Source organism: Salmonella sp. K21076 (assembly GCF_039650795.1).
GTDB lineage: Bacteria > Pseudomonadota > Gammaproteobacteria > Enterobacterales > Enterobacteriaceae > Salmonella > Salmonella enterica.
On record NZ_JBCLYA010000042.1, the window covers coordinates 1 to 56476 of the forward strand.

50 protein-coding genes and 3 pseudogenes are annotated in these 56476 nt (G+C 52.8%); 33 read left to right on the plus strand and 20 right to left on the minus strand.

Going from position 1 to position 56476, the window contains the following annotated elements:
- A pseudogene (tnpA, locus tag AAYN39_RS11135) lies at window positions 1–238 on the plus strand (IS200/IS605-like element IS200F family transposase); the annotation flags it as partial.
- A gap of 289 nt (window positions 239–527) precedes the next feature.
- On the opposite strand, the gene rne reads toward tnpA, so the two are convergent.
- Entirely contained in the window at window positions 528–3731 is a 3204-nt protein-coding gene (gene rne / locus AAYN39_RS11140; protein ID WP_000827472.1) for a ribonuclease E, read from the minus strand.
- Window positions 3732–4304: 573 nt separating this feature from the next.
- Between rne and rluC the strand changes: the two genes are divergently transcribed.
- The gene (rluC, locus tag AAYN39_RS11145; protein ID WP_000846324.1) at window positions 4305–5264 is read left to right on the plus strand and encodes a 23S rRNA pseudouridine(955/2504/2580) synthase RluC; all 960 of its coding nucleotides are present in this window, start codon (window positions 4305–4307) and stop codon (window positions 5262–5264) included.
- Window positions 5265–5346: 82 nt separating this feature from the next.
- Here the strand turns inward: rluC and AAYN39_RS11150 are convergent, their stop codons facing one another.
- Window positions 5347–5931 carry a nucleoside triphosphate pyrophosphatase gene (locus AAYN39_RS11150; RefSeq protein WP_001137608.1) on the minus strand — a complete coding sequence of 195 codons (585 nt, stop codon included), beginning with the start codon at window positions 5929–5931 and terminating at the stop codon, window positions 5347–5349.
- Between the two features lie 197 nt (window positions 5932–6128).
- On the opposite strand from AAYN39_RS11150, the gene yceD reads away from it, so the two are divergent.
- The 14 genes from yceD (at window position 6129) to ptsG (ending at window position 18652) form a co-directional block, all read left to right on the plus strand.
- Entirely contained in the window at window positions 6129–6650 is a 522-nt protein-coding gene (gene yceD, locus AAYN39_RS11155; protein ID WP_001174492.1) for a 23S rRNA accumulation protein YceD, read from the plus strand.
- A gap of 51 nt (window positions 6651–6701) precedes the next feature.
- Window positions 6702–6875 (plus strand): 50S ribosomal protein L32, encoded by a 174-nt coding sequence (rpmF, locus tag AAYN39_RS11160; RefSeq protein WP_000290727.1) that lies wholly within the window; start codon window positions 6702–6704, stop codon window positions 6873–6875.
- A gap of 133 nt (window positions 6876–7008) precedes the next feature.
- Window positions 7009–8088: a phosphate acyltransferase PlsX gene (gene plsX / locus AAYN39_RS11165; protein WP_001518286.1), complete on the plus strand. Its 1080-nt coding sequence runs from the start codon at window positions 7009–7011 to the stop codon at window positions 8086–8088.
- 79 nt (window positions 8089–8167) lie between these two features.
- Window positions 8168–9121, plus strand: coding sequence for a beta-ketoacyl-ACP synthase III (gene fabH, locus AAYN39_RS11170; protein ID WP_000288151.1), 954 nt, complete (start codon window positions 8168–8170; stop codon window positions 9119–9121).
- Between the two features lie 15 nt (window positions 9122–9136).
- Window positions 9137–10066, plus strand: coding sequence for an ACP S-malonyltransferase (gene fabD / locus AAYN39_RS11175; protein WP_000191346.1), 930 nt, complete (start codon window positions 9137–9139; stop codon window positions 10064–10066).
- A 12-nt stretch (window positions 10067–10078) separates the two neighbouring features.
- Window positions 10079–10813: a 3-oxoacyl-ACP reductase FabG gene (gene fabG, locus AAYN39_RS11180; RefSeq protein WP_000007236.1), complete on the plus strand. Its 735-nt coding sequence runs from the start codon at window positions 10079–10081 to the stop codon at window positions 10811–10813.
- Window positions 10814–10968: 155 nt separating this feature from the next.
- Window positions 10969–11205 (plus strand): acyl carrier protein, encoded by a 237-nt coding sequence (gene acpP, locus AAYN39_RS11185; protein ID WP_000103754.1) that lies wholly within the window; start codon window positions 10969–10971, stop codon window positions 11203–11205.
- A gap of 85 nt (window positions 11206–11290) precedes the next feature.
- Entirely contained in the window at window positions 11291–12532 is a 1242-nt protein-coding gene (gene fabF, locus AAYN39_RS11190; protein WP_000044667.1) for a beta-ketoacyl-ACP synthase II, read from the plus strand.
- A gap of 123 nt (window positions 12533–12655) precedes the next feature.
- Window positions 12656–13465 carry an aminodeoxychorismate lyase gene (gene pabC, locus AAYN39_RS11195; RefSeq protein ID WP_000478660.1) on the plus strand — a complete coding sequence of 270 codons (810 nt, stop codon included), beginning with the start codon at window positions 12656–12658 and terminating at the stop codon, window positions 13463–13465.
- Window positions 13466–13467: 2 nt separating this feature from the next.
- Window positions 13468–14484, plus strand: coding sequence for a cell division protein YceG (gene yceG, locus AAYN39_RS11200; protein WP_000736473.1), 1017 nt, complete (start codon window positions 13468–13470; stop codon window positions 14482–14484).
- On the plus strand, window positions 14474–15115 hold the full coding sequence (tmk, locus tag AAYN39_RS11205; protein ID WP_000535399.1) for a dTMP kinase: 642 nt from the start codon (window positions 14474–14476) through the stop codon (window positions 15113–15115). Before yceG ends, tmk begins: the two co-directional genes overlap by 11 nt.
- Window positions 15112–16116, plus strand: coding sequence for a DNA polymerase III subunit delta' (gene holB, locus AAYN39_RS11210; RefSeq protein WP_000872450.1), 1005 nt, complete (start codon window positions 15112–15114; stop codon window positions 16114–16116). Before tmk ends, holB begins: the two co-directional genes overlap by 4 nt.
- 10 nt (window positions 16117–16126) lie before the next feature.
- Complete coding sequence (locus AAYN39_RS11215) at window positions 16127–16924, plus strand: metal-dependent hydrolase (protein ID WP_000480274.1); 798 nt, start codon at window positions 16127–16129, stop codon at window positions 16922–16924.
- A 294-nt stretch (window positions 16925–17218) separates the two neighbouring features.
- Window positions 17219–18652: a PTS glucose transporter subunit IIBC gene (ptsG, locus tag AAYN39_RS11220; protein ID WP_050189068.1), complete on the plus strand. Its 1434-nt coding sequence runs from the start codon at window positions 17219–17221 to the stop codon at window positions 18650–18652.
- A gap of 84 nt (window positions 18653–18736) precedes the next feature.
- Here the strand turns inward: ptsG and fhuE are convergent.
- Window positions 18737–20912, minus strand: a pseudogene (fhuE, locus tag AAYN39_RS11225) (ferric-rhodotorulic acid/ferric-coprogen receptor FhuE).
- A gap of 341 nt (window positions 20913–21253) precedes the next feature.
- Here fhuE and hinT point away from each other — a divergent pair.
- From hinT to AAYN39_RS11265, 8 genes are all read left to right on the plus strand, one after another.
- The gene (gene hinT / locus AAYN39_RS11230; RefSeq protein WP_001532068.1) at window positions 21254–21613 is read left to right on the plus strand and encodes a purine nucleoside phosphoramidase; all 360 of its coding nucleotides are present in this window, start codon (window positions 21254–21256) and stop codon (window positions 21611–21613) included.
- A 2-nt stretch (window positions 21614–21615) separates the two neighbouring features.
- Entirely contained in the window at window positions 21616–21990 is a 375-nt protein-coding gene (locus AAYN39_RS11235; protein ID WP_000589560.1) for a YcfL family protein, read from the plus strand.
- 13 nt (window positions 21991–22003) lie between these two features.
- Complete coding sequence (lpoB, locus tag AAYN39_RS11240) at window positions 22004–22642, plus strand: penicillin-binding protein activator LpoB (RefSeq protein ID WP_000164360.1); 639 nt, start codon at window positions 22004–22006, stop codon at window positions 22640–22642.
- Window positions 22623–23447, plus strand: a complete 825-nt coding sequence (gene thiK / locus AAYN39_RS11245) for a thiamine kinase (protein ID WP_001257320.1) — start codon at window positions 22623–22625, stop codon at window positions 23445–23447. Before lpoB ends, thiK begins: the two co-directional genes overlap by 20 nt.
- Window positions 23448–23457: 10 nt before the next feature.
- Entirely contained in the window at window positions 23458–24483 is a 1026-nt protein-coding gene (gene nagZ / locus AAYN39_RS11250) for a beta-N-acetylhexosaminidase (protein WP_000529339.1), read from the plus strand.
- A gap of 24 nt (window positions 24484–24507) precedes the next feature.
- Window positions 24508–25050, plus strand: coding sequence for an alpha/beta hydrolase YcfP (gene ycfP / locus AAYN39_RS11255; protein ID WP_000587943.1), 543 nt, complete (start codon window positions 24508–24510; stop codon window positions 25048–25050).
- A 254-nt stretch (window positions 25051–25304) separates the two neighbouring features.
- The gene (gene ndh, locus AAYN39_RS11260; RefSeq protein ID WP_000211053.1) at window positions 25305–26609 is read left to right on the plus strand and encodes an NADH-quinone dehydrogenase; all 1305 of its coding nucleotides are present in this window, start codon (window positions 25305–25307) and stop codon (window positions 26607–26609) included.
- Between the two features lie 176 nt (window positions 26610–26785).
- Window positions 26786–27325: a glycine zipper 2TM domain-containing protein gene (locus AAYN39_RS11265; protein ID WP_001043449.1), complete on the plus strand. Its 540-nt coding sequence runs from the start codon at window positions 26786–26788 to the stop codon at window positions 27323–27325.
- A gap of 73 nt (window positions 27326–27398) precedes the next feature.
- Here AAYN39_RS11265 and comR read toward each other — a convergent pair whose 3' ends face one another.
- Window positions 27399–28034, minus strand: a complete 636-nt coding sequence (comR, locus tag AAYN39_RS11270) for a TetR family copper-responsive transcriptional repressor ComR (protein WP_000205980.1) — start codon at window positions 28032–28034, stop codon at window positions 27399–27401.
- 241 nt (window positions 28035–28275) lie between these two features.
- Between comR and bhsA the strand changes: the two genes are divergently transcribed.
- Complete coding sequence (gene bhsA, locus AAYN39_RS11275) at window positions 28276–28533, plus strand: multiple stress resistance protein BhsA (RefSeq protein ID WP_000800134.1); 258 nt, start codon at window positions 28276–28278, stop codon at window positions 28531–28533.
- Window positions 28534–28638: 105 nt separating this feature from the next.
- On the opposite strand, the pseudogene AAYN39_RS11280 reads toward bhsA, so the two are convergent.
- Window positions 28639–29421, minus strand: a pseudogene (locus tag AAYN39_RS11280) (L,D-transpeptidase family protein); the annotation flags it as partial.
- A gap of 147 nt (window positions 29422–29568) precedes the next feature.
- The gene (gene mfd, locus AAYN39_RS11285; protein ID WP_001114340.1) at window positions 29569–33015 is read right to left on the minus strand and encodes a transcription-repair coupling factor; all 3447 of its coding nucleotides are present in this window, start codon (window positions 33013–33015) and stop codon (window positions 29569–29571) included.
- A gap of 337 nt (window positions 33016–33352) precedes the next feature.
- On the opposite strand from mfd, the gene lolC reads away from it, so the two are divergent.
- From lolC to cobB, 5 genes are read left to right on the plus strand one after another with little or no spacing between them, the layout of a single operon-like run.
- Complete coding sequence (lolC, locus tag AAYN39_RS11290; RefSeq protein ID WP_001518787.1) at window positions 33353–34552, plus strand: lipoprotein-releasing ABC transporter permease subunit LolC; 1200 nt, start codon at window positions 33353–33355, stop codon at window positions 34550–34552.
- A complete protein-coding gene (gene lolD, locus AAYN39_RS11295; RefSeq protein WP_001033714.1) occupies window positions 34545–35246 on the plus strand; it encodes a lipoprotein-releasing ABC transporter ATP-binding protein LolD in 702 nt (233 codons plus the stop codon). Before lolC ends, lolD begins: the two co-directional genes overlap by 8 nt.
- Window positions 35246–36490 (plus strand): lipoprotein-releasing ABC transporter permease subunit LolE, encoded by a 1245-nt coding sequence (lolE, locus tag AAYN39_RS11300; RefSeq protein ID WP_000168092.1) that lies wholly within the window; start codon window positions 35246–35248, stop codon window positions 36488–36490. Before lolD ends, lolE begins: the two co-directional genes overlap by 1 nt.
- A gap of 28 nt (window positions 36491–36518) precedes the next feature.
- Complete coding sequence (gene nagK, locus AAYN39_RS11305) at window positions 36519–37427, plus strand: N-acetylglucosamine kinase (RefSeq protein ID WP_000291327.1); 909 nt, start codon at window positions 36519–36521, stop codon at window positions 37425–37427.
- Between the two features lie 18 nt (window positions 37428–37445).
- Window positions 37446–38267 carry a Sir2 family NAD+-dependent deacetylase gene (gene cobB / locus AAYN39_RS11310; RefSeq protein WP_001191856.1) on the plus strand — a complete coding sequence of 274 codons (822 nt, stop codon included), beginning with the start codon at window positions 37446–37448 and terminating at the stop codon, window positions 38265–38267.
- 81 nt (window positions 38268–38348) lie between these two features.
- Here cobB and potD read toward each other — a convergent pair whose 3' ends face one another.
- The 5 genes from potD to potA form a co-directional block, all read right to left on the minus strand.
- Complete coding sequence (potD, locus tag AAYN39_RS11315; RefSeq protein WP_000759329.1) at window positions 38349–39395, minus strand: spermidine/putrescine ABC transporter substrate-binding protein PotD; 1047 nt, start codon at window positions 39393–39395, stop codon at window positions 38349–38351.
- Between the two features lie 24 nt (window positions 39396–39419).
- On the minus strand, window positions 39420–40199 hold the full coding sequence (gene potC / locus AAYN39_RS11320) for a spermidine/putrescine ABC transporter permease PotC (protein ID WP_000580299.1): 780 nt from the start codon (window positions 40197–40199) through the stop codon (window positions 39420–39422).
- Window positions 40200–40514: 315 nt separating this feature from the next.
- Window positions 40515–41525 carry an SPI-2 type III secretion system effector SifA gene (sifA, locus tag AAYN39_RS11325; RefSeq protein ID WP_001682002.1) on the minus strand — a complete coding sequence of 337 codons (1011 nt, stop codon included), beginning with the start codon at window positions 41523–41525 and terminating at the stop codon, window positions 40515–40517.
- 328 nt (window positions 41526–41853) lie between these two features.
- Complete coding sequence (gene potB / locus AAYN39_RS11330; RefSeq protein ID WP_000799391.1) at window positions 41854–42717, minus strand: spermidine/putrescine ABC transporter permease PotB; 864 nt, start codon at window positions 42715–42717, stop codon at window positions 41854–41856.
- Window positions 42701–43837: a spermidine/putrescine ABC transporter ATP-binding protein PotA gene (gene potA / locus AAYN39_RS11335; protein ID WP_000531581.1), complete on the minus strand. Its 1137-nt coding sequence runs from the start codon at window positions 43835–43837 to the stop codon at window positions 42701–42703. The genes potB and potA overlap by 17 nt, the downstream gene beginning before the upstream one ends.
- A gap of 250 nt (window positions 43838–44087) precedes the next feature.
- Between potA and pepT the strand changes: the two genes are divergently transcribed.
- Together pepT and AAYN39_RS11345 are read left to right on the plus strand one after the other, a co-directional pair.
- Window positions 44088–45317: a peptidase T gene (pepT, locus tag AAYN39_RS11340; RefSeq protein ID WP_000359419.1), complete on the plus strand. Its 1230-nt coding sequence runs from the start codon at window positions 44088–44090 to the stop codon at window positions 45315–45317.
- Between the two features lie 3 nt (window positions 45318–45320).
- A complete protein-coding gene (locus tag AAYN39_RS11345; RefSeq protein WP_000902462.1) occupies window positions 45321–46655 on the plus strand; it encodes a hypothetical protein in 1335 nt (444 codons plus the stop codon).
- A gap of 39 nt (window positions 46656–46694) precedes the next feature.
- Here AAYN39_RS11345 and AAYN39_RS11350 read toward each other — a convergent pair whose 3' ends face one another.
- The 9 genes from AAYN39_RS11350 to rluE all read right to left on the minus strand — a co-directional run bounded on the left by AAYN39_RS11350 (window position 46695) and on the right by rluE (window position 54884).
- Entirely contained in the window at window positions 46695–47816 is a 1122-nt protein-coding gene (locus AAYN39_RS11350; RefSeq protein ID WP_000456524.1) for a cupin domain-containing protein, read from the minus strand.
- 80 nt (window positions 47817–47896) lie between these two features.
- Window positions 47897–49360, minus strand: coding sequence for a two-component system sensor histidine kinase PhoQ (phoQ, locus tag AAYN39_RS11355; RefSeq protein ID WP_001031689.1), 1464 nt, complete (start codon window positions 49358–49360; stop codon window positions 47897–47899).
- Window positions 49360–50031: a two-component system response regulator PhoP gene (gene phoP / locus AAYN39_RS11360; protein WP_001766960.1), complete on the minus strand. Its 672-nt coding sequence runs from the start codon at window positions 50029–50031 to the stop codon at window positions 49360–49362. The genes phoQ and phoP overlap by 1 nt, the downstream gene beginning before the upstream one ends.
- 126 nt (window positions 50032–50157) lie before the next feature.
- Complete coding sequence (gene purB / locus AAYN39_RS11365; RefSeq protein ID WP_000423756.1) at window positions 50158–51528, minus strand: adenylosuccinate lyase; 1371 nt, start codon at window positions 51526–51528, stop codon at window positions 50158–50160.
- A 3-nt stretch (window positions 51529–51531) separates the two neighbouring features.
- Complete coding sequence (gene hflD, locus AAYN39_RS11370) at window positions 51532–52173, minus strand: high frequency lysogenization protein HflD (RefSeq protein WP_024131182.1); 642 nt, start codon at window positions 52171–52173, stop codon at window positions 51532–51534.
- An 86-nt stretch (window positions 52174–52259) separates the two neighbouring features.
- Complete coding sequence (gene mnmA / locus AAYN39_RS11375; RefSeq protein ID WP_000004540.1) at window positions 52260–53366, minus strand: tRNA 2-thiouridine(34) synthase MnmA; 1107 nt, start codon at window positions 53364–53366, stop codon at window positions 52260–52262.
- Between the two features lie 53 nt (window positions 53367–53419).
- Window positions 53420–53881, minus strand: coding sequence for an NUDIX hydrolase (locus AAYN39_RS11380; RefSeq protein WP_000476064.1), 462 nt, complete (start codon window positions 53879–53881; stop codon window positions 53420–53422).
- 11 nt (window positions 53882–53892) lie between these two features.
- Window positions 53893–54222 (minus strand): lysozyme inhibitor LprI family protein, encoded by a 330-nt coding sequence (locus AAYN39_RS11385; RefSeq protein WP_000825956.1) that lies wholly within the window; start codon window positions 54220–54222, stop codon window positions 53893–53895.
- Entirely contained in the window at window positions 54219–54884 is a 666-nt protein-coding gene (gene rluE / locus AAYN39_RS11390) for a 23S rRNA pseudouridine(2457) synthase RluE (protein WP_001249410.1), read from the minus strand. Before rluE ends, AAYN39_RS11385 begins: the two co-directional genes overlap by 4 nt.
- A gap of 171 nt (window positions 54885–55055) precedes the next feature.
- Here rluE and icd point away from each other — a divergent pair, with 171 nt between their 5' ends.
- Window positions 55056–56306: an NADP-dependent isocitrate dehydrogenase gene (gene icd / locus AAYN39_RS11395; RefSeq protein ID WP_000444506.1), complete on the plus strand. Its 1251-nt coding sequence runs from the start codon at window positions 55056–55058 to the stop codon at window positions 56304–56306.
- Window positions 56307–56476: the final 170 nt, after the last annotated feature.

Here is a 56476-nt window from a genome sequence, read left to right on the forward strand (position 1 = left end):
GTCGAGCTTCATGGGATATCTGAAGGGTAAAAGTAGTCTGATGCTTTACGAGCAGTTTGGGGATCTAAAATTCAAATACAGGAACAGGGAGTTCTGGTGCAGAGGGTACTATGTCGATACAGTGGGTAAGAACACGGCGAAGATACAGGACTACATAAAGCACCAGCTTGAAGAGGATAAAATGGGTGAGCAATTATCGATCCCTTATCCGGGCAGCCCGTTTACGGGCCGTAAGTAACGAAGTTTGATGCAAATGTCAGATCGTATGCGCCTGTTAGGGCGCGGCTGGTAAGAGAGCCTTACAGGCGCATCAGAAAAACCTCCGGCTATGCCGGAGGATATTTATTTAGTCGTTATTGAGTTAGTGGTCATATTGTCGCGCCCGTAGCGACGCCATCCGTACGTATTATCCCGCCCGATCTCATAAACGCCTGGAGTGACTAAAAGACGCCATGGGGTGAGGCATCGCCCTGTAAGAGGCATAAAAAAAAGCCGACCTGGCGGTCGGCTTTGTATCAGCATTTACATCATTCTACCGGCTGTGGGCGTGTCGCCGGGGCGCTGGCGTGACGTGTGGCGCTGTGTCCGCCTGCTGCGCCTTTACCTTCAAAGTGGAAGGAAGGGCGCTGCCAGTCGCTATGGTGCGGGGTTTCCGGCACATATTCCGGCGCTGGCGCACGCGTCATCGGCGCGCTGGCGTGGTTATGATCGTCAACGCAGACAACGTCCTGCGGCTTTTCCACCACCTGGGCCGGTGCGATAACGGTTTCTTCTGCCGTGTGCTCCACAACAGCCGCTTCCGCTTTTGTCTCTTCTTCTGGCTCGACAACGACAACATCAGCTACGTTTTCAGCCACCGTAATGGACGCGTCGGCGGTTTCTGCTACCGGTTCGGCGTCAGCAATAACCTCTTGCGCTTCCGGCGTATCGCTTTCGGCAATCAGTTGCGGCTGTTCATCAACCGGCGCGGCAATCACTTCCGGATGCGTTGTCTCGACCTTGACGACTTCCGGCGCCTGTGGTTCGGCGACGGTCTGCGGCTCAACGGCAACGTTTTCTACCGCCTGTACCGACGCTTGTGGTTCGAGCGCTACGGTCGCAGCGATAACCTGCGGTTCAGCGACAACCGGTTGTGGCAGCGCCAGATCTGCTTCACGCTGCTCTTCAACAACCTGCGTTTCCTGAGGACGGACAATCGGGTAGCGGATCCAGACTTTACCGGACGCCATTTCTGGCGACGCGCAGGCGACGGTTAACGGCATCGGCGATTGTGTCGGGTAGCGCTCGTCACGATAGCGACGGCGACGCTGACCGCTTACGCGCAGGTGGCGCGGAGAACGGCGGGAGCGACGCGGCATACCGGTATTATCGCGAGGTTCTACGCTATCATCCTGCTCCGGCGCGATATCGGCAACGACAGGTAAATCAACTTTCGCCAGCTCGGTACGCGGCGCTGGAACGGGCTGTTCAACGTTTTCAACCGGGCGTGGTTCGTCGACGACGACCGGCGTGTCAACCGTTTCAACCACTGTGCTGTTGGTAAAGCGGACTTTCTGATTAAGCTGACGTTGCTTACGGCGCGGCTGAACCTGCTGAACGCGTTCTTCCTGCTCGGTCTCCTGGACAGGCTGTTCTTCGCGGTTAAGCGCTTTTACTTCCTGCTGCGCCTGGCGTTTGTCATCATTGCGGCGGCGGCTGCGTTCGCGACGCGGCGTCTGTTGCTGCTCATCGCCGGTTTTCACTTTTTCCGCCGTTTCCTGCTGGCGGGTATCGCGCGCTTCCGCATTTTGCTGCTGCGCCTGGCGACGGTTACGACGATTATCGTCGCGGCTCTCGCCGCCGTCACGTCTGGCACGGTTATCACGGGTGTCGCGGCGTTCGTTACGATCGCGACGGTTGTTCTGTCGTGGCTTGCGACGATCCTGCTGACGCTCCGCTTTTTCTTCCGCTTTCGGCGCGGCTGTTTCGACGGTTTTCGTTTCTTCACCGCTGAACAGTTGTTTCAGCGCGTTAAGGAAGCGGCTAAACAGACCCGGCTGGGCAGGCTGCTCGGCGGCAACATTATCCTTTTTCGCCGTGGCAACGCTAACCGCCGGTTCGACAGGCGTCGGCGCCGGAGGCACATCTGGCATAGCGAATGTCGCCAGCGCAGGCTGTTCCGGGCGTTTACGCTCGGCGTACTCTTCTTCAGAAGGCAGCGCCATCGCTTCTTCGTGCAGCTTCGGCAGCATGTAGCTCAGGGTCGGCGTTTCTTCCCCTTTGCGTACGCGTAGCACGGAATAGTGCGGCGTTTCCATCTGATCGTTCGGGACGATGACACAGCGGACGCCATCCTGACGCGTCTCAATAGCGTTAACTGCCGTCCGTTTTTCGTTAAGCAGATAAGAGGCGATCGGCACCGGAACAATGGCATGGACTTCCTGCGTATTCTCTTTCAGCGCTTCTTCTTCAATCAGGCGCAGAATGGACAGCGACAGAGATTCGTTATCGCGCACGGTGCCGGTACCGCTACAGCGCGGACACACGTGATGGCTGGATTCGCCCAGCGACGGGCTCAGGCGCTGACGCGACATTTCGAGCAGGCCGAAGCGGGAAATATGGCTAATCTGAATACGCGCCCGGTCCTGACGCACCGCTTCACGCAGGCGGTTTTCTACCGCGCGCTGGTGACGTACCGGCGTCATATCGATAAAGTCGATAACGATTAGGCCGCCCAGGTCGCGCAGACGCAACTGGCGGGCAATCTCATCGGCCGCTTCGAGATTGGTGTTGAACGCGGTTTCTTCGATATCGCCGCCGCGAGTTGCGCGGGCGGAGTTGATATCGATAGCGGTTAACGCTTCGGTGCTGTCAATGACGATGGAGCCGCCGGAGGGCAGGCGCACTTCACGCTGGAACGCAGACTCGATCTGCGATTCGATCTGGTAATGGCTGAACAACGGGATTTCACCGGTGTATAGCTTAATTTTGCTGCTAAAATCCGGGCGGCCCAACGCGGCGATATGCTGACGCGCCATTTCCATCACTTTTGGATTGTCGATTAGGATTTCACCGATATCCTGACGCAGATAGTCGCGAAACGCGCGTACGATGACGTTGCTTTCCTGATGGATCAGGAACGGCGCGGGACGGCTTTCAGCGGCTTTCTGAATGGCTTCCCAGTGTTTCAGGCGGAAGCTTAAATCCCACTGCAACGCTTCGGCGGATTTACCCACGCCCGCGGTACGTACGATAAGCCCCATCCCTTCAGGAAGTTCCAGGCTGGCCAACGCTTCTTTTAACTCGGTACGATCGTCGCCTTCAATGCGACGGGAGATACCACCCGCGCGCGGGTTATTCGGCATCAGTACCAGGTAGCTGCCCGCCAGACTGATAAAGGTGGTTAACGCCGCGCCTTTGTTGCCGCGCTCTTCTTTATCGATTTGAACAATGACTTCCTGGCCTTCGCGTAACACGTCTTTGATGTTCGGGCGACCATGAGCGCTGTAGTTAGCGGGGAAATATTCGCGGGCAATTTCTTTTAACGGGAGGAAACCGTGGCGTTCTGCGCCGTAATCAACAAAAGCCGCTTCCAGGCTCGGTTCAATACGGGTAATTTTGCCTTTATAGATGTTCGCTTTTTTCTGCTCGTGTCCGGGGCTTTCTATATCCAGATCGTACAGACGCTGCCCATCTACAAGGGCGACGCGCAACTCTTCCTGCTGAGTCGCGTTGATTAACATTCTTTTCATCGTAACTTACTCATTATTCTTACGTTGACGACTAAGCTGCGGGCATGGTGACGCCTTACCGGGCATGAACCGATGGCCTCGTGACTATTTCGCGTCGCCAACCTCACGGTTATCGTCAGCTCAAAGAGGCGCAGAGTGTCGGTTGCCTGTATTTCATACGGAAACACAGCGCAATTATCAGGGAAGCAGCCTGGGCATTACTCTCCAGAGAAGATCCTATCTACCGGTAAGGACTGCAACCCGCAGCCCGCTAACTGTCTGAAAAATCAATACGTCTTACGCCATTGCTGCGTTGATGATCGGTCAGACAAAATGGGTTATTCCGCTAAACTTTTTGTTTTAACAAGTTTCGGTGCGGAAACCGCATCATTATTCCACTGCTAACCTTGTTATAGCAAGATGACTTTTACCATTTATCACCCGCTTACTCACAGTTTTTTCACCAGCGCGAGCCAATCGCTTTAATAACCAGCAAAACCGCAGTGAAAAATGTTCATCCACTGGCGTAGACGTCTCTATAAGCATAGAAAAATGTGTGGCGCGAATCTCACAGGCTATTTAGAATCGCCCCCCATGAAAACAGAAACGCCATCCGTAAAAATTGTTGCTATCGCCGCTGACGAAGCGGGGCAACGCATTGATAACTTTTTGCGCACCCAACTGAAAGGGGTACCAAAAAGTATGATTTATCGCATCTTGCGTAAAGGCGAGGTGCGGGTGAACAAAAAACGCATTAAACCGGAATACAAACTGGAATCGGGCGATGAAGTCCGCATTCCGCCGGTTCGCGTTGCTGAGCGCGAAGAAGAGGCTGTGTCGCCGCATTTGCAAAAAGTGGCGGCGTTGGCGGACGTCATTTTGTATGAAGACGACCATATTCTGGTGCTGAATAAGCCTTCCGGCACCGCCGTACACGGTGGGAGCGGGTTAAGTTTCGGCGTCATCGAAGGGCTGCGGGCGTTGCGTCCGGAAGCGCGATTCCTGGAACTGGTGCATCGTCTTGACCGCGATACTTCCGGCGTGCTGTTGGTGGCGAAAAAACGCTCCGCGCTGCGTTCGCTGCATGAGCAACTGCGCGAAAAGGGAATGCAGAAAGATTATCTGGCGCTGGTGCGCGGCCAGTGGCAATCACACGTTAAAACCGTACAGGCGCCATTATTAAAGAACATTCTGCAAAGCGGCGAACGCATTGTCCGCGTGAGCCAGGAAGGCAAACCTTCAGAAACGCGCTTCAAGGTGGAAGAGCGTTATGCCTTCGCCACGCTGGTGCGCTGTAGCCCGGTCACGGGCCGTACGCATCAGATTCGCGTACATACCCAATATGCCGGTCACCCTATTGCGTTCGACGATCGCTACGGCGACCGTGAGTTTGATCAACAGCTTACCGAAGCGGGAACCGGTCTTAAACGTCTCTTTCTGCACGCCGCGGCGCTGAAGTTCACGCATCCGGGAACGGGCGATGTCATGCGCATTGAAGCGCCAATGGATAAGCAATTGAAGCGCTGCCTTGAGGTATTACGTAGTAAAGCCTGATGCGCGTTGCTTATCAGGCCTACAATCGTGTGATGCACCGTAGGCCTGATAAGACGCATCGCGTCGCCATCAGGCAGATTAATCAGGCATTCAGCGGGTTCATCTCTTCCCGTCGCAGCATCTGGCACAGGGCAATAAGCGGCAAGCCGATCAGCGTGTTCGGATCGCGGCCCTCTAAGCGCTCAAATAATGCAATGCCTAAACCTTCGCTTTTAAAACTTCCCGCGCAGTGCAGCGGATGCTCTTTACGGACATAGTCGTCTATTTCCGCTTCGCTTAAATGGCGAAAGTGAACGTCAAAAGGCTCCACTTCGGTTTGTAAGTGCCCGGAGGCGGAGTTATACAGTGCCAGTCCGGTATAAAACGTCACAATACTTCCGCTGGCTTTGGCTAATTGCTGACGCGCTTTTTCTTCCGTCAGCGGTTTGCCGGTGATTTCGCCGTCCAGAACACAAATTTGGTCGGAGCCAATAATCAAATGATTCGGGAAACGCGCGGCGAGCGATTGCGCCTTAGCCTGCGCCAGCCGCAGCACCAACTGACGCGGCGCTTCGCCCGGCATGGGGGTTTCATCAACATCCGGCGCGGCGCATTCGAAAGGAATCGTCAGCTTTTCCAGCAGCGCGCGACGCCAGGGAGAGGTAGACGCAAGGATGAGACGGGGCATATTTTTTCCCTCAGATATAGCGTAATGATGAGAGCCATCTTAAACTATGCTCTTCGGTCTTCAAGCCTGTCATACTGACTCGTCTTGAGCGAAAATAAGTCTGTAACCCGCAATGTGTGCGAATTATTGGCAAAAGGCAACCGCAGGCTGCCTTTTTCTTTGACTATATGACGTTACGAAGTTAATATGCGCGCCCTATGCAAAAGGTAAAATTACCCCTGACTCTTGATCCGGTTCGTACCGCTCAAAAACGCCTTGATTACCAGGGTATCTATACCCCCGATCAGGTTGAGCGCGTTGCCGAATCTGTAGTCAGTGTGGACAGTGATGTGGAATGCTCCATGTCGTTCGCTATCGATAACCAGCGTCTCGCCGTTTTGACTGGCGATGCGGTCGTTACGGTGTCGCTCGAATGCCAGCGTTGCGGGAAACCGTTTACCCATCAGGTTCACACAACGTATTGTTTTAGCCCTGTCCGTTCCGACGAGCAGGCTGAAGCACTGCCGGAAGCGTATGAGCCGATTGAGGTAAACGAATTCGGCGAAATCGATCTGCTGGCGACGGTTGAAGATGAAATCATCCTCGCCTTGCCGGTAGTTCCGGTGCATGATTCTGAACACTGTGAAGTGTCCGAGGCGGACATGGTCTTTGGCGAACTGCCTGATGAAGCGCAAAAGCCAAACCCATTTGCCGTATTAGCCAGCTTAAAGCGTAAGTAATAGGTCTTCCCCGCGGACGCAGGGATAAACCGTAATTGAGGAGTAAGGTCCATGGCCGTACAACAGAATAAACCAACCCGTTCCAAACGTGGCATGCGTCGTTCCCATGACGCTCTGACCGCAGTCACCAGCCTGTCTGTAGACAAAACTTCTGGTGAAAAACACCTGCGTCACCACATCACTGCCGACGGTTACTACCGCGGCCGTAAGGTCATCGCTAAGTAATCGCGCGATACTCGATGCCTTTTGCATCACAGGCGTGCCTGTGGTGTAAAAGCCGAAGAGTACAAGCGTGATAAAGCTTAGTGAGGATTTCTCCGCGTAAGCGGAGAACACCGAACCAGGCAGCGACGATACCTTGACACGTCTAACCCTGGCGTTAGATGTCATGGGGGGCGATTTTGGTCCTTCCGTGACGGTGCCTGCAGCATTGCAGGCACTGAACGCTAATTCGCAGCTCACTCTTCTTTTAGTCGGGAATCCCGATATTATCACGCCATTACTTGCCAAAGCTGACTTTGAACAACGTTCGCGTCTGCAGATTATCCCTGCACAGTCAGTTATTGCCAGTGATGCCCGGCCTTCGCAGGCGATCCGCGCCAGTCGCGGGACATCCATGCGTGTGGCCTTGGAGCTTGTGAAAGAAGGCCGAGCCGAAGCTTGCGTTAGCGCCGGTAATACCGGGGCGCTGATGGGGCTGGCGAAATTATTGCTCAAGCCTCTTGAGGGGATTGAGCGTCCGGCGTTGGTGACGGTATTACCGCACCAGCAAAAGGGCAAAACGGTAGTGCTTGATTTGGGGGCCAACGTCGATTGCGACAGTACCATGCTGGTGCAGTTTGCCGTGATGGGCGCCGTTTTGGCGGAAGAGGTCGTCGGGATCAAAAATCCCCGCGTGGCGCTACTCAATATCGGGGAAGAAGAAACCAAAGGCCTCGACAGTATTCGCGAAGCCTCTTTAATGTTAAAAACAGTCCCAACCATCAATTACATCGGCTACCTTGAGGCGAATGAGTTACTGACGGGAAAAACCGATGTACTGGTGTGTGACGGCTTTACAGGCAATGTCACGCTTAAAACGATGGAGGGGGTTGTCAGAATGTTCCTTTCACTGCTGAAATCACAGGGCGAGGGGAAAAAACGGTCGTGGTGGCTGCTGTTATTAAAACGTTGGTTACAAAAAAGCCTGACGAGGCGATTCAGTCACCTCAACCCCGACCAGTATAATGGCGCCTGTCTGTTAGGATTGCGCGGCACGGTGATAAAAAGTCATGGTGCGGCCAATCAGCGAGCATTTGCAGTCGCGATTGAACAGGCAGTGCAGGCGGTGCAGCGACAAGTTCCTCAGCGAATTGCCGCTCGCCTGGAATCTGTATACCCAGCCGGATTTGAACCGCTGGACGATGGCAAAGGCGTAAACCTGCGGGCGCACAGATAATATCGCTGTCTCCCCGGCGCCGCCAGCGTGCCAGACGTTTACAGGTAACGGTATATAACCGAAAAGTGACTGAGCGTACATGTATACGAAGATTATTGGTACTGGCAGCTATCTGCCCGAACAAGTGCGGACTAACGCCGATTTGGAAAAAATGGTTGAGACCTCTGACGAGTGGATTGTCACTCGTACAGGTATTCGTGAACGCCATATCGCCGCGCCGAATGAAACTGTCGCGACGATGGGCTTTACCGCTGCGAATCGCGCGATTGAGATGGCGGGGATCGATAAAGACCAAATTGGCTTGATTGTGGTAGCGACCACATCAGCAACGCATGCATTTCCAAGCGCGGCATGTCAGATTCAAAGTATGCTCGGTATTAAAGGTTGCCCGGCGTTTGATGTCGCGGCAGCGTGCGCAGGTTTCACCTACGCGTTAAGTATCGCCGACCAGTACGTTAAATCCGGCGTGGTTAAACACGCGCTGGTGGTCGGTTCCGATGTATTAGCCCGCACTTGCGATCCTGGCGATCGCGGTACGATCATTATTTTCGGCGATGGCGCAGGCGCGGCCGTACTGAGCGCTTCTGAAGAACCGGGTATTATCTCCACTCATCTTCATGCCGATGGCCGTTACGGTGAATTACTGACCCTGCCGAATGCCGATCGTGTAAATCCGGATAACCCGATTTACCTGACGATGGCGGGTAATGAAGTCTTTAAAGTGGCGGTCACTGAACTGGCGCATATTGTCGATGAGACGCTGGCGGCTAATAACCTGGATCGCTCAGAACTCGATTGGCTGGTGCCGCATCAGGCTAACCTGCGTATCATTAGCGCGACAGCGAAAAAACTCGGCATGTCGATGGACAATGTCGTCGTCACGCTGGACAGGCACGGCAATACCTCCGCGGCTTCTGTGCCGTGCGCGCTGGATGAAGCCGTGCGTGACGGGCGAATTAAAGCCGGTCAGCTGGTATTGCTTGAAGCCTTCGGGGGTGGATTCACCTGGGGCTCCGCGCTGATTCGTTTCTAGTATAAGGATTTAAACATGACGCAATTTGCATTTGTGTTCCCCGGTCAGGGTTCTCAGAGCGTTGGGATGTTGGCCGAGATGGCGGCAAATTACCCTATCGTAGAAGAAACGTTTGCTGAAGCTTCTGCGGCTCTGGGATATGATCTGTGGGCGCTCACCCAGCAAGGTCCAGCGGAAGAACTGAATAAAACTTGGCAGACGCAGCCGGCGCTATTAACCGCTTCCGTCGCGCTTTGGCGCGTTTGGCAGCAGCAGGGCGGTAAAATGCCTGCGTTAATGGCAGGTCACAGCCTGGGCGAATATTCCGCGCTGGTTTGCGCTGGCGTCATCAACTTTGCTGATGCCGTTCGTCTGGTGGAAATGCGCGGTAAATTCATGCAGGAAGCGGTTCCGGAAGGTACTGGCGGCATGTCTGCGATCATCGGTCTGGATGATGCCTCTATTGCTAAAGCCTGTGAAGAATCTGCCGAAGGGCAGGTTGTTTCGCCGGTTAACTTTAACTCGCCGGGACAGGTGGTTATCGCCGGGCATAAAGAGGCGGTAGAACGCGCGGGCGCAGCCTGTAAAGCCGCTGGCGCGAAACGCGCGCTGCCGCTGCCGGTGAGCGTGCCGTCGCACTGCGCGCTGATGAAACCAACGGCAGATAAGCTGGCGGTTGAATTAGCCAAAATTACCTTTAGCGCGCCAACGGTGCCGGTAGTAAACAACGTTGACGTGAAATGTGAAACCGATGCCGCCGCTATCCGCGATGCGCTGGTTCGCCAGTTGTACAATCCGGTACAGTGGACGAAGAGCGTGGAATTTATCGCGGCGCAGGGCGTTGAACATCTTTATGAAGTGGGTCCAGGTAAAGTCCTCACTGGTCTGACGAAACGTATTGTCGACACCCTGACAGCGTCGGCGCTGAACGAGCCGGCGGCGCTGTCTGCGGCACTTACGCAATAAAAGAGGAAAACCATGAGCTTTGAAGGAAAGATTGCGCTGGTGACTGGTGCAAGCCGTGGCATAGGCCGCGCAATTGCAGAGACTCTCGTTGCCCGCGGCGCGAAAGTTATCGGGACTGCGACCAGTGAAAATGGTGCGAAGAACATTAGCGACTATTTAGGTGCTAACGGGAAAGGTTTGATGTTGAATGTGACCGATCCTGCATCTATTGAATCTGTTCTGGAAAATATTCGCGCAGAATTTGGTGAAGTGGATATCCTGGTTAATAATGCCGGTATCACTCGTGATAATCTGTTGATGCGAATGAAAGATGATGAGTGGAACGATATTATCGAAACCAATTTATCATCCGTTTTCCGCCTGTCAAAAGCGGTAATGCGCGCTATGATGAAAAAGCGTTGTGGTCGCATTATCACTATTGGTTCTGTGGTTGGTACCATGGGAAATGCAGGTCAGGCAAACTACGCTGCGGCGAAAGCGGGCCTGATCGGTTTCAGTAAATCACTGGCGCGTGAAGTTGCGTCCCGTGGTATTACTGTCAATGTTGTGGCTCCGGGTTTTATTGAAACGGACATGACGCGTGCGCTGTCTGACGATCAGCGTGCGGGTATCCTGGCGCAGGTGCCTGCGGGTCGCCTCGGCGGCGCTCAGGAAATCGCCAGTGCGGTTGCATTTTTAGCCTCTGACGAAGCGAGTTACATCACTGGTGAGACTCTGCACGTCAACGGCGGAATGTACATGGTTTAATCACGATTGAAAAATATTTGCGTTATTAGGGCGAAAGGCCGCAAAATAACGTAAAATCGTGGTAAGACCTGCCGGGATTTAGTTGCAAATTTTTCAACATTTTATACACTACGAAAACCATCGCGAAAGCGAGTTTTGATAGGAAATTTAAGAGTATGAGCACTATCGAAGAACGCGTTAAGAAAATTATCGGCGAACAGCTGGGCGTTAAGCAGGAAGAAGTAACCAACAATGCTTCTTTCGTTGAAGACCTGGGCGCAGATTCTCTTGACACCGTTGAGCTGGTAATGGCTCTGGAAGAAGAGTTTGATACTGAGATTCCGGACGAAGAAGCTGAGAAAATCACCACCGTTCAGGCTGCCATTGATTACATCAACGGCCACCAGGCGTAAGTGAACATCTCCAGGCGGTCGTTCGACCGCCTGAGTTTTATCTTTTTGTCCCACTAGAATCATTTTCCCTCCCTGGAGGACAACCGTGTCTAAGCGTCGTGTAGTTGTGACCGGACTTGGCATGTTGTCTCCTGTCGGCAATACCGTAGAGTCTACCTGGAAAGCTCTCCTTGCCGGTCAGAGTGGCATCAGCCTGATCGACCATTTCGATACTAGCGCCTATGCAACGAAATTTGCTGGCTTAGTAAAGGATTTTAACTGTGATGACATTATCTCGCGCAAAGAACAGCGCAAGATGGATGCCTTCATTCAATATGGAATTGTCGCTGGCGTACAGGCCATGCAGGATTCTGGCCTTGAAGTGACGGAAGAGAACGCAAGCCGTATTGGCGCCGCTATCGGCTCCGGTATCGGTGGTCTCGGTCTGATCGAAGAAAACCACAGTTCGCTGGTAAAAGGCGGACCGCGTAAGATTAGCCCGTTCTTTGTCCCGTCGACGATTGTTAACATGGTAGCAGGCCATCTGACTATCATGTATGGCCTGCGTGGGCCAAGCATCTCTATTGCGACTGCCTGTACTTCAGGCGTGCATAACATCGGCCATGCCGCGCGTATCATCGCCTATGGTGATGCGGACGCGATGGTGGCAGGTGGCGCAGAAAAAGCCAGTACGCCGCTGGGCGTAGGTGGTTTTGGCGCAGCGCGCGCGCTGTCGACCCGCAACGATAACCCACAGGCGGCGAGCCGTCCGTGGGATAAAGAACGCGATGGTTTTGTACTGGGCGACGGTGCCGGTATGTTGGTGCTTGAAGAGTACGAACATGCAAAAGCGCGTAGTGCGAAAATCTATGCTGAAATCGTCGGCTTTGGTATGAGCAGCGATGCTTACCATATGACGTCGCCGCCGGAAAATGGCGCAGGCGCTGCGCTGGCGATGGTTAACGCGTTGCGTGATGCCGCGATTGAGCCTGCTCAGATTGGCTACGTCAACGCGCACGGCACGTCGACGCCTGCCGGCGACAAAGCTGAGACGCAGGCGGTTAAGTCAGTCTTTGGCGATGCTGCAAGCCGAGTGATGGTGAGCTCGACCAAATCGATGACCGGCCATCTGTTGGGCGCCGCAGGCGCAGTAGAGTCTATTTTCTCTATTCTGGCGCTACGCGATCAGGCCATTCCGCCAACCATTAATCTGGATAACCCGGATGAAGGTTGCGATCTGGACTTCGTGCCGCATGAAGCGCGCCAGGTCAGCGATCTGGAGTACGCGCTGTGTAACTCCTTTGGCTTTGGCGGAACTAACGGTTCCTTGATCTTTAAAAAGATCTAAGTTAAGCCAGAGACAGACATTAATAAAAAGGTCCGCTTGTCGGGCCTTTTTTATCAGGCATATCACCTCTTGTTCTGCGTTATTCATCCTGCCACACTAGCAGGCGACGGATAAGGAGCCACTATGTTTTTAATTAATGGCCATGCGCAGGATCAACTTGCTGTAAGCGACCGGGCGACGCAGTTCGGCGATGGCAGTTTTACGACCGCACGTATTGTTGATGGCAACATTTGCCATCTGGAAGCGCATCTTCAGCGCTTGCAGGTTGCCTGTGAAAAATTACGGATCGCTTTTAGCCATTGGTCGACCCTTCGGCAAGAGATGACAATGTTGGCCACAGGGCATGATTCAGGCGTGTTGAAAGTGATCATTAGCCGTGGTAGCGGCGGCCGGGGATACAGCGCCATGAATTGTCAGGCAGCTACCCGAATCCTCTCCGTTTCTGCTTATCCCGCTTATTATTCTCAGTGGCGTAAGCAAGGCATCACTCTTACCCTTAGTCCCATACCGCTTGGGCGCAATCCTTATCTTGCCGGATTAAAACATCTGAACCGCCTCGAACAGGTGTTGATTCGCTCTCATCTTGAGCAGACGGACGCCGATGAGGCGCTGGTTCTTGACAGCGAGGGATGGGTTACGGAATGCTGTGCGGCTAATTTGTTCTGGCGTACAGGCGACATTGTTTTTACGCCGCGTCTGGATCAGGCCGGGGTGAACGGCATTATGCGACAATTTTGTTTACGCCAACTGGCGCAATCTCCTTTCCAGGTTCTTGAAGTACAGGCGAGAGAGGAGGCAGTCAGGCAGGCGGATGAGATTATCATCTGCAACGCGCTAATGCCGATTATTCCCATACGCGCCTATCACGGGACGTCGTATTCTTCGCGAACACTGTTTCAATTTTTAGCCCCATTTTGTGAGCATCCGAATTAGTTATGAAAAAATTGTCAGGCGTTTTCCTTCTGCTGTTGGTTGTGCTGGGTATTGCCACGGGCGTGGGGATGTGGAAAGTTCGCCATCTGGCGAACAGCACGTTACTTATTAAAAACGAGACTATCTTTACGCTCAAGGCGGGAACGGGTCGGCTGGCGCTTGGTGACCAGCTTTATGATGAAAAAATCATTAATCGTCCCCGGGTATTTCAGTGGCTGCTGCGCGTGGAGCCTGAGTTATCGCACTTTAAAGCGGGAACTTACCGTTTTACGCCCGGGATGACCGTACGGGAGATGCTTGAGTTGCTGGAGAGCGGCAAAGAAGCGCAATTCCCGTTGCGGTTTGTGGAAGGGATGCGCCTTAGCGATTACCTGAAACAGTTACGAGAGGCGCCGTATATTCGCCATACATTGCCGGATGATGACTACGCCACTGTCGCTCAGGCATTAAAGCTTGCGCACCCGGAATGGGTAGAAGGGTGGTTCTGGCCTGATACCTGGATGTATACCGCCAACACCAGCGATGTCGCTATTCTCAAGCGAGCGCACCAAAAGATGGTGAAAGCTGTCGATACTGTCTGGAAAGGTCGGGCCGAGGGGCTGCCTTATAAAGATCAGAACCAACTGGTGACAATGGCCTCGATTATTGAAAAAGAGACGGCTGTCGCCAGCGAACGCGATCAGGTGGCCTCAGTCTTTATTAATCGCCTGAGAATCGGTATGCGCCTTCAGACCGATCCCACCGTGATTTACGGGATGGGGACGAGTTATAATGGTAACTTGTCGCGTGCGGATCTGGAAAAGCCGACGGCTTATAACACGTATACCATAACCGGGCTGCCGCCAGGACCGATTGCATCGCCCAGCGAAGCGTCATTGCAGGCGGCGGCGCATCCGGCGAAAACGCCGTATCTCTATTTTGTGGCCGACGGTAAAGGCGGTCACACATTTAACACCAATCTTGCCAGCCATAATCGGTCAGTGCAGGAGAAAGTGCTTAAGGAAAAAAATGGGCAGTAATTATATCGTCATCGAGGGCCTGGAAGGCGCCGGAAAAACCACTGCGCGCGACGTGGTGGTGGAGACCCTTGAGCAACTGGGTATTCGTAACATGATTTTTACCCGTGAGCCGGGCGGTACGCAGCTTGCCGAAAAACTAAGAAGTCTGGTGCTGGATATCCGATCGGTAGGCGACGAAGTGATTACCGATAAAGCGGAAGTGCTGATGTTTTATGCCGCTCGCGTACAGCTCGTCGAAACGGTAATCAAACCCGCGCTGGCGCAAGGCGTATGGGTGATCGGCGATCGCCACGATCTCTCGACCCAGGCGTATCAGGGGGGAGGGCGCGGCATTGATCAAACCATGCTGGCGACACTACGCGATGCCGTGCTGGGCGATTTTCGTCCTGACCTGACGCTGTATCTGGATGTCACGCCGGAAGTCGGGCTAAAACGCGCCAGAGCGCGCGGCGATTTGGATCGCATTGAGCAGGAATCTTTTGATTTCTTTAACCGGACTCGCGCGCGCTATCTGGAACTGGCGGCGCAAGACTCGCGTATCCGCACCATTGACGCGACCCAGCCGCTGGATGCCGTCATGCGCGACATTCGCGCCACGGTGACGAAGTGGGTGCAGGAGCAAGCGGCATGAAATGGTATCCATGGTTACGGCCCGCCTATGAAAAACTGGTAGAAAGTTACCAGGCGGGACGTGGGCACCATGCGCTACTGATTCAGGCCTTACCTGGCATGGGCGACGAGGCGCTGTGCTATGCGCTGAGCCGTTATCTGTTATGCCAGCAGCCTGAGGGCCACAAAAGCTGTGGGCATTGCCGTGGCTGTCAGCTTATGCAGGCTGGCACGCATCCGGACTATTACACGCTGACGCCGGATAAAGGCAAAAGCAGCCTTGGTGTAGATGCGGTACGCGAGGTCAGCGAGAAATTGTACGAGCACTCCCGTCTGGGTGGTGCGAAGGTGGTGTGGATTGCGGATGCGGCGCTATTAACCGACGCCGCCGCCAATGCGTTGCTCAAAACGCTGGAAGAGCCGCCGGAGCAAACCTGGTTTTTCCTTGCCAGCCCGGAGCCTGCTCGTCTGTTGGCGACATTACGCAGCCGTTGTCGGCTGCATCATCTGGCGCCGCCGTCCGAATCGTATGCGATGTCATGGCTGTCGCGAGAAGTGACGGCGTCACAAGAAGCATTGCTCACGGCGCTACGCCTGAACGCGGGGTCGCCCGGCGCCGCGCTGGCGCTGTTGCAGTCTGAACGTTGGGCGCAGCGTGAGGCGCTGTGTCAGGCGTTGATGGACAGTTTACATACGGGCGACTGGTATGCGTTATTAACGGCGCTCAATCATGAGCAAGCCCCGGCGCGCCTGCACTGGCTGGCGACGCTGCTGGTAGACGCGCTGAAACGTCAGCACGGCGCGTCGTACCTGACAAACGTTGATGCGGACGCGGTTGTTGCCGCGCTGGCGGGGCCGCTATCCCCGGCGCGTATTCAGGCAATCCTGAACGATGTTTGCCATTGTCGTGATCAATTACTTCATGTGACCGGATTAAATCGCGAACTGGTATTAACCGATCTCATTCTCCGCATCGAGCATTACCTGCAACCAGGCACCTTGTTGCCTGTTCCTCATCTTTGAGAGAGACATTATGTTTTTAGTCGACTCACACTGCCATCTTGATGGTCTGGATTATCAATCTTTGCATAAGGACGTGGACGATGTGCTGGCGAAAGCCGCCGCGCGCGATGTGAAGTTCTGTTTAGCGGTGGCGACGACGTTGCCGGGGTATCGCCATATGCGCGAGCTGGTGGGCAAGCGCGATAATGTGGTCTTTTCCTGCGGCGTGCATCCGTTAAATCAGGATGAAGTATATGACGTAGAAGAACTGCGCCTCCTTGCTGCAGAAGACGATGTGGTGGCGATGGGCGAGACCGGGCTTGATTACTTTTACACGCCTGAGACCAAAATCCGCCAGCAGGCGTCTTTTATTCATCATATCCAGATTGGCCGCGAATTGCATAAACCGGTGATTGTCCATACTCGCGACGCGCGTGCCGATACGCTGGCTATCCTGCGCGAAGAAAAAGTGACGGATTGCGGCGGCGTACTACACTGTTTTACAGAAGACAGAGAAACGGCCGGCAAATTGCTGGATCTGGGGTTTTATATCTCTTTTTCCGGCATCGTAACGTTCCGTAACGCTGAACAGTTGCGTGATGCGGCGCGCTATGTGCCGCTGGATCGGTTATTAGTCGAGACCGATTCTCCTTATCTGGCGCCGGTGCCGCATCGCGGTAAAGAGAACCAGCCTGCGATGGTACGCGACGTCGCAGAATATATGGCGGTATTGAAAGGGGTTGCCGTTGAAGAACTGGCGCAGATCACCACCGATAACTTTGCTCGCCTGTTCCATATTGACGCGTCTCGCCTGTCATCAATCCGTTAAACGAGTTTTTTTAAAGCTCGTAATTAATAAGCAAAGCGCGTAAAGTTCACCGCCACAAAAGGGGCGGTGAGCGAGCTTATGGAAACATTCGAAAACTCATTTTGGCAGAATGTGATACTTTTTAGGCTATCTGGCGCTGAAACGTGATAGCCGTCAAACAAAATCAGACGTATTTATTTTACTCTGTGTAATAAATAAAAGGGCACTTAGATGTCCTGTCCACGGCGGGGTTCTCCCCCCTCGCCAATGCGTGAGAACGTAGAAAAGCACAAATACTCAGGAGCACTCTCAATTATGTTTAAGAATGCATTTACTAACCTGCAAAAGGCCGGTAAATCGCTGATGCTGCCGGTATCCGTACTCCCTATCGCAGGTATCCTGCTGGGTGTCGGTTCCGCTAACTTCAGCTGGCTGCCAGCCGTTGTATCGCACGTTATGGCAGAAGCGGGCGGATCTGTTTTTGCCAATATGCCGCTGATTTTCGCTATCGGCGTGGCGTTGGGCTTCACCAACAACGACGGCGTTTCGGCTCTGGCGGCGGTAGTAGCGTATGGCATCATGGTGAAAACCATGGCTGTGGTTGCGCCGCTGGTTCTGCATTTACCTGCTGAAGAGATCGCCGCTAAACACCTTGCTGATACGGGTGTTCTCGGGGGGATTATCTCCGGTGCGATCGCAGCGTATATGTTTAACCGCTTCTACCGTATCAAACTGCCTGAGTATCTGGGCTTCTTTGCGGGCAAACGCTTCGTGCCGATCATTTCGGGTCTGGCCGCTATTTTTACCGGTGTGGTGCTGTCTTTCGTATGGCCGCCAGTCAGTACGGCTATCCAGGCGTTCTCGCAGTGGGCGGCTTATCAGAACCCGGTTGTCGCGTTTGGCATTTACGGTTTTATCGAGCGTTGCCTGGTGCCGTTTGGTCTGCATCATATCTGGAACGTTCCTTTCCAGATGCAGATCGGCGAATACACCAACGCAGCGGGTCAGGTATTCCACGGCGACATTCCGCGCTATATGGCGGGCGACCCGACGGCGGGTATGTTGTCTGGCGGCTTCCTGTTCAAAATGTACGGTCTGCCGGCTGCGGCCATTGCTATCTGGCACTCTGCTAAACCGGAAAACCGCGCAAAAGTGGGCGGTATCATGATTTCCGCCGCGCTGACCTCGTTTTTGACGGGTATTACCGAGCCTATCGAGTTCTCCTTCATGTTCGTGGCGCCGATCCTGTACATTATTCACGCGATTCTGGCAGGTCTGGCATTCCCGATCTGTATCCTGCTGGGGATGCGTGACGGTACGTCGTTCTCCCACGGTCTGATCGACTTTATCGTGCTGTCCGGTAACAGCAGCAAATTGTGGCTGTTCCCGATTGTTGGCGCCGGTTATGCGATTGTGTACTACACCGTGTTCCGCGTGCTGATCAAAGCGCTGGATCTGAAAACGCCGGGCCGTGAAGACTCTACTGATGACGCAAAAGCGGGCGCTACCAGCGAAATGGCGCCGGCTTTGATTGCGGCGTTTGGCGGTAAAGAGAACATCACTAACCTGGATGCCTGTATCACGCGTCTGCGCGTGAGCGTAGCCGATGTAGCGAAAGTGGATCAGGCTGGCCTGAAGAAACTGGGCGCGGCAGGCGTTGTCGTCGCGGGTTCCGGCGTTCAGGCTATTTTCGGTACGAAATCCGATAACCTGAAAACGGAAATGGATGAGTACATCCGTAACAGCTAAGCAGTAATGATGTTGGGGAGTATTAAGGCAGCCATTCGGCTGCCTTTTTTAATGGCGCTTTACATGACGCTCTCCGACAGTCTGTCAGAACTGATAGTTGGCGGTGAGGCTGACGTTACGCGGCGCGCCGTAAACAATGGAACTATCAATATTGGTGTCGTAGGTTTTATCGAACAGGTTGTTGATGTTTCCCTGTACGGAGAAATTTTTCGTCACCTGATAGCGGGTAAACAGATCGACCAGCGCATAGCTGCCCTGTTCGGCGCGGAAGGTGCCGTATGGCGTCGTGGTATCTTTGTAAACCCGATTCTGCCAGTTCACGCCGCCGCCGACCGTCAGCTCCGGTATCGCCGGCAGACGATAGCGGGTGAATAACTTCACGCTGGTGCGCGGGAGATTAGGGTTCACGGCGTTACCTTCATTGTCCTCGGCAACATACCGGGTAGCCCCGAAAGTCATCTGCCAGTTATCGGTAATTGCGCCGTTCACTTCAAATTCGACGCCTTTGCTCACCGTTCCGTCAGTAGACTTCCAGGCAAATTCCCCATTACTGCCAGGGATGGGAATAGTGGTTGCTTGAGCGACATTATCCTGCTCAATGCGGAACACGGACAACGTAGTGGTGAGGCGGCTGTTCATCCAGTCGGACTTCAGGCCCGCTTCATAGTTATTACCGGTAATCGGAGCCAGATATTGACCCGCTTTGTCGCGTTTATTCTGCGGCTGAAAGATAGAGGTATAACTGGCATAAGCGGACCAGTTGTCGTTGATATCATAAATCAGCCCGGCATACGGCGTGGTATGGTTTTTCTCCATGCTGTAGGTCAGTGTATCAACACGCCAGTTGGTATAACGAGCGCCAAGAATCAGATGCAGCGGGTCGGCCAGCGAAATGCACGTAGCGGCATACAGCGATTTCATATGCGTGGTATCGTCCTGCGCCAGATTTTGTGGCGCCCAGTGGGTTTGGGGGAAATTACCGTTAAAGGCGCCGAAGTTGCCAATGTCGTCCGGAAAGACGTTCGCCCAGGCGCTAAAATAGCGGTTATTCTGTTTACTATAACTGCCGCCAAACATCATATTGTGCTGACGGCCAAACAGCTCATAAGCGCCATCAGCAAAGAGATCTATGGCATCTACTTTGCGCTTGCCGCTGTTCCAGCCAGTACCGCCGACCACGGGGTAGCTTGCGCCATAAGGACTCACCAGCGTACCTGTCTCTTTATCCACTAAAGCATCGATATACATCATTTTACTGTCGAATTTGACCCTCAGTATGGGTCGCATTCAGGGTCGCCTGCCAGCTTTCGGCAAAACGCTGCTTAAGCGTGACGAAGAATTTATTTATCTCTTTATTGTTATAAGCCCAGTCCGGGGCGGTACTACGCGCGCGGTCATAGCTATTTTTGCTGCCATCGGTATTCCAGCGCGGCAGACCGCCCCAGGTCGGGCTGTTGACATCAATTTTTTGATATTCATAACCGGCTGAAAGGTTGGTAGTTGCACCCAGATCGGCATCGATAATTCCGGAAAAGAACGCTTTCTCACTGTTATAGCGGTCCAGCCAGGAATCATTATTCTGATAACCCGCCACGATGCGCCCACGGACATTACCGTCTGCGGTGAGCGGACTTTGCAGATCCATGACGTAACGCTGCTTATTCCAGCTACCGTATTCTGTGGAGACGTTACCTTTGAACTCCCGACTGGTGGCGTGTTTACGGATCATATTAATTGAGGCAGAAGGATTGCCGGTTCCGGTCATCAGCCCATTCGCGCCGCGAACCACCTCCACGCGCTCATACAGCGCGGTATCCGTTAGCGCATCGCCCAGATTCCAGCGGGACTCAAAATACGTTGGAATACCGTCAACCATATAGTTGTCAATTTCAAACCCGCGCGAGTAATAGCTGATGCGATCGGAGTCAGCCTGGCTTCCGCTGATCCCCAGCGTATTGGTCATCACCTCGCCCAGGGTTTGCAACTGCTGGTCTTCCATACGCTGTTGGCTGACAATACTGACCGACTGCGGGATATCGCGCTGAGTCATCGGCATTTTGGTGCCCGCTGCGGTCGTTTTCACGCTGTAATCCTGTTCTTCACGGTTTATGGCGTCAGCGGTCGTCGCGCCTTCGACAATAACGGTATCCTCAGCCGCGAAGGCGGCAGGCATAAATGCCATCGCCATACCCATAGCTAACAGCGACGGTGCGGCGGTGGACGGAAGGTGTTTGTCCCGGCGGTATTGAATGAAAGACATCTGAAAATCCTTGCTTGTTATTGGGGTAAGTTCAGGACGTATGACGTTGAACCTTTTCATTCTTTGCTAGTTAATGCGTATAAAAATGCAAATGAGAAATATACGCATTTGTATTAAATGTGTAAAACGGTATAACCAGGGAAACTAGAAATATTTTTTAAGCGTACAAAGGCGTCATGGCAGGGGGATATGGCGGTAAGTCCAGCATGTAGTCATTTTTCGCTTAATAAATCGTGGGTTAAAGTTGAAAGAGCGTCGGTAACTCGCTCATACTCTATACTCGCAGTATGGCTCGGCGTAGCATGTGCGCTGCAAGGGCTATTATGAAAAAGGAAAACGTCGTGGCAGAAGAAACTATATTCAGCAAAATTATTCGTCGTGAAATCCCTTCGGATATCGTTTATCAGGATGAGCTGGTCACCGCCTTTCGTGATATTTCACCGCAGGCGCCGACGCATATCTTGATTATTCCCAATATCCTGATCCCAACCGTCAATGACGTGACGGCGGAACATGAACAGGCGTTAGGTCGGATGATCACCGTGGCGGCGAAAATCGCTGAACAAGAAGGCATTGCCGAAGATGGGTATCGTTTAATCATGAATACCAACCGTCATGGGGGCCAGGAGGTTTATCATATCCATATGCACCTACTGGGCGGCCGCCCGCTAGGCCCGATGCTGGCGCATAAAGGCTTGTAAGTATGATCAAAGGATGCATCGCGGTTTCTCTGGGCTTGCTGCTGCTTACCGGCTGCCGGTCACATCCTGAAATTCCGGTAAGCGACGCGCAGTCGCTGGTGATGGAGTCCGCGGTTCTGGCGGCGGGTGTCACCGCAGAGCCGCCTGAACTGACGGCGTCTGATATCCAGCCATCAGCTTCTTCCCGCGTCTATAACGAAAGGCAAGAGCCCATAACCGTTCATTATCGGTTTTACTGGTATGACGCGCGGGGGCTGGAGATGCATCCGCTGGAGGCGCCGCGTAGCGTAACCATACCCGCGCGTTCGTCGGTAACGCTATTTGGCAGCGCCAATTATCTGGGGGCGCATAAGGTCAGGCTTTATCTTTATTTGTGAGGAGTGAATTTTGATGACAAAAATGCATCGCTACGCCGCCATTGCTGCGCTGGCGATATTTCTCTCCGGGTGTATGGCGCAACGTCAACCTGCGCCAGTTGAAGAGGTAAAACCAGCGCCAGAACAACCCGCGCAGCCGCCGCAGCCTCCTGTTGTGCCGTCTGTGCCAACGATTCCACAACAACCGGGGCCGATCGAACATGAAGATCAAACGGGCCAGCCAGCGCCTAAGGTGCGCCACTATGACTGGAACGGCGCGATGCAACCGCTGGTCAGCAAAATGTTGCAGGCTGATGGCGTGACGGCCAGAAGCGTATTGCTTGTCGACAGCGTGAATAACCGGACGAATGGGTCGTTAAATGCGAACGAGGCAACGGAAACGTTACGTAATGCGCTGGCGAACAACGGTAAATTTACGCTGGTCTCCGTACAGCAACTCGCGATGGCAAAACAGCAGTTAGGGTTGTCTCCGCAGGATAGTCTGGGAACGCGCAGTAAAGCTATTGGCATTGCGCGCAATGTCGGGGCGCAATATGTACTTTACTCCAGCGCATCCGGTAACGTTAACGCGCCTGCATTACAGATGCAGTTAATGCTGGTGCAAACTGGCGAGATAATCTGGTCAGGTAAAGGTGCGGTCCAACAACAATAATCCCTTAACGCGCGACGAGATCCTGTCGCGCTATTTTCCCCAGTATCGTCCCGCCGTCGCCGCATCGCAGGGGCTAAGCGGCGGGAGCTGTATTATTGCTCACGATACTCACCGTATCGTGCTGCGCCGTCATCACGACCCCGACGCTCCACCAGCCCATTTTTTACGTCATCACCGCGCCTTATCCCAATTGCCGGCCAGTCTGGCGCCGCGAGCGCTTTTTTATACGCCAGGCTGGATGGCGGTAGAATATCTGCATGGTGTGGTAAATTCCGCTCTGCCAGATGCCGACGAACTGGCGGCCTTACTGTATCATTTGCATCAACAGCCGCGTTTTGGCTGGCGTATCGCGCTATCGCCACTATTGGCGCAGTACTGGTCGTGTTGCGATCCGGCAAGGCGTACGCCGTTTTGGTTGCGGCGGCTCAAACAGTTGCAAAAAAACGGTGAACCTCGCCCGCTGCGGCTCGCGCCTTTGCATATGGATGTCCATGGCGACAATATAGTATTAACGTCCGCCGGGTTGAGACTGATTGACTGGGAGTATGCCGGCGACGGCGATATTGCGTTGGAGCTGGCGGCAGTATGGGTTGAGGATGAACGCCAGCACCGACAACTGGCAGACGCTTATGCCGCGCGCGCGCGAATCGACGCCCGGCAGCTATGGCGACAGATACGATTATGGCACCCCTGGGTCATTATGCTAAAAGCAGGGTGGTTCGAATACCGCTGGCGACAAACCGGCGAGCAACAATTTATCAGGCTGGCCGATGAAACCTGGCGCCAGCTACGTATGAAAGGATAAGGAGAGCAGTGTGGGCCCAGTAATGTTGAATGTCGAAGGATGTGAGCTGGATGCGGAGGAGCGCGAGATACTGGCGCATCCGCTGGTTGGCGGGCTTATTCTGTTCACGCGTAATTACCATGACCCGGAACAGCTGCGCGAATTAGTGCGCCAGATTCGGGCGGCATCGCGTAACCATCTGGTGGTGGCCGTCGATCAGGAAGGCGGGCGCGTACAGCGTTTCCGTGAAGGGTTTACCCGCCTGCCCGCGGCGCAATCTTTTTTTGCGCTGCATGGGCTGGAAGAGGGGGGGCGACTGGCGCAGGAGGCAGGGTGGCTGATGGCCAGCGAAATGATCGCGATGGATATTGATATCAGTTTTGCGCCAGTGCTGGACGTTGGGCATATCAGCGCGGCAATTGGCGAGCGTTCTTATCATGCCGATCCCGCAAAAGCGTTGGCAATGGCAACACGCTTTATTGACGGCATGCATGACGCCGGGATGAAAACGACCGGTAAGCATTTCCCCGGCCACGGCGCGGTCACGGCGGACTCCCACAAAGAGACGCCGTGCGATCCACGTCCTGAAACGGACATCCGTGGCAAAGATATGTCGGTGTTCCGCGCGCTGATTAGTGAGAATAAACTGGATGCGATTATGCCTGCCCACGTGATCTACCGCGCTATCGATCCGCGTCCGGCAAGCGGTTCGCCGTACTGGCTGAAAACGGTGCTGCGTCAGGAGCTAGGCTTTGACGGCGTCATTTTCTCCGACGATCTGTCTATGGAGGGCGCGGCGATTATGGGCAGCTATGCTGAGCGCGCTCAGGCGTCGCTGGATGCGGGTTGCGATATGATTCTGGTCTGCAATAATCGTAAAGGCGCAGTCAGCGTGCTGGATAATCTGTCGCCGATCAAAGCAGAACGTGTTACACGTTTGTATCATAAAGGTTCATTTTCACGCCGGGAGCTCATGGACTCAGCACGCTGGAAAACAGCCAGCGCCCAGCTCAACCAGTTACATGAACGCTGGCAGGAAGAAAAAGCAGGTCATTAACTCGAGTTTTCGTGAGGGTGCCAGATGATTATTTATTTACACGGTTTTGATTCAAATAGTCCGGGTAACCATGAAAAAGTGTTGCAATTACAATTTATCGACCCGGATGTTCGGCTGGTAAGCTACAGTACGCGGCATCCTAAGCACGATATGCAGCATCTGCTGAAAGAAGTGGACAAAATGTTGCAGTTGAATGTGGACGAGCGCCCTTTAATCTGTGGCGTAGGGCTGGGCGGTTACTGGGCGGAGCGGATTGGCTTTTTGTGCGATATCCGTCAGGTGGTTTTTAACCCGAACCTGTTCCCCTATGAAAACATGGAGGGGAAAATCGATCGCCCGGAAGAATATGCGGACATCGCTACAAAGTGCGTGACCAACTTTCGCGAAAAAAATCGCGATCGTTGTCTGGTGATCCTCTCGCGTCATGACGAAGCGCTGGACAGCCAACGCTCAGCGCAAGCGCTTCACCCGTTTTATGAAATTGTGTGGGATGAGGAACAGACTCACAAATTCAAAAATATTTCGCCGCACTTGCAACGTATCAAAGCGTTTAAAACGCTGGGGTAACGCCATCCGGCAATATGGCGTTATCAGTGACCGGATAACCAGCCTTGCGGCTGGTTTTTTTATGCTCAATTCTCGCAAACTGTCTATCTTTTCAGCATGAAAACTTGATGCACATCAATTTTGGTATGACCAATGCACCGTTCATGCTATTCTCATATCAGAAGCTTATTCTCATTAACGTAACTTGTTGTTAATTAAAGGCTATACTAATAACTTTTAATTAACAATTGGTTAATAAATTTAAGGGGGTCACGTTGACTACACCATTAAAAAAGATCGTGATTGTCGGCGGCGGCGCTGGCGGGCTGGAAATGGCGACGCAGTTAGGCCATAAACTGGGGCGCAAGAAAAAAGCGAAAATCACGCTGGTAGACAGAAATCACAGCCATCTGTGGAAACCATTGCTGCACGAAGTGGCGACTGGCTCTCTGGACGAAGGCGTGGATGCGCTGAGCTATCTGGCTCATGCGCGTAATCATGGTTTCCAGTTCCAGCTGGGGTCGGTGATGGATATCGATCGCGAAGCGAAGACCATCACCATTGCCGAGTTGCGTGATGAAAAGGGCGAACTGCTGGTGCCGGAGCGCAAAATCGCGTATGACACGCTGGTGATGGCGCTGGGCAGCACCTCTAATGATTTCAACACGCCGGGCGTGAAAGAGCACTGTATCTTCCTCGATAACCCGCATCAGGCGCGCCGTTTTCACCAGGAGATGCTGAACCTGTTCCTCAAGTATTCGGCTAACCTGGGCGCGAACGGTAAGGTCAATATCGCCATCGTTGGCGGCGGTGCGACGGGGGTTGAGCTGTCGGCTGAACTGCATAATGCGGTAAAACAGCTGCATAGCTATGGTTATAAGGGGCTGACCAACGACGCGTTGAACGTGACGTTGGTTGAGGCTGGCGAGCGTATTCTGCCTGCGTTGCCGCCGCGTATCTCCAGCGCCGCGCATAATGAACTGACCAAACTGGGCGTTCGCGTACTGACGCAAACTATGGTCACCAGCGCCGACGAAGGCGGTCTGCATACGAAAGAAGGTGAATATATTCAGGCCGATCTGATGGTGTGGGCGGCGGGTATCAAAGCGCCAGATTTTATGAAAGAAATTGGTGGTCTGGAAACGAACCGCATTAACCAACTGGTGGTGGAACCGACGCTGCAAACCACGCGTGATCCTGATATTTATGCGATTGGCGACTGCGCTTCCTGCGCACGTCCGGAGGGAGGTTTTGTGCCGCCTCGCGCTCAGGCGGCGCATCAGATGGCTACCTGCGCGATGAATAACATTCTGGCGCAGATGAATGGCAAGCCGCTGAAAGCTTACCAGTATAAAGATCATGGATCGCTGGTCTCTCTGTCCAACTTCTCTACCGTGGGTAGTCTGATGGGGAACCTGACCCGCGGTTCAATGATGATTGAAGGACGTATCGCCCGCTTCGTGTATATCTCGCTATACCGTATGCACCAGATAGCGCTGCATGGATACTTTAAAACCGGCCTGATGATGCTGGTGGGCAGTATTAACCGCGTCATTCGTCCGCGCCTGAAACTGCATTAATTTTTCTGCGCCTCACCGGCTGCTCGCCGGTGAGCGCTTCTCCATCACTTGCTTCGGAGTTGTCCGAATCCTTCAGCTTTACCGCCTCATCCCGCATTTTTCATCCTCATTCCGATTGGCTTTGTTCGCATACTGGTTGCAAAATTGTTACCAATAGCAACGAAGGAGGAACTCCCGTGAATAAATCAATGTTGGCGGGTATAGGGATTGGCGTAGCGGCTGCGCTGGGTGTGGCGGCAGTGGCCAGTCTCAACGTATTTGATCGTGGTCCGCAGTATGCGCAGGTGATATCGGCTAAACCGATTAAAGAGACGGTAAAAACGCCGCGTCAGGAGTGCCGTAATGTCACGGTCACGCATCGTAGACCGGTTCAGGACGAAAACCGTATTGCCGGCTCGGTGCTTGGCGCAGTAGCAGGCGGCGTGATTGGACATCAATTTGGCGGCGGTCGTGGTAAAGATGTGGCGACGGTCGTCGGGGCGCTGGGCGGCGGTTATGCTGGCAATCAAATCCAGGGATCAATGCAGGAGAGTGATACCTACACTACCACGCAGCAACGCTGTAAGACGGTGTATGACAAATCTGAAAAGATGCTTGGCTACGACGTGACCTACAAAATTGGCGATCAGCAGGGCAAAATCCGCATGGATAAAGACCCCGGAACGCAAATTCCCCTCGACGGCAATGGTCAACTGGTTCTGAATAACAAAGCATAAAAAAGCTGTACTCTGCAAGTTAGCCCCTCATTCGCTCAGGCTGAGGGGCTTTTTTTATCCGAAGCCGCGTCGTTCAGGACTTGAGCAGTTCAGGCCAGATGCGCAGAGTCGTACGCGTAATTTGCATCAGTTGTTCGAAGGTGGCACCTTCACGGGCGCTGATCGACATTCCCTGTAAAATACAGTTTATATATTCCGCGAGCGCCTGCGGGTTACAGTGCGCCGGAATTTCACCGCGCTCCTGATGTTGGCGCAGAAACTGGATGAGCGTCTGTTCCTGCATGGCGTGGCGTGATTTTACCGTGCGGGCGATATCGCGCGAGGAGGCGGCCAGGGTGGCGGACGTATTAATCATAAAGCAGCCAGCCGGCGTGTCTGTACTGGTAAAGCAGGCGGCAATTTCTGTGAAGTAATCTTCCAGCGCCGATTCTACGCTTTTCTCTTCACAAAAGAGCTGGGCTTCGTGTTTTGAGGCAAAGCGAGTGATGTAGCGATCCAGGACAGCGCGAAATAATCCTTCTTTGTTAGTGAATTCCGCATAGAGAGTAGGCGCTTTCGCCCCGGTAGCCTCTACGAGATCGGCAAGCGAAGTTGCTTCATAGCCGTGCTGCCAGAAGAGAGTCATGGCCTTATCAAGCGCGGCTTCCCTGTCGAACACTTTTGGTCGGCCACGGCTTTTCTTCGCGCAACTCGTGGTATCCGTTGTCATGATGCCGTTGTACCTGTTTAAAGAGCGGTCTCTCTATTATAAAAACAAACCACTTCTGGCTCCAGAGTATTCATTAGAAAAATAAATCAATTCTATTCACATGAAAAATAACATCTTTATAAATTATATAACGATCATTATAAAAAGAGGTTGACGTGTGATGTAGATCACATCTATGATTAATTTATCGATCGTTAAGTTAATGCTTGCGACACCCATTCATCTGCTAAAGGTCATCACTATGAAAAACGTAAAAAACCTCATCGCTGCTGCGGTACTGAGTTCGCTCTCATTCGCCAGCTTCGCCGCCGTTGAAGTTCAGGCAACGCCAGAAGGTCAACAGAAGTTCGGCACCATTTCCGCGAATGGCGGCACGAATCTGGGCTCGCTGGAAGATCAGCTGGCGCAAAAAGCGCAGGAAATGGGGGCGAAGTCTTTCCGTATTACCTCTGTTACCGGCCCGAATACCCTCCACGGTACGGCGGTAATCTATAAGTAAGCATTAACCCTCATTAATGCCGCTGCGATTGCCACAATAAAAAGAGAAAGCCTCGCGATGCATCGCGAGGCTTTTTTGTCAGTCAGCTATTCACGCTTACAGCGACTGATGAACTTCCACCAGTCGCACGCCGCCTGGCTCCACCGAGGCTTTAATCGGCGTATTGATAATATTCACTTTGGTTCCCGGCGTGACTTGACGGAACAATGTCTCTATATCACCGTCGCGCAGACGGATACAGCCGGAACTGACGCGCATACCAATGCCAAAACCGGCATTCGTGCCATGTAACAGATAGACGCCGCCGTAGGCCGCTAAACGAATCGCGTGATGCCCCATTGGGTTATCGGGACCGGCAGGCACCACGGCGGGGAGATCGATGCCTTGCGCTTTATAACGGGCGCGAATATTGGTGGTCGGCGTCCAGGTTGGATTGGCGCGTTTATCCGAAATGGTCGTCACCATCGTTGGCGTCAGGGTATCGCCGCCCAGTTGGCCAATGCCGATAGGGTAGACCGTGACCGTATTTTTCCCCGGTTGATAATAGTAAAGCCGTAATTCAGCGAGGTTAATGACGATACCTTCACGTGGCGCGTCCGGTAGCAGCGTTTGCAGCGGAATCGTCAGCACGCTGCCTGCGCGTGGCACGTAAGGATCAATGCCGGGGTTGGCCTGTAACAGGGCTAAAAAGCCCACGTTATATTTTTTGGCGATCGCCTCCAGCGAGCCGCCGTCGTCTTCAACGACATGGAATTTATTTTCTCCCACCAGTCGACTGCCGGGGGGCGGAAGAGGCCACGTATTCGCCTGCGCGGGAAGGGCAAGCATGATGGTCGCGGTAAGCGCAAGCAACGCCCACCAGCGAGAGAGTCGCGTATTGTTGAACATTATAATAAGCCCATGATTATTATGTGGTTATTTTTATAAAAGAGGAAATAAGAATTATGGCGGTTGGCTGTGTCTGGAACTGCAGGGAAGTGCAAAGAATTTGTAAAGATTAGGCCGGGCGCAGAGTAATGACGCCCGGCCTGACGCTTATGCAATAGCGTTTTCTTCCAGTTGCTGCATGAACTGGCGTACCCAGTCTATACGCGTTTTACGTTCGCTTAAATCCTGAATAAACTTGAGGCGCGTCGGGCCATCCAGACGGAAATGCTGCGGCTGTTTTTGCAGTAACCCGATAAGCCAGGCGGGGTCAACGTGGTTTTTCTCGGCGAACTCAATCGTTCCACCTTTCTCGTTACCCTCCAGTTTTCGGATGCCGAGCTTTTGCGCCTGTTGGCGCAGGCGGGCGATATCCAGCAGATTACGCGCCGGATCGGGCAGCAGGCCGAAGCGGTCGATCAATTCCACTTTGATCTCTTCCAGCTCGTTTTCGTTCTTCGCGCTGGCAATGCGTTTATAGAATGACAGCCGGGTATTAACATCCGGAATAAAATCATCCGGCAGTAACGACGGCATTCGCAGCTCGACTTCCGTTTGCTGACTGGTGAGATCTTCCAGCGAGGGTTCGCGGCCTGCTTTCAGCGCATCAACGGCGTTTTCCAGCAATTCCATGTAGAGTGAGAAGCCAATGGTTTCCATTGAGCCGCTTTGCTCTTCGCCAAGCAGCTCGCCCGCGCCGCGGATCTCCAGATCGTGGGTCGCCAGCGCAAACCCGGCGCCTAAATCCTCCAGCGACGCAATCGCCTCCAGCCGTTTTTGCGCATCGGCGGTCATGGCCTTAGGATGTGGCGTCAACAGCCAGGCGTAGGCCTGGTGGTGCGAGCGCCCTACGCGGCCACGCAGCTGGTGCAACTGCGCGAGGCCGAAATGATCCGCGCGTTCAATGATGATCGTGTTAGCGGTGGGAATGTCGATCCCCGTTTCGATAATGGTAGTACACACCAGCACGTTAAAACGTTGATGGTGGAAATCGTTCATGACCCGTTCCAGCTCACGTTCGCGCATCTGCCCGTGGCCTATAGCGATTCGCGCTTCCGGCACCAGTTCCGCCAGCCGCTCTGCGGCTTTCTGAATATTTTCGACGTCATTGTACAAATAGTAAACCTGACCGCCGCGCAGGATTTCACGCAGAATCGCTTCCCTTACCACCAGGCTATCATACTCGCGGACAAAGGTTTTTACCGCCAGACGACGGGCAGGGGGAGTGGCGATAATGGAGAGATCGCGCATACCGCTCATCGCCATATTCAGCGTCCGCGGGATCGGCGTCGCCGTGAGCGTCAGAATATCGACATCGGCGCGCATCGCCTTAATTCGCTCTTTGTGGCGCACGCCGAAACGGTGCTCTTCATCGACAATCAGCAGGCCGAGGTCGCGTAGCTTCACATCGCTTTGTAGCAGTTTATGCGTACCGATCAGAATATCGATCTTACCTTCGGCGGCTTCCGCCAGGATTTGCGTCTGCTCTTTGGCGCTGCGAAAGCGGGACAGCATCTCAATGCGTACCGGCCAGTTGGCGAAACGGTCGCGGAAGTTGTCATAGTGTTGCTGCGCCAGCAGCGTAGTCGGCACCAGTACCGCCACCTGTTTATGGTTTTCCACCGCCAGGAACGCGGCGCGCATCGCCACTTCGGTTTTGCCGAAGCCGACGTCGCCGCACACCAGCCTGTCCATCGCCAGCGGTTGGCACATATCGCTCAATACGGCGTTAATCGCCTGTGCCTGATCGGGCGTCGTTTCAAACGGGAAGCTGTCGCAGAATAACTGATACTGCTCACGATCATGCTTAAAGGCAAAACCCTCTTTTGCCGCTCGTTGCGCATAAATATCCAACAGTTCCGCTGCGACATCGCGCACTTTTTCCGCCGCTTTCTGCCGGGCGCGCGACCAGGCGTCGCCGCCCAGTTTATGCAGCGGCGCACTTTCTTCCGCGCCGCCGGCATAGCGGCTAATCAGATGCAATGAGGAGACCGGCACATACAGTTTGGCGTCATTGGCGTAAGTGAGCATCAGATATTCACCCTTGATGCCGCCAGCCTCCAGAGTGGTCATGCCGGCATAGCGTCCGACGCCGTGCTCCAGATGCACTACCGGTTGACCGACGTGGAGCTCCGCCAGGTTACGAATCAACGTATCCGGGTTGATCGTGCGGCGGGAATCCAGGCGGCGACGCGCCACCCGCTCACCCAAAAGATCGCTTTCACAAATCAGCGCCAGATTGCGTTGGGTGTCGATAAAGCCATGTTCTGCGGCGCCAATCATCAGATAGCGTCCCGCATCCTGCGCCTCGTCCAGGCGTAATATTCGCTTCGGCGCGATTTTTATGCGAGCCAGGAGCTCTCCCAGAGCTTCGCGGCGTCCTTCGCTTTCCACCGAAAAAATCACCGGACCGCTGAAAGATTCGAGGAACTTACGCAGCGCGTCCAGCGGCGCTTTCTGCTGTGCCTGGATAGCCAAATCCGGTAATTTCTGGAAACCGAGATTGGTATTGGCGGCTTTTTCCGGCAGATGGTCGGTTTTAAGCTGGAGGCGAGGCCAGCGTTTAAGCTCGGAAAAGAGCCCATCCACCCGTAGCCAGAGGGCTTCCGGCGGCAAAAGCGGGCGCATAGGATCGACGCCACGATTTTCAAAACGCGCCAGCGTATCGGCCTGAAAGCGTTCGGCGCTGGTTTCCAGCGAGCCGGTATTCACCACCAGAGTATTGGCGGGGAAATAGCTAAATAATGGCGGTAACGGTTCGCTGAAAAAGAGCGGCTGCCAGTATTCGATCCCGGCGGGCAGAGTGCCTTTGCTAACCTGCTGATAGATGTGCTCGGCGTCGCGTTTTACCTCAAAGGTATCGCGCCACTGGCTACGGAAAAGCTCAATAGCGGCTTTGTCGGTAGGAAATTCGTGCGCGGGCAACAAATTGATGGCCTCAACCTCCTCCAGCGTACGCTGGGTATCCGCGTCAAACAGACGCAGGCTGTCAATTTCATCATCAAAAAAGTCGAGGCGATAAGGCTGTTCGCTGCCCATCGGAAAGAGATCCAACAGCGCGCCGCGCGTCGCGTATTCGCCATGCTCCATCACCTGATCGACATGCCGATAACCGGCGCTGTCAAGCTGCGCGCGCAGAGCGTCGCGGGACAGCCGCTGGCCTTTTTTCATCACCAGCGCATGACCATGCAGATAGCTATGCTGACAAACGCGCTGCATCAGGGTGTTTACCGGTACAATCAAGACGCCGCGCTGCATTGACGGCAACTGGTAGAGCGTGGACAGGCGCGAAGAGATAATTTCCTGATGCGGGGAGAAGCTGTCATACGGTAGCGTTTCCCAGTCCGCCAGGTTCATGACCATCTGATCGGTAAACTGGCGGATTTCATCATGCAATCGCAGAGCATTTTGCATGTCAGGCGCTATGAGTACCACCGGACCGGCATGGCGTTCAGCTATCTCCGCCACCAGCGTAGCGCAGGCGGCACCGGTAAGTTCGCCCAACTGGCGCTGATCGCCCGCTTTTGTCGGCAGCGTGTAACGTTGTTTTTCAGGCATAACGGTTGTCAGTATCTCTTTTTGTTTTACGCCGCACTCTACGCGTCACCCTTCAGGCTGCTTCATGGTTGGCTGCGCGCCAGGACAGCATGAAGGACTCAGGTATTCAGGGGCATATGACTGATAAGCAATGTTCTTTATTATCCGCGATCGTTGTTTATTAGCAAATTGAATCCGCCGGATAACACGCCGAACAGGTAAAGTATGAACATGTAAGTGACTTGATTTGTCGGCCTTTTTCAGAATAACGCTGACGAACTCTTACGGTTCAGACATTTACGCATTCCGCTTTCGCTTATATACTCGGGACTTTGCTAACAGCAACCAGACGGATTACATGTATCAACCTGTCGCTTTATTCATCGGCCTGCGTTACATGCGCGGGCGTGCAGCAGATCGCTTCGGTCGCTTCGTTTCCTGGCTTTCCACTATCGGCATTACCCTGGGGGTGATGGCGCTGGTCACGGTATTGTCGGTGATGAACGGTTTTGAGCGCGAACTGCAAAATAACATTCTTGGTTTGATGCCTCAGGCCATCCTCTCTGCTGAACATGGTTCTCTTAACCCGAATCAGATGCCGGAAAAAGCGGTGAATCTGCAAGGCGTTAACCGTATTGCGCCGCTGACGACGGGCGATGTCGTACTGCAAAGCGCGCGTAGCGTTGCGGTTGGCGTGATGTTGGGTATCGATCCGGCGCAAAAAGATCCGTTAACGCCGTATCTGGTCAATGTGAAGCAAAGCGAATTACAGCCGGGTAAGTATAATGTCATCCTCGGCGAGCAGCTCGCCGGACAGTTAGGGGTCAACCGCGGCGATCAGATTCGGCTAATGGTGCCATCTGCCAGCCAGTTTACGCCAATGGGACGCCTGCCCAGCCAGCGTCTGTTTACGGTGATTGGCACATTTGCCGCCAATAGCGAGGTCGATGGCTATGAAATGCTGGTCAATATTCAGGACGCGTCGCGTTTAATGCGCTATCCGGCAGGCAATATTACCGGCTGGCGTCTGTGGCTGGATGAACCGCTGCAAGTCGATACTCTCAGCCAACAGACGCTGCCGCAAGGCACGAAGTGGCAGGACTGGCGCGAACGTAAAGGCGAGTTGTTCCAGGCTGTGCGCATGGAAAAGAACATGATGGGATTGTTGCTGAGCCTCATCGTGGCGGTCGCGGCTTTTAACATTATTACTTCGTTGGGTCTGATGGTCATGGAGAAGCAGGGCGAAGTGGCGATTTTACAAACTCAAGGGCTGACGCCGCGACAAATTATGATGGTCTTTATGGTGCAGGGCGCCAGCGCCGGGATTATCGGCGCGCTGTTGGGCGCCGCGCTGGGCGCATTGCTTGCCAGCCAACTGAATAACCTGATGCCGATCATCGGCGCGTTTCTGGATGGCGCTGCGTTGCCCGTGGCGATAGAGCCGTTACAGGTGATCGTTATCGCGCTGGTGGCAATGGCCATCGCGCTGCTTTCTACGCTTTATCCTTCCTGGCGCGCTGCCGCCACTCAACCCGCTGAGGCTTTACGTTATGAATAAGATCCTGTTGCAATGCGACAACCTGTGCAAACGCTATCAGGAAGGCACCGTACAAACCGACGTGTTGCACGATGTCAGCTTCAGTATCGGCGAAGGCGAAATGATGGCGATCGTCGGCAGTTCCGGTTCGGGTAAAAGTACGTTGCTGCATCTGTTAGGCGGGCTGGATACGCCTACCTCTGGCGATGTGATTTTTAGCGGCCAGCCGATGAGCAAACTCTCTTCTGCGGCAAAAGCGGAATTACGTAACCAGAAACTGGGGTTTATCTATCAGTTTCATCATCTCCTGCCGGATTTTACGGCGCTGGAAAACGTGGCGATGCCATTATTGATTGGCAAAAAGAAACCGGCGGAGATTGACGCTCGGGCGCGAGAAATGTTGCATGCTGTAGGGCTGGAGCATCGCGCAACCCATCGACCTTCGGAACTTTCCGGCGGTGAGCGCCAGCGTGTCGCGATAGCGCGCGCGTTGGTGAATAACCCGCGTCTGGTACTGGCGGATGAGCCGACCGGTAATCTGGATGCGCGTAATGCCGACAGTATTTTTGAGCTTCTGGGCGAGTTAAATCGTCTGCAGGGAACCGCGTTTCTGGTGGTGACTCACGATTTGCAACTGGCGAAACGTATGAGCCGCCAGCTTGAGATGCGCGATGGCCGCCTGACAGCGGAACTGAGCCTGATGGGGGCTGAGTAATGGCGTCGCCTTTATCATTGTTAATTGGCTTGCGTTTCAGCCGTGGACGGCGGCGCGGCGGTATGGTTTCGCTCATTTCCGTCATTTCTACCATCGGTATCGCGCTGGGCGTGGCGGTGTTGATTGTCGGTTTAAGCGCGATGAACGGTTTCGAACGCGAGTTGAATAACCGTATTCTGGCGGTGGTTCCACACGGGGAGATTGAAGCGGTCAATCAGCCGTGGACCAACTGGCGTGAAGCGCTGGCAAAAGTGCAGAAGGTGCCGGGCATTGCCGCCGCCGCGCCGTATATCAATTTTACCGGCCTGGTAGAGAGCGGGGCGAATTTGCGCGCCATTCAGGTTAAAGGCGTCGATCCTAAGCAAGAGCAGCAGCTTAGCGCGTTACCGTCATTTGTGCAAAATCACGCCTGGGATCATTTCAAAGCGGGCGAGCAGCAGATCATTATCGGTAAAGGCGTCGCCGATGCGCTGAACGTGAAACAGGGCGACTGGGTGTCCATCATGATCCCCAATGCGAATGCCGACCATAAGCTGCTCCAGCCCAAACGCGTGCGTTTGCATGTCATCGGGATTCTGCAACTGAGCGGCCAGCTCGATCACAGCTTCGCCATGATCCCGCTTGAGGATGCGCAGCAGTATCTGGATATGGGGTCCAGCGTTTCCGGTATCGCGCTTAAAGTCCACGACGTGTTTAATGCGAACAAACTGGTGCGTGATGCGGGTGAAGTGACTAACAGCTATGTCTACATTAAGAGCTGGATCGGCACCTACGGCTATATGTATCGCGATATCCAGATGATTCGCGCCATTATGTATCTGGCGATGATTCTGGTGATCGGCGTGGCCTGTTTTAATATCGTTTCCACCTTAGTGATGGCGGTAAAAGACAAAAGCGGCGACATTGCGGTATTAAGAACGCTGGGGGCGAAAGATGGTTTGATTCGTGCCATTTTCGTCTGGTACGGACTACTGGCGGGCTTGCTGGGCAGCTTGATTGGCGTGGCGATCGGCGTTGTCGTTTCGCTTCAGCTTACCGCCATTATTAATGGGATTGAAAAGGAGATCGGGCATCAGTTTTTGTCCGGCGATATCTATTTTATCGACTTCCTGCCATCCGAATTACATTGGCTGGACGTTGTTTACGTACTGGTCACGGCGTTGTTGTTAAGCTTACTGGCGAGCTGGTATCCGGCGCGGCGGGCGAGCAACATTGACCCTGCGCGAGTATTGAGCGGCCAGTAATCGCGGAATATAAAAACAAGGAGCGGCGATGTATTACGGGTTTGACATTGGCGGAACAAAGATTGCGTTAGGCGTATTTGACTCAACGCGGCGGCTGCAGTGGGAAAAACGGGTTCCCACGCCCCATACCAGCTATAGCGCCTTTTTAGACGCCGTGTGCGAACTGGTCGCGGAAGCCGACCAGCGATTTGGCGTAAAAGGGTCGGTAGGGATTGGCATACCCGGTATGCCGGAAACTGAAGACGGCACGCTGTACGCCGCGAATGTCCCGGCAGCCAGCGGTAAGCCGTTGCGCGCCGATCTCAGCGCCCGACTGGATCGCGATGTGCGTCTGGACAATGACGCTAACTGTTTTGCCTTGTCCGAAGCCTGGGATGATGAATTCACGCAATATCCTTTGGTTATGGGGCTTATCCTCGGCACCGGCGGCGGCGGCCTGGTGCTAAACGGGAAGCCGATTACCGGTCAGAGCTATATCACCGGCGAGTTTGGCCATATGCGTTTGCCGGTTGACGCGCTAACGTTGATGGGGTTTGATTTTCCTCTCCGCCGTTGTGGATGCGGCCAGATGGGCTGCATTGAGAATTATCTGTCCGGGCGCGGGTTTGCGTGGCTATATCAACATTATTATGATCAATCGCTGCAGGCGCCGGAGATTATCGCGTTGTGGGAGCAGGGTGATGAGCAGGCGCACGCGCATGTTGAGCGCTATCTGGATTTACTGGCGGTTTGTCTGGGGAATATACTGACGATTGTCGATCCCGATTTATTGGTGATCGGCGGCGGACTATCGAACTTTACGGCAATAACAACGCAACTGGCGGAAAGACTGCCGCGCCATCTCCTCCCTGTTGCCCGCGCGCCGCGCATTGAGCGTGCGCGGCATGGGGATGCAGGTGGGATGCGCGGTGCTGCTTTTTTACATCTTACCGACTAATCAAAAAAAGAGGTTGTTATGCAGTCGCGTCGGTTTCATCGATTAAGCCGCTTTCGTAAAAATAAACGTCTGTTGCGTGAACGTCTGCGCCAGCGGATCTTTTTCAGAGACAGAGTGGTGCCGGAAATGATGGAAAACCCAAGAGTATTAGTCCTTACAGGTGCAGGAATTTCTGCAGAGTCTGGTATTCGTACGTTTCGCGCGGCGGATGGCCTTTGGGAAGAGCATCGGGTTGAAGACGTGGCAACGCCGGAAGGATTCGCCCGTAATCCGGGGCTGGTGCAGACATTTTATAATGCCCGCCGTCAGCAGCTTCAACAGCCGGAAATACAACCCAATGCGGCGCATCTGGCGTTAGCGAAGCTTGAAGAAGCGCTTGGCGATCGCTTTTTGCTGGTGACGCAAAACATCGACAATTTGCATGAACGCGCGGGCAACCGCAACATCATTCATATGCATGGCGAGCTGTTGAAGGTGCGCTGTTCGCAAAGCGGCCAGATTCTGGAATGGAACGGCGATGTGATGCCGGAAGATAAATGTCACTGCTGCCAGTTCCCGGCGCCGCTACGTCCGCACGTGGTGTGGTTTGGCGAGATGCCGCTTGGCATGGATGAAATTTATATGGCGCTGTCGATGGCGGATATTTTTATCGCCATTGGCACATCCGGTCATGTCTATCCGGCTGCGGGTTTTGTGCATGAAGCAAAACTGCACGGCGCACATACGGTGGAACTGAATCTTGAGCCAAGCCAGGTCGGCAGCGAGTTTGAAGAGAAGCACTACGGCCCGGCAAGCCAGGTTGTGCCGGAATTTGTTGATAAATTCCTGAAAGGGCTGTAGTGCCGTTTGCCCGGTAACGCCTTATCCGGCCTACATTTCACGTTACGTTCATCTGTAGGCCCGACAGGCGCTTTGGCTGAATTAGCGTCCTGCTTTTAGCTTCTGATAATACTCTTCATAAATGGCGCTGGCGTCGCCGACATCGTTTTGCCACTCGCCTTTGCTGATGGTTTGCGCATCCGGATAGAGCGACTTATCATTGGCGACCTCCGGGCTTAACAGCTTACGCGCCGCCAGGTTGGGGGTAGGGTAGCCGATGGTTTCTGCCACCTCTTTCGCGACGTCAGGACGCAGCAGGAAGTTGATTAGCTTCAGCGCGCCCTCTTTATTTTTCGCGTTTGCCGGAATAGCCAGGCTATCCATCCAGAAAATACCGCCTTCTTTCGGCCAGACGACCTCCAGCGGCGTGCCAGCCTGACGAGCAACGAAGGCCGAACCGTTCCACACCATCCCCAGATTGACTTCCCCTTCCATATACGGATTCGCCGGATTATCGGAGTTGAAGGCCGCTACGTTCGGCATCAGTTTTTTCAACTCTTCATATGCCGCTTCGATCTCTTTAGGATCGGTAGTGTTACCGGAATAACCTAGCTTGCGCAGCGCCATCTGGAAGACTTCTCGCGCATCGTCGGTTAAAAGCAGGCTGTTTTTATATTCCGGTTTCCACAAATCAGCCCAGCTGGTAATGGTTTTTGGATCGATAGCATCGCTGTTCACGCCAATCGCCGTTGCGCCCCAGATATACGGAACAGAATAATCGTTGTTGGGGTCAAACGGTTTGTTGAGCATTTCCGGATCGAGGTTGTGGAAATTGGTTAATTTCGACTTATCGATCTTCTGGATCATGCCTTCTTTGCGCATTTTGTCGACATAGTATGTAGAAGGAACAACCAGGTCATACGCGCCATCTTTATAGGTTTTGAGTTTGGCATACATGGTTTCGTTCGACTCGTAGGTCGAATAAATCACCTTAATGCCTGTCTCTTTAGTGAACTGTTCCAGCAGGCCCGGCGGTACATACTCAGTCCAGTTATAGAAATAGAGCGTGTCGTTGTCGGAGGCATGAGCGGCACTCATACCCAGCGCCAGGGCGCCTGCCGCGAGCAGGTGGCGTGACCATTTTTTCATTTAACGTCCCCTGAATTACGGGCCTTATCGGCCCTTGGTTTTATCACGAGCAATAAGCTGGCTGGCAATGACCATTACCAGAGACAGCACCAATAAAACGGTCGCCAGCGCGTTCACTTCTGGTGAAACGCCGACTTTTACCATGGAATAAATCTTTAAGGGTAAAATTTCATAGCCCGGCCCGGTGACAAACGACGAGACTACTACATCGTCCATCGACAACGTAAAGCTCAGCAACCAGCCCGCCGCCACCGCCGGCATCGCCAGCGGCAGAATGATTTTGCGTAAAATCGTTACCTCACTGGCCCCCAGGTCTTTTGCGGCTTCCAGCATTCTGACATCAAAGCCTTTCAGGCGCGAATAGACCGTGACGACCACAAACGGCAGGCTAAAGGTGATGTGCGAGAACAGCAACGACCAAAAGCCCAGTTGAATGCCGAGTAACATAAACAGCACCAGCAGGGAGATCGCCATCACGATATCCGGCGACATCATTACTACAAACAGCATCCCGCTGACGAATGGCTTCCCGCGAAAGCGGTAGCGATAAAGCGCTACCGCGGTTAACGAGCCAATCAACGTGGCGAAGGTCGCTGAGAAAATCGCCATCGTCAGTGAATGTTGAGCGGCCTGTAACAGACTGTCGTTATTGACCAGTAGTTCGTACCATTTAGTGGTAAAGCCCTGCCAGTTAATGCCGAACCGCGAACTGTTGAAGGAGTTCACGATCAGAATAATGATGGGAATATACAGATACGCATAGATGGCAGTCATGAAACCGCCACGGAGCAGCCGACCGATCATTCAAGTTCCACCTTCTTATTCAGAGGATGGGGTGCTTTTAGAGTATTGAAAATGATCAATTTTTTCTCTTCTCCAAAATCTCTCCAAAACGTCTCGCGGTTATCAGCAGCCAGGAAGAAGCAAGCTGCCGCTTGAAGCCGCGAATTTTACAACAAATTGCCAGACGAGCGGGAAAAAAAGGCCATTTAAATGACTATTCTCATCCGATCCGGTCATATGCGGCATTATTGCGCCAGGCAAGAGGTTACTCTGTAGGCAAACATGAAGTACGTGAGTAAACCCTGAACGTGACGTCTGAGAAAGCGTCGTCTGATTTTATAAAAAACAACATAAATAGCCGCTTTGTTGTTCTGAGCGAACGTGTAGCGTGGTTAACTGTTCTTCCGCCATTTTTTGTATAGACTGGGGGGCTATTCTAAAAATGGCGTGAAAAACCTGATCAGAGATGGCTTCGACTATCTCAGCTAACATGCTTAGGCTGGCGCTGGGATCCGTTACAAGGAACGCCTGAAACGTCTTATCCGCCAGTAAAACCTCTTCTACCATTTTTTCAATAGGTATGTGGGTATGTGGTGGTGGTATTTCAAGCTGTTTTAAGCCACACATCGTCATTGTTTCTAAAAATGCGTTTTGCTGAGTACTTTCGGATATATTCGCATGCTGTAAAATGCGCGTTGTCTTTTCAATCCCAGACTGAATTTTCGCTGCCAGGTAGGTTGCCTTTTCTTGCGTTTTCCACTCATCTAAATTTCCTTTTCTCCATTCAGAATATAAATACCCCTCTATGTTGTCTAATGGAACCGATAATGTCGGCGCGCCAGCAGGGTTGAGACATAATGTCGAAGGGAGGGGGTAATCTACGATTTCGCTATATCTTCTATTAATCATGGCCGTCATTTGTGGATGCGGTTTTAAAATATCGGGGCGATCTTTTATTAAAAAATAAGCATTCCCCATGACTTCACAGCTAAAGGTATCGGTATTTTGAGTGATACGTAACAATTCGTTTTCTTCGTTTTGATCCATGATGCGAAGAATAATCGTGTCATCATTTTCATGAGGATTATGAACCTGAAATCTATCTCTTTGCGATGCGCAGGCTAACTCTTTTAACTCAAAAAAAATCTCTGTAAATCGCTCTCGTGTGGGGGTGCGATCGGCAAACAACATCTCATGTAGACAACGGTCCGCTTTTGCTTTGCCAGTAGAAAAAAAGAAGTCTTTAATTTTTTCCCATAAAACTTTCCACCATGCTTCTTTCGTATTCCTTGGGGAGTTGGTAAGGATTTCACTTTTTAAAAAACCATTCCCTATAGTAATCGGCATATTAATCTCACTTATACTGGAGTAAAAATGACTACATAATTGATTAAATCAACTCTTTTTATCTCAACTGCGGGCGCATCGGATGTAATATAATTTTTAAAAGAGACTGGCAATCAGTATAAAACCTGAGAGCTTCGCGTATAAACGCATTACTGTCTGCGATAGCGTCGCTACAGGTAAAAATAAAAGAAGGCCTACCGCGGATGATGTTGTAGATTTGCAATACTGGCGGCAACTTCTTTCATGCGTTTTTTATGCCGGAGGCATGAAGTTTACCCTTGAATAAACTTCATGCCTGGATGCGTGTGGATTTGTTAGCGTTGCGCAATTAATCGCTTATATCACTCACCTTCTTATTCAATAAGCGGGAAGCCCGCCAGTAAATCAACAGCATGAGTCCCATCACAATGGTCAGCGTAATGCTGGTAGCCGCGCCAAACGGCCAGTCGCGAATATTCAGGAACTGTACCTTAATGACGTTACCAATCAGCAGGTTTTTCGCGCCACCCATTAAATCGGAGACGTAGAACAGGCCCATTGCCGGTAGCATCACGAGCAGGCAACCGGCGACAATGCCCGGCATGGTTAATGGAATAATGATGCGGATGAACGTTTGCATTTTACTGGCACCGAGATCGCGAGCGGCCTCCAGTAGCGGTTTGTCGAGCTTCTCAATGCTGGAGTAGAGCGGCATGACCATAAACGGCAGCAAAATGTAAACCAGGCCGATAATAACGGCGCTCGGGGTGAACATGATGCGAATCGGCGTATCAATCACGCCCAGCCACAGCAGGAATTCATTGAGATAACCTTTAGTGCTCAGGAATATTTTTAGCCCATAGATGCGGATCAGTGAGTTGGTCCAGAAAGGAACAATCAGCAAAAACAGCAATAACGGACGTATCTTTTCCGGTAACTTCGCCAGAAACCAGGCGAAAGGATAGCCCAGCACCAGGCAGGAGAGGGTGGCGATCAGCGCCATATTCAGAGAGTGCAGGAGCACTTCAAAATAGAGCGGATCGAGCAGGCGTGCGTAGTTATCCAGCGTAAAGACCATCTTGACGAAACTGGCGTCGTCACGGGTCAGAAAGCTGGTGCCAATGATCATCAGGTTGGGCAGAAAAACAAACAACACAAGCCAACCGACGATAGTGACAATCACTACATTCTGGAATTTACTTGTGTTCTTCATCAGCCAGTACGACCTCCCAGCTTTCTACCCAACTAATGGCCATTTTTTGGTCAAGTGAATGGTCGAAGTCAGGATCGTCTTCGTTGAAGAATTCGCTGACCATCACCATTTTGCCATTTTCCAGTTCAACCACCGACTCCAGCGTCATACCTTTGTAATTGCGCTCGCGCACGTAGCCGATAAGCCCTTCGATGTGGTTATCATCGTTGATCTCTTCGACGCGTAGATCTTCCGGTCGCAGCAGGACGTTCAGTTTTTGGCCCAGTTCGACAGCGAAATTGACGTATATATTGCACTCCCGACCTTCTACGCTGGCGCGGACGCGCTGTTCATCAAGCCGTTCAATGACGGTTGCGTCAAAGCGGTTAATTTCGCCGATAAAACCGGCGACAAACAGGTTTTTTGGCTCTTCATAGATTTCACGCGGCGTGCCGTCTTGCTCAATCACGCCATTACGCATTACCACGATACGATCGGACATGGTGAGCGCTTCTTCCTGATCGTGAGTGACAAAAACAAACGTGATACCGAGTTTACGCTGTAATGCTTTAAGCTCGTTCTGCATTTGTTTGCGCAATTTATAGTCCAGCGCGGAGAGCGATTCGTCCAGTAATAACAGGCGAGGTTTATTCACCACCGCGCGAGCGATAGCCACACGCTGCTGCTGTCCGCCGGAAAGCTGGTGCGGTTTACGTTGTGCAAACTCTTCAAGCTGCACCATACGCAGCGCATCGGTCACGCGAGGCGCTATCTCGGCGGCTGGTGTTTTTTGCATTCGTAAGCCAAACGCGACATTTTCAAACACCGTCATATGCGGAAATAAAGCGTAGCTTTGAAATACGGTATTTACATAACGATTTTCGGCGGGAACGTGGGTGATATCCTGGTTATCCAACATGATATGCCCGGCATCAACGGTTTCCAGGCCGGCAATCAGGCGAAGAACGGTTGTTTTACCGCAGCCGGAAGGGCCAAGCAGCGTGAGGAATTCGCCATTGTTAATGGTCAAATCCAGCTGTGAAATGACCTCTTTGCCATCGAAACTTTTGCTAATTCCCGACAAAAGCACCAGCGGTGAAAGCGAACGCGGTTGTTTATTCAATTTCTTACTCTGTCCCATGTAAACGCAACGGATGGCTGACCGCTGCGGGGTTTGTGGTTAACCACCTTAATCACTCTTAATGAGGGCGGTCATTCTACGGCAAACCACCGTGATCGCCAATCCTTGTTGCGAATTACTGACTTAGCTTTATAGTCAGAAAGCGTGTCAAAGTGAAATATTCTTGTTTGCAGGGATAAAAGTGACCTGACGCAATATTTGTCTTTTCTTGCTTATTAATAATGTTGTCACGAAAAGTGAGGGTGACTGCATGGATAAACTACTTGAGCGTTTTTTACACTACGTATCGCTGGATACCCAATCAAAGTCGGGTGTTCGGCAGGTTCCCAGCACTGAGGGGCAGTGGAAGTTACTACGTTTGCTCAAACAGCAGCTCGAAGAGATGGGGCTGGTTAACATTACATTAAGTGAAAAAGGGACGTTGATGGCGACGCTCCCGGCCAATGTTGAGGGGGATATTCCCGCCATTGGTTTTATCTCCCATGTGGATACCTCTCCGGATTTCAGCGGTAAAAACGTTAACCCGCAGATTGTCGAGAATTATCGCGGCGGCGATATAGCATTAGGGATTGGCGATGAGGTGTTGTCACCCGTGATGTTCCCGGTACTGCATCAATTACTGGGACAGACGCTGATTACTACCGATGGTAAGACATTGCTGGGCGCGGACGATAAAGCCGGTGTTGCGGAGATCATGACCGCGCTGGCGGTGCTGAAAGGTAATCCTATTCCCCACGGCGAAATTAAAGTGGCGTTTACGCCTGACGAAGAGGTAGGGAAAGGCGCGAAGCACTTCGATGTTGAGGAATTTGGCGCGCAGTGGGCCTATACGGTCGACGGCGGCGGCGTGGGAGAACTGGAGTTTGAAAACTTCAATGCCGCCTCGGTGAATATCAAAATCGTCGGCAATAACGTGCATCCTGGTACGGCGAAAGGCGTGATGGTCAATGCGCTGTCGTTGGCGGCGAGGATTCACGCGGAAGTGCCGGCGGATGAAGCGCCTGAAACCACTGAAGGTTACGAAGGGTTTTATCATCTGGCCAGCATGAAAGGCACCGTTGACCGGGCCGAAATGCACTACATCATTCGCGATTTCGACCGTAAGCAGTTTGAAGCGCGTAAACGCAAAATGATGGAGATTGCCAAAAAAGTCGGCAAGGGGCTGCATCCGGACTGCTATATCGAACTGGTGATTGAAGACAGTTATTACAATATGCGCGAAAAAGTGGTTGAGCATCCGCATATTCTCGATATCGCCCAGCAGGCCATGCGCGACTGTCATATTACGCCGGAGATGAAACCAATTCGCGGCGGTACAGACGGGGCGCAACTGTCGTTTATGGGCCTGCCGTGTCCTAATCTCTTTACCGGCGGATATAACTATCATGGTAAACATGAGTTTGTGACGCTGGAGGGGATGGAAAAAGCGGTACAGGTGATTGTACGTATCGCGGAGCTGACGGGTAAGCGCGGCCAGTAGCGAATGTTACACATTGTGGTGAAGCGTTTTATTATTTATGGCGGGATATTTTCCGCCATAAATTTTTCTGCCTGGAGCGCCGAATATACGCCTTCCTGGTCCCAGCGCCAGCAACAATCTGCAGCATGTTTTATGACCGGCGATGAAACCTGCATGACGTTTATTGATGATGCGGTGAGGCTGGCCTCGCGGCAATATGGCAAACGCTCAATACAGCTTGTTCGTAGCCTGCTATTACAAAGCGATATTTATCAATGGCTGGGTAAACCGGAGTTAACGCCGCAAATGCTGCTGCGAGCGCGGGCAATCATGAAAACATTTCCGGCGGGCACTTATCCGGGCGATCGGGCCGATATGTTTGAACACCTGGCGGCCTTTTATGTTTACGGTGACGATCGCCATATAGAGTATTCACCGACAGAGCAGTGGCGATACGAGATCAAGGTTGATTACCGTCAGCGGATAGCCTGGCAAGAGCAGGCATTAACGTGGCGTCTTAAAGACAAAAAGACATCGACGGAAGCGTTGGTTTATACCTTAAACAGGATGCGCGACGCTTATTCTGATGCGCTGGAAGAGCGGGATGTCGAATGTGATAGTGCGCGTAAAGCCTATTATTTGGCGAAGATAGACGCAGCGGAGCGGCAGTGGCTGAGCGTTATTTTACGGGATAAAACCTGGGATAATCGTGAGCGCGTCGCCTCTTTTTTGCAGCAGAAAGCGGATATTGCTTATAATGCAGGGCATATTAGCGAGGCGATTAATGCGCTAAGTCAGGCGCTAAAAATTGAGCAAACGCTTTATGGCACCGAATTCGGCGAAATGACGGTTGACAGCAATAATCTTGCTGGCTTTTATGCACAGGGCCATCATTATAAGGAAGCGAAAGATCTCTACCTTAAACTTATCGCGTATTACCAGAGCCGTTTAACGCCAATGGCGACGGTAATATCACGATTACGCTTTTATTTGCCCGAAAACATCGACCTGGACAGTACCTCCCCCTATCTCCCATTGCTGGAAGAATATAAACGTCGGCAGTCCGACGTATCCATGGTGTTGTATGGTATTTCGCTGCTTTATAAGAATAATCAACAGCTTGAACAAGCAAAAGACTTTGCGGAACGCGCCTTTACGCTTGATGCCGTAGCTTATCCAGCAAAGATGCAGTATGAACGATTACAGCAACTGGCTAATATTGCCGAAGGTCTTGGAGATAACGCGCAGGCGCGGCGCTATCGGCAAATGTCATTTCGCCATCGAATGGCCCACTCGATTTATCCGGGCGATCCGCAATATAACGATTTCGCCAAACCTGGCGGCGATCGTTGTGGATAGTTTGCGTCAGCCCGGCGGTCGCCGGGCATTGCGATGTTCTTATCCTTCGAAAAACCAGTATCCGCTATTCACCAGCGCCGCCAGCATCGCGAGGAAGGAAGGGTCTTCCAGCGCATCGCCGAAGTTTTCAGCGGTCAGTACAATATGACTGGTGAGCGCTTCCAGAGCGGGGCGATGCGGAGAGTCTATTTTTTCGCCATTCGCATAGACTTCATCGCCGATACGCAATACGCGAAGCCCGCCGAGACGTACTAATGCCTCGCCTTGCTTTAAGGCATCGTAAATTTCGTCTGGCTGATACGGCGGCTCCGGCGGCGCAATATCCAGTTCGTGGCGTGACTGAGAGATAAACTCGCCAAGCCACTGTTGGAAATGCGCGGGCTGATTGATCAAATCGAGCATCATATTACGCAGTTTATCCATCTCCTGCGGCAGGATATCCGCCGGATGTTTGCGGGACGGCATATCCGGATCGCTGTAGTATGTGTTGCCCAGATCCCGTTGCAGGACGTAATCGGCAAAACCGCTGATCAGCTCACGGCTATTGGGCGCGCGAAAACCGACTGAATAGTTCATGGCGTTTTCCAGCGCATACCCTTCATGCGGGAATCCAGGCGGAATATACAGAATGTCGCCCGGCTCCAGCTCTTCGTCAATAATGGCCTCGAACGGATCGACTTGTAACAGGTCGGGATGCGGGCAGTGCTGACGCATTTGCAGCTTTTCGCCCACGCGCCAGCGACGGCGACCGGTTCCCTGGATAATAAACACATCATACTGATCCAGATGCGGGCCAACGCCGCCACCGGGAACGGAAAAGGAGATCATCAGATCGTCGATACGCCAGTCCGGCAGAGCGCGGAACGGGCGCATCAGCGCGGCGGTGGGTTCATGCCAGTGGTTTACCGCCTGTACCAGCAGCGACCAGTTGCTCTCACCCAGATGATCGTAGCTTTCGAAAGGGCCATGGCTGACCTGCCATTTGCCATCCTGATGGCTAACGAGACGGCTGTCGATTTCGCTTTCCATCGCCAGCCCCGCCAGCTCATCCGGCGAGAGCGGATCAATAAAGTTGGTAAACCCACGTTTTAAGACCACCGGGCGTTTTTGCCAGTGGCGTTCAAGAAAGTCGGGCCAGTTAAGAGTTAATTGGTATTCCATGTTAAGTATCCGCAGGCTGGTATCTGACACCGATTATAACGGATGCTTAACGAGATGCGTGGAAGAACGCACAGAAATGTTTATTCCTCTTTCTGTGTGGGATGCTGTCGGCCAAAAACGACCTCCATACGGGCGCCACCGAGCAGACTGTCGCTGGCAATGATCTGCCCGGCGTATTGTTCCGTAATCTCGCGCGCGACAGCCAGCCCCACGCCTTGTCCTGGTCGTAGGGTATCGGCGCGCTGACCGCGATCAAACACCAGGGAACGTTTGCTGTGGGGTATGCCTGGGCCGTCATCTTCGACGAAAATATGCAAATGATCGTCGGTCTGGCGAGCCGAAATCTCGACAAACTCCAGACAATATTTACAAGCGTTGTCCAGTACGTTGCCCATTACTTCGACAAAGTCGTTTTGCTCGCCGACAAAACTGATCTCTGGTGAAATATCCATACTGATATTCACCCCTTTACGCTGATAAACTTTATTGAGCGCGGAGATCAGGTTATCTAACAACGGCGCGACGGGATGCAGTTCGCGGCTTAACAACACGCCGCTACCGCGCATACTGGCGCGATGCAGATAATAGCCGATCTGCTGGGAAATCCGACTGATCTGTTCCAGCATCACCGGTTCAGCTTTGCTGACGCTCATCTTTTCGTTGCGTAAAGAGCGTAACGTACTCTGCAAAACCGCGAGCGGCGTTTTTAAACTGTGCGTCAGGTCGGTTAGGGTCGTGCGGTATTTGTTATAACGTTCGCGCTCGCTTTTGAGCAGTTGATTAAGGTTGCGCACAAGGCTGGTCAGCTCACGCGTCGTCTCCGGATTGAGCATTTCGCGGTGATGATCTTCAAGTTCGCGGACTTCCCGCGCCAGCGCCTCGATAGGGCGTAAGCTCCACCAGGCGGCGATCCACAGTAAAGGAATGACTAACAGTAAATTGGCGGCCAGCACGTATACGAACCAGCTCCACACCATATAGGAGCGTTTTAGCTCTATCGGAATGGTATCGACCACCACGATGGTTAACTGCGGCATCCGCGTCGTGGCAGGATAAATATTTACCGCTACCGAGTGGGTCATCTCCGCATCATCGTCATCTTCACGTACTTCTTTGAGTTTTTCCTGCGCGGAATGGTCCTCGCTCAACAGCGTGCTGGTGGCGTCTACGTTGGTTTCAATTTCATGGAAGCCGTTCGTTTTTAACCATTCCGGTTGAATGCTTTTAATCAGCCAGGGGATGTTGCGCTGCGTCCATAATAATTTGCCCGTTTCATCGTAAATCAGCGTCATGGTCGGGCTTTGCATGTCCAGATTTTCAGGCAGCTCAACGCTGATTTTATTATTTTCCCATTTGGCGAGGGTATAAAACAGGTTGCTTTCGCCGCGCAGCAGACGAAACGTGGTTTTATCAAAACTTACGCTATAGCCGACCAGCGCCACTATGCCATATGCCAGAGAAAGCACCAGCACGACGCCGGCTGTCGCCAGCAAAAAACGAACCCGCAGCGACAGCGGCAGAAAATGGCGAGCAAATTTATTCATTAGCGCAATTCAAAAAGATATCCTTGTCCGCGTACGGTGGTAATGACATCGTGCGGATACTGGGCCTGTATTTTTTTCCGCAGACGCCCCATGAGAACATCAATGGTATGACTTTCCCGCAGTTCCGCATCCGGATACAGCTGAAGCATCAGAGAATCTTTGCTGACCACTTTACCGTTGTTACGGATAAGCGTTTCCATAATGGTGTATTCGAACGCCGTGAGTTTGATGACCTCTTCATTGACGGATAATTCCCGGCGTGAGAGATCCACCTGGAAAGGCGAGATGTTGATCACCTGGGAGGCCAGACCGCTATTACGGCGCATTAACGCCTGCATACGCGCCATTACCTCTTCGATGTGGAATGGCTTCGTCACGTAGTCATCGGCCCCGGAGCTGAGAACCTCGACTTTATCCTGCCAGCCTTCGCGCGCGGTTAACACCAGAACCGGCAGTGAAACATCACTGCTGCGCCAGCGGCGTATTAAGGAAAGGCCGTCTTCATCCGGCAGACCTAAATCGACAATAGCGATATCCGGAAGGTGTTCATTAAGGTAGTAATCAGCTTCCCTGGCATCTTCTGCGGCATCGACCTGGTGACCTGAATCCTGGAGCTGAACCTTCAGGTGGTGGCGTAATAATGCATTATCCTCTACAACCAGTACGCGCATCATCTCTTCTCCCTTGTGTTAACAATAAGAACAGTCTAGCGTTGATTATGGTGCTTTGGGGATAAACAGTTAATAAACCAGACAAATAGTCACCCTCTTTCTGAAGAAAAGAGGGTGAGGCACACATTATTTAAGTTCGTCGACCAGATTCACAGCGCGACCGATATAATTTGCCGGCGTCATGGCTTTAAGGCGCGTTTTTTCTGCTTCCGGCAGGGCCAGACTATCAATAAGCTGTTTCATTCCTTCGGCATCGACACGCTTGCCACGGGTCAACTCTTTCAGTTTTTCATATGGTTTTTCAATGCCATAGCGGCGCATGACGGTCTGGATCGGTTCGGCTAATACTTCCCAGTTGTGATCCAGTTCGTCAAGCAGATGATCGCGGTTCACTTCCAGCTTGCTGACGCCCTTCAGGGTCGACTGATAAGCGATAAGCGCATAGCCGATGCCGACACCCAGGTTACGCAGGACGGTTGAGTCGGTCAGATCGCGCTGCCAGCGGGAAACCGGCAGTTTGTTTGCCAGATGGTGCAACACTGCATTAGACAGACCGAGGTTGCCTTCTGAGTTTTCAAAGTCAATGGGGTTAACTTTATGCGGCATGGTAGAAGAACCGATCTCTCCGGCGATGGTTTTCTGTTTGAAATGGTTCAACGCAATATAGCCCCAGACATCGCGATCGAAATCGATCAGGATGGTGTTAAAGCGCGCGATACAGTCAAACAGTTCCGCAATATAATCATGCGGTTCAATCTGGGTGGTGTAAGGGTTCCACTGGATGCCCAGCGAGGTGACGAACTCTTCGCTGAACTGATGCCAGTCAACTTCCGGATAGGCGGCGATATGCGCGTTATAGTTGCCTACGGCGCCGTTAATTTTACCGAGGATCTCCACCTGATTGAGCTGGCGGAACTGACGCTCCATCCGATACGCCACGTTCGCCATCTCTTTACCCAGAGTGGAAGGTGTTGCCGGCTGGCCGTGGGTGCGGGAGAGCAGAGGAATATCGCGATACTGCGTGGCGAGATCTTTAACCGCGTTAATCACCTGACGCCAGTAAGGCAGGATCACTTCATCGCGCGCAGTTTTGAGCATTAACGCGTGCGACAGGTTGTTAATATCCTCAGAGGTGCAGGCAAAGTGGATAAATTCGGAAACGTCATGTAGCGCCGGGATCGCGGCGGCTTTTTCTTTCAGAAAATACTCAACCGCTTTCACATCGTGATTCGTGGTGCGCTCAATGGTTTTAATGCGCGCGGCATCTTCTTCATTGAAGTTTGCCACAAGCGTATCCAGGTAACCGTTTGCGTCGGCAGCAAAAGCAGGAACTTCCTTGATCGCTGCGTGCGCGGCTAATTTCTGCAGCCAACGTACTTCGACTTGTACACGAAATTTCAGCAAACCGTATTCGCTAAAAATTCCGCGCAGCGCGCTGACTTTATCGCCGTAGCGTCCATCGACAGGGGAAACGGCGGTCAGTGAGGATAATTCCATAGATCATAACTCCGGGGTTAAATAAGCAAGAATTTGTTTTGCCTGAGTCGTCAGGCGATGACGAGAAAACATAAGCTGTAGGCGACCACCGCCTACCTGATGCCAGAGCACGGCTGCACGGATGCCTGCCAGTAGCGAGGCGCGGACTTTGGCCTGCACCTGCGGACTTTGCAGAACGGCCGGGGAGCCCGTCACCTGAATGCGCGGGCCCAATGGGCTAATCACATCCACGTAGATGCCCGCCATGGCGCTCATTAACGTGTCTGACTGTAAATCAAAATGGTCAAGCTGGCGCTGCAGGCCGTTAATGCGATCGCCTAACGTATTCAACGCGCCTTTGGCGGATGACAGCTTGCGCTCCAGCACCATCAGGCTAAGCGTATAACGCGTCAGTTCGGCGTTAAGTCCTTGTCGGCTGCTGGCATTCAGCACGCCGAGCAGTGTTTCCAGACCAAGACGCAGGTTAGCTTCGCTGCCGCCGAACACGCCCAGAGTAGAACTGGGATTCATATCAATGACACTGTTGAGTGAAACGTGCAACGCGTCGGCATCACAGTGTCCCTGGTGCGCCAGTTGTTGCACCAGGCGTGCCGACTGGCAAATGCCAGACAGCGCGAGGGTGATGTCATAATAATTCTTTGCCACAATCACTGCTTCCTTGTATCAAATAAAATACACTTCATCTTTTAAGCCGCTTTGAGGTGACTTGAATGGTGTTGTGTATTGAATAATCAGACCGTCAGCGGCAGTCGCTGCTCGATAATGCCGCCGCCCAGGCAGACTTCTCCGCTGTAAAAGACAGCGGACTGGCCCGGCGTAACGGCGGCAACCGGCTCGTCAAAAATGACCTCGATACGATCGTCATCCAGCGCGTTAATCGTGCACGGAATATCGGTCTGGCGGTAGCGGGTTTTTACCGTACAGCGCAGGGTGCCGGTGAACGGTTCGCGATCGACCCAATGTAGCTGCTGGGCGATGAGGCCTACCGACATCAGGCGTGGGTGCTCATGCCCCTGGGCGACAATTAACACATTGTTTTCAACGTCTTTATCCACCACATACCAGGGGTCTTCGCTACCGTCTTTGGTGCCGCCAATTCCCAGCCCTTTACGCTGACCGAGCGTATGATACATCAGACCCTGATGCTCGCCGATTTCATCGCCGTCAACAGTAATGATTTTCCCCGGCTGCGCAGGCAGATAGCGCCCTAAAAAGTCGCGGAATTTGCGCTCGCCGATAAAGCAGATACCGGTAGAATCTTTTTTCTTGGCGGTTACCAGCCCCAAATCTTCGGCGATTTTACGCACCTGCGGTTTTTCCAGCTCGCCAACCGGGAACAGACTTTGCGCAATCTGCTCATGGCCAAGCGTATAGAGGAAGTAGCTCTGATCTTTGTTACCGTCGAGCCCGCGCAACAACCGGCTTTTGCCGTTTACATCCGCGCGGCGAACGTAGTGACCGGTGGCGATATAGTCGGCGCCTAAATCTTCTGCGGCAAATTCAAGGAAGGCTTTAAATTTGATCTCTTTATTGCACAGAATATCCGGATTCGGCGTACGGCCCGCTTTGTACTCTTCAAGGAACAGTTCAAAGACGTTATCCCAATATTCTGCGGCAAAATTAACGGTATGCAGTTCAATGCCAAGCTTGTCGCACACGGCCTGCGCGTCAGCCAGATCGGCTGCCGCGGTGCAGTATTCCTCACCATCGTCCTCTTCCCAGTTCTTCATGAACAGGCCTTCTACCTGATAACCCTGTTGTTGCAACAGCCAGGCGGAAACGGAGGAATCGACACCGCCGGACATGCCGACGATCACTTTTTTTGGGCTTTCTGACATTGGAATACTCGCGACATTGAACTTCAAGGCGGCGTATTCTATCACGCAGCCCTTTACTTGACACCCTCTGTAAACGGCCAGTTAAATTCGCCCACTATAGATAAGGGGTAACGTTGTCCCGTTTGATAACTGCGAATGCTTTCAGCCACCAGCGGAGAACGTAAATTCGGCGCGTTCAGAATCTCGTCGGCGCTCACCCAACGGCAGCAATCGATGTCATTGTCATGGGGGGCGGTCGCGCAAATATGATCAAGCTTGATAGCGAATAAAAAGCGCAGGAACGGGGTTTTATCCGGCGCAATCCACTGATGCATACGGATAAAATACTGTGGTTGCGCCGTGATGCCAGTCTCTTCCCACAGTTCTCGCGCGGCGGCCTGCGCCAGCGTTTCATCTGCCTCCAGGTGTCCGGCAGGTTGATTCCATAACGATTTACCGTTGATGGTCTCTTCCACCACCAGAAATTTATCTTCGGCATGTACGATGCAGGCAACGGTCACGTGCGGCTTGAACATAGGCATCCTTATTAAAGCGGTTTATCAATGTGGTCATAGATCGCGTCAAGCTGTTTCAGACGCTCGTTATAAGCTTTTGTCAGGCAGGTGACGTCGGCCTTGCACTGCTGACGCTGTTTAAGCCAGCTCTGCTGGGCGTCCTGCAGCGCGCCGCGACTGCCCATCGCGAACAACCCTTTCAGAAACTGATATTTGGTGTGCATTTCCACGTCTTTATCATTCAGCGTCAGGTGCGCGCAGATAGCCTTTTCATCCGCAGCCTGCGCTTTCTGGCAGTCGAAGCTGGCCGCATTAACGGATAACGGTGTTAATAAAGCAAAAGCAATGAGAAGCCGTTTCATCTGTCTTTCTCCTGTGCGATCTCGCACCACTGTCCATTATCGAGGCCGTTGAGCGTGTAGTCGCCCATGCTGTAACGAATTAATCGTAGAGTGGGATGACCGACATGCGCTGTCATGCGTCTTACCTGGTGGTTGCGGCCTTCATATAAGGTGACTTTTAGCCAACTGGTGGGAATATTCTTCCGTTCGCGAATCGGCGGGGTGCGCGGCCACAGCCAGTCAGGCTCCGCGACAATCTCAATACCGGCGGGCAGGGTAGGGCCATCGTTGAGCGTGACGCCAGTACGAAGCGCCTGCAGCGCTGCATTATCCGGGATGCCTTCTACCTGAACATAGTAAATCTTGCCGGTGCGTTTGCCCGGTTGCGTGAGGCGCGCCTGCAGCGCGCCGTCATTAGTCAGCACCAAAAGCCCTTCGCTGTCGCGGTCCAGGCGGCCTGCGGCATAAACGCCTTGCACAGGAATAAAATCTTTTAACGTGCGGCGACCTGCTTCATCCGTGAACTGCGGCAACACATCGTAAGGTTTATTGAACAAAACCACGCGTTTTGGCTGGTTTTCTTTCCGTGATTTAGATGCTTGTCGTGAGCTGAATCGCTTAACGTAGTGATTTCTAAAAGAAGTTTTTTGCATGGTGTTTTCAGAACTTATTAATTGCCGCATTATAGCGCAATAATGAGTGTCTTTCATGGCGGCAAACAATAGGGTAGTATTGACATGCTCATTACAAAACATTAACAAAAAATTGCTCTAACGCAGTCGTGCAGCAGGACGCCATTGCACATGCAGCGCGATGACAGACGAGCAAACCAGAAGCGCTCGAAGGAGAGGTGAATGGAAAGCAAAGTAGTTGTTCCGGTGGAAGGTAAGAAGATCACCCTGCAAAACGGCAAACTCAACGTTCCTGAGAATCCGATTATCCCGTTTATTGAAGGCGATGGTATCGGTGTTGATGTCACTCCAGCCATGCTTAAAGTGGTCGATGCCGCCGTCGAGAAAGCCTATAAAGGCGAGCGTAAAATTTCCTGGATGGAAATTTACACCGGAGAAAAATCCACACAGGTTTACGGCCAGGATGTCTGGCTTCCCGCTGAAACCCTTGATTTAATTCGTGACTACCGCGTAGCGATTAAAGGTCCATTGACCACGCCGGTTGGCGGCGGTATCCGCTCTCTGAACGTTGCCCTGCGTCAGGAGCTTGACCTGTACGTTTGTCTGCGTCCCGTTCGTTACTATCAGGGCACGCCAAGTCCGGTGAAACATCCGGAGCTGACCGATATGGTCATCTTCCGTGAAAACTCTGAAGACATCTACGCCGGAATTGAATGGAAAGCTGACTCTGCAGACGCTGAGAAAGTGATCAAGTTCCTGCGCGAAGAGATGGGCGTGAAGAAAATTCGCTTCCCGGAGCACTGCGGTATCGGTATCAAACCGTGTTCTGAAGAAGGCACTAAACGTCTGGTTCGCGCGGCGATTGAATACGCTATTACCAACGATCGCGATTCCGTCACGCTGGTACATAAAGGCAATATCATGAAGTTCACCGAAGGCGCGTTTAAAGACTGGGGCTACCAGTTGGCGCGCGACGAGTTCGGCGGTGAGCTTATTGACGGCGGTCCGTGGCTGAAAATTAAGAACCCGAACACGGGTAAAGAGATCGTGGTTAAAGACGTTATCGCCGATGCGTTCCTGCAACAAATCCTGTTGCGTCCGGCGGAATACGACGTTATCGCCTGTATGAACCTGAACGGTGACTATATTTCCGATGCCCTGGCGGCTCAGGTTGGCGGTATCGGTATTGCACCGGGTGCGAATATCGGCGACGAATGCGCGTTGTTTGAAGCGACTCACGGGACTGCGCCGAAATATGCGGGCCAGGATAAAGTCAACCCAGGCTCCATTATTCTGTCTGCGGAGATGATGCTGCGCCACATGCAGTGGTTCGAAGCGGCGGATCTGATTGTTAAAGGTATGGAAGGCGCGATTGCCGCGAAGACCGTGACCTATGACTTTGAACGCCTGATGGACGGCGCTAAGCTGCTGAAATGTAGTGAGTTTGGCGACGCGATTATCGCAAATATGTAATATCGATAATTGTTAAAAACAAAAACGGGGGCTTAACGTCCCCGTTTTTATTGTCTATGGAAAACCCCCAGCTAGGCTGGGGGTTCCGGAAAGCTTTCAGCTTTAAGCCAGTTATTAAAACCCCTTTTGATTTGTTAAAACATCTTGCGGTCTGGCGACTGCAAAAGTTC

What these genes read in the sequence shown, in the direction of transcription:
- rluC (WP_000846324.1), top strand. Translation starts at nt 4,305, where the DNA reads ATGAAAACAGAAACGCCATCCGTAAAAATTGTTGCTATCGCCGCTGAC.
- yceD (WP_001174492.1), top strand. Translation starts at nt 6,129, where the DNA reads ATGCAAAAGGTAAAATTACCCCTGACTCTTGATCCGGTTCGTACCGCT.
- mfd (WP_001114340.1), bottom strand. Translation starts at nt 33,015, where the DNA reads ATGCCTGAAAAACAACGTTACACGCTGCCGACAAAAGCGGGCGATCAG.
- cobB (WP_001191856.1), top strand. Translation starts at nt 37,446, where the DNA reads ATGCAGTCGCGTCGGTTTCATCGATTAAGCCGCTTTCGTAAAAATAAA.
- ptsG (WP_050189068.1), top strand. Translation starts at nt 17,219, where the DNA reads ATGTTTAAGAATGCATTTACTAACCTGCAAAAGGCCGGTAAATCGCTG.
- rpmF (WP_000290727.1), top strand. Translation starts at nt 6,702, where the DNA reads ATGGCCGTACAACAGAATAAACCAACCCGTTCCAAACGTGGCATGCGT.
- mnmA (WP_000004540.1), bottom strand. Translation starts at nt 53,366, where the DNA reads ATGTCAGAAAGCCCAAAAAAAGTGATCGTCGGCATGTCCGGCGGTGTC.
- rluE (WP_001249410.1), bottom strand. Translation starts at nt 54,884, where the DNA reads ATGCGGCAATTAATAAGTTCTGAAAACACCATGCAAAAAACTTCTTTT.
- tmk (WP_000535399.1), top strand. Translation starts at nt 14,474, where the DNA reads ATGGGCAGTAATTATATCGTCATCGAGGGCCTGGAAGGCGCCGGAAAA.
- fabD (WP_000191346.1), top strand. Translation starts at nt 9,137, where the DNA reads ATGACGCAATTTGCATTTGTGTTCCCCGGTCAGGGTTCTCAGAGCGTT.
- AAYN39_RS11150 (WP_001137608.1), bottom strand. Translation starts at nt 5,931, where the DNA reads ATGCCCCGTCTCATCCTTGCGTCTACCTCTCCCTGGCGTCGCGCGCTG.
- lolC (WP_001518787.1), top strand. Translation starts at nt 33,353, where the DNA reads ATGTATCAACCTGTCGCTTTATTCATCGGCCTGCGTTACATGCGCGGG.
- potB (WP_000799391.1), bottom strand. Translation starts at nt 42,717, where the DNA reads ATGAAGAACACAAGTAAATTCCAGAATGTAGTGATTGTCACTATCGTC.
- rne (WP_000827472.1), bottom strand. Translation starts at nt 3,731, where the DNA reads ATGAAAAGAATGTTAATCAACGCGACTCAGCAGGAAGAGTTGCGCGTC.
- AAYN39_RS11350 (WP_000456524.1), bottom strand. Translation starts at nt 47,816, where the DNA reads ATGGAATACCAATTAACTCTTAACTGGCCCGACTTTCTTGAACGCCAC.
- lpoB (WP_000164360.1), top strand. Translation starts at nt 22,004, where the DNA reads ATGACAAAAATGCATCGCTACGCCGCCATTGCTGCGCTGGCGATATTT.
- holB (WP_000872450.1), top strand. Translation starts at nt 15,112, where the DNA reads ATGAAATGGTATCCATGGTTACGGCCCGCCTATGAAAAACTGGTAGAA.
- icd (WP_000444506.1), top strand. Translation starts at nt 55,056, where the DNA reads ATGGAAAGCAAAGTAGTTGTTCCGGTGGAAGGTAAGAAGATCACCCTG.
- fabG (WP_000007236.1), top strand. Translation starts at nt 10,079, where the DNA reads ATGAGCTTTGAAGGAAAGATTGCGCTGGTGACTGGTGCAAGCCGTGGC.
- AAYN39_RS11385 (WP_000825956.1), bottom strand. Translation starts at nt 54,222, where the DNA reads ATGAAACGGCTTCTCATTGCTTTTGCTTTATTAACACCGTTATCCGTT.
- sifA (WP_001682002.1), bottom strand. Translation starts at nt 41,525, where the DNA reads ATGCCGATTACTATAGGGAATGGTTTTTTAAAAAGTGAAATCCTTACC.
- pabC (WP_000478660.1), top strand. Translation starts at nt 12,656, where the DNA reads ATGTTTTTAATTAATGGCCATGCGCAGGATCAACTTGCTGTAAGCGAC.
- bhsA (WP_000800134.1), top strand. Translation starts at nt 28,276, where the DNA reads ATGAAAAACGTAAAAAACCTCATCGCTGCTGCGGTACTGAGTTCGCTC.
- lolE (WP_000168092.1), top strand. Translation starts at nt 35,246, where the DNA reads ATGGCGTCGCCTTTATCATTGTTAATTGGCTTGCGTTTCAGCCGTGGA.
- phoQ (WP_001031689.1), bottom strand. Translation starts at nt 49,360, where the DNA reads ATGAATAAATTTGCTCGCCATTTTCTGCCGCTGTCGCTGCGGGTTCGT.
- comR (WP_000205980.1), bottom strand. Translation starts at nt 28,034, where the DNA reads ATGACAACGGATACCACGAGTTGCGCGAAGAAAAGCCGTGGCCGACCA.
- potA (WP_000531581.1), bottom strand. Translation starts at nt 43,837, where the DNA reads ATGGGACAGAGTAAGAAATTGAATAAACAACCGCGTTCGCTTTCACCG.
- AAYN39_RS11380 (WP_000476064.1), bottom strand. Translation starts at nt 53,881, where the DNA reads ATGTTCAAGCCGCACGTGACCGTTGCCTGCATCGTACATGCCGAAGAT.
- nagK (WP_000291327.1), top strand. Translation starts at nt 36,519, where the DNA reads ATGTATTACGGGTTTGACATTGGCGGAACAAAGATTGCGTTAGGCGTA.
- acpP (WP_000103754.1), top strand. Translation starts at nt 10,969, where the DNA reads ATGAGCACTATCGAAGAACGCGTTAAGAAAATTATCGGCGAACAGCTG.
- fabH (WP_000288151.1), top strand. Translation starts at nt 8,168, where the DNA reads ATGTATACGAAGATTATTGGTACTGGCAGCTATCTGCCCGAACAAGTG.
- AAYN39_RS11215 (WP_000480274.1), top strand. Translation starts at nt 16,127, where the DNA reads ATGTTTTTAGTCGACTCACACTGCCATCTTGATGGTCTGGATTATCAA.
- ycfP (WP_000587943.1), top strand. Translation starts at nt 24,508, where the DNA reads ATGATTATTTATTTACACGGTTTTGATTCAAATAGTCCGGGTAACCAT.
- lolD (WP_001033714.1), top strand. Translation starts at nt 34,545, where the DNA reads ATGAATAAGATCCTGTTGCAATGCGACAACCTGTGCAAACGCTATCAG.
- potD (WP_000759329.1), bottom strand. Translation starts at nt 39,395, where the DNA reads ATGAAAAAATGGTCACGCCACCTGCTCGCGGCAGGCGCCCTGGCGCTG.
- AAYN39_RS11345 (WP_000902462.1), top strand. Translation starts at nt 45,321, where the DNA reads ATGTTACACATTGTGGTGAAGCGTTTTATTATTTATGGCGGGATATTT.
- yceG (WP_000736473.1), top strand. Translation starts at nt 13,468, where the DNA reads ATGAAAAAATTGTCAGGCGTTTTCCTTCTGCTGTTGGTTGTGCTGGGT.
- potC (WP_000580299.1), bottom strand. Translation starts at nt 40,199, where the DNA reads ATGATCGGTCGGCTGCTCCGTGGCGGTTTCATGACTGCCATCTATGCG.
- pepT (WP_000359419.1), top strand. Translation starts at nt 44,088, where the DNA reads ATGGATAAACTACTTGAGCGTTTTTTACACTACGTATCGCTGGATACC.
- AAYN39_RS11235 (WP_000589560.1), top strand. Translation starts at nt 21,616, where the DNA reads ATGATCAAAGGATGCATCGCGGTTTCTCTGGGCTTGCTGCTGCTTACC.
- purB (WP_000423756.1), bottom strand. Translation starts at nt 51,528, where the DNA reads ATGGAATTATCCTCACTGACCGCCGTTTCCCCTGTCGATGGACGCTAC.
- phoP (WP_001766960.1), bottom strand. Translation starts at nt 50,031, where the DNA reads ATGCGCGTACTGGTTGTAGAGGATAATGCATTATTACGCCACCACCTG.